Source organism: Dysgonomonas sp. BGC7 (assembly GCF_001261735.1).
Lineage (GTDB): Bacteria > Bacteroidota > Bacteroidia > Bacteroidales > Dysgonomonadaceae > Dysgonomonas.
Genome location: NZ_CVRP01000013.1, coordinates 57,672 through 115,342 on the forward strand (window position 1 = coordinate 57,672; position 57,671 = coordinate 115,342).

Here is a 57,671-nt window from a genome sequence, read left to right on the forward strand (position 1 = left end):
GTCTGCTCCTCACCAACTATCCCCGCCAACCATTGGACAAATTGGTTTTGCTCGTAATTCGATAAAGTTTTTTTTAATGACTCTATATCAATAAAAGAGGGCTTAGGCTTATGCGTTGGATTCGAACGTTGTAGATATTCCTTTTTGCTATCGCAAGAAATATGATTGTCGATAAAATACTGTTTCGGTGCATAGTGGTATCCACAATTGTCGGAACGATCGCATTTGCCTACGGTTGAGTGTAACGGGTTGCCTATATTGTTGTCAATATATACTACAAAGACTTTACGTCTACATTTTGGGCAAATATATTTTTTACTGCTTTTATCAAGCGAATATCTATATTTTTTCATGTCAAAGAATTAACGTTTTATGGTTTTGTATTTGACCTCTTCTACCCATTCAGCAGGGATAGTATCGTTTTCTATCCAATCAATCAATTGCAGAATGACTTCTTTATTCAAATCTTCATCTCTATTTTTTACTGCAAATACTTTTAATGTACATTTTGTTGCTAAATTTTCTATACGTCTCGCCATCGTACTAAACCCATCCCAAGAAGCGGCAAAAACCAATGTCTTAAAATTTAAGTCCATCGAAAAAGTAGCCATTCGCCTATATGGGACACGATTTTCCCAATTTTGAGATAATGTGCAATAAATTTTATGTCCCTCATTTGATAATACTGCCATTTTGAAAAGTTCGGGATGGCAGGGATAAATTGGGCTTTCATATTTGGAATAGTAATCGCAAATAAGCCTGCATAATCCAAGGTCATCTAAAATCTGTACTTCGTCTAGTAGTTCAGTAAGTTGTTTATTATAATTTTTATTTGACTTTTTCATATTTGTTTGATTTTACCGTCCAATCAGTCCGTATCGCCCAACTTTTATATTTTTAGGACGATACGGACGATTTGGACTTTGATTAAAAACTCTTTTCAATAATGTATTTGTTTGATTTTTCAATATAAACATGCCTTTCGCCGCTTTTATAGATATTAAATTGCTTCTTCCGCAACCTATCAGCAAAAGTTCTATTACTACATACACGATATCCATCATTACTGCAATACATTTTATATTCACTGTAAAGCTCTCTTAACAAACGTGTTTCGCTATTGCTTGATTGATAATCATTGTCACTCAAAAACATTTGCACGCTGTCGCTTTCGGCTTGATATTGTTTCAATATTTCGGTAACGGCGTGGCAGTCTGTAAACTTTTTGTTTGATAAGAGCCTTTGCAAGCCATCAAGTACCCACAAGAATACTCCTGCAAGCTCATTATTAATAATTTTTCGATGTAGTTCTTTGTCTTGCTCTGCTTCGGGTATCGTCTCAAGAAACGGCACAATTAAAAACCTACGGAAAAAAGCATTTGTTTGTTCAGTATCTTTTGGCAATTCGTTTGCGTTGAAAATCATTTTTGCATAATTCTGTACTTCAAAAGGCTTTCCGTATGGACTTCGTGCGGTAAACGTTTCGCCGCTTGCAAGTTTTTTAAACAAATCGGTATTCATTTCTCGGCTGATTTCGCTTGCGTAATTCAGTAGCTTATTTGCAATTTCAGCCCGATAGTAACCTGTTTTGTCCGTAAGTTCGAAAAGCGTGTAAGTACTTACGTTTTCACGTCCTAGCAACGCCGTCAATACTTCAAAAAATACTGACTTCCCATTTGCACCACTACCATAAAGGATTAGACATTTTTCAAATTTCAATCCGCTACCGTGCCGTATAAACAAATACCCTGCATATTCTGCCAAAACTGCTTGTGCTGCTTTATCGGGCAAAACACGGTTTAGGTATTGAGTAAATATTGGACAAGTAGCTTGTTTATCATACTCAAAAGGTAGTTGATAGGTTAAGAAATGTGTCGCCGAAAAAGAGATAAGTTCCTGTTTTTGAGTGCTTATACGAAATGTTCCATTCGCTAAATTGATTAAAACTGTATCGTTGTCATATTCGGGAGGCTGCAAGTGTGCTGAAAATAAGAATTGCTCATAAAGTTCTTTGACAAATTTGTAATCATCAGCAAGTGTTTGTCGCAAGCCCATTGCTTTGGCACAGTCTGAAAGAAAATGTTTTAAATCGTCTTCGTTAAGTATTTCCCAATATGCTCCATTATATAAGTAACAAAACCCGCCTTGCTTACACAACGCCCAATTATTCGCCTGTGCGATTTTTAAAATTTCGTCTAATGTCAAAACTCTGATTTCGGAACGATTTACTTTTTTCTCCTTACGTTCTTCGGCTGGTAAATTTGGGTATTGCATTTCTACAAAATCAATCGGCTGTACTTGCTCAAGTAGTGATTTAAGAATATTAGCTTTTGTTTTTCGTGGTGGTTCAGACATCAACTGCAACATTTCAGCTTTGATAACATCGGGAGTAATTTTGCTATAATCAAAGTTGGGATGAAGATTCTTCATCCCATTATTTACTTCATTGTTAGCCATATTCACCTCCTACCTTTTGAATGTTTGCCTAACTTATTTTGCATACAAAACGTTTGTGCCTGTTCCTCTATTTCCGCTGAGGTGCTTATACGATTTTGTGTTAGCCATGTTTCCAATTCTATACGATTGAAATAACACAATTTACCGCTTGGTTTGTAGTGTGGTATTTTCTGCCCACTTGTTAATTTATACAAGTAGCTTTTTGAAAGTCCTGTAAATTGTGCTGCCTCTGCAAACGTAAGCACTTCTTTAGTGACTAATCCTGTCATTTTTATGGTTTCCTCAACTGCTTCTAATCTTTTCTCGATTTCCATAATTCAAAATTTATTTATGGATTGGTGGTGGTATGGGGTAAGGTTACAGACTTCCCCTCCCTTGCCATGTTGTCAATGGGGGTGGCTGTAACTCCACAAGCATTAACTAACAAGGGCAAAGGTAAGCACATGAAGCAATCGTAACAAAGTGATTATCAAAAGAAAAAGCGACCTGCGGCAGGTCGCCCAATGGTCGCACATAGACTTATATGTTATAAATCAGCCACTTGCAGAGTCGCTAAATAATCTCTTAATTTTTCGCTATCGATACTTGCTGCATACTTGTTTTTAGCCAATCTTAGAGGGATGTTTGTTTCTTGATAAATAAAAATATAGGGAGTTTGTCGTTCTACTTCTGCGTTGGTTAGGCTACCTTTTATTTTCTCGTGTGTTAGCAACTCCCTTGCAAGTTGCTTATTTTGTAGCCATTTAAAACGTTTCGCCGTTGCATCTTCAATATAAGTTTTACCATTGGTGCAAATGCTTTCTTGCAGCCATGTCAAAACATTTTTAGGAATTATCATTTGTTGTAGAGGCTTTTCTATCGCCTGTACACCTTCCACCTTGCTAACAACAGATTCGCTCAAAAAACGTCTTATATACTCTGCATTACGTACTAAATGCACAGTCAATGTTTTTTTATCTGTATCTGGTATTGATCGTATTTCAGGATTATACTCACTCCAAGACTTATCAAACAATGTAAATGGCATAAACGGATTTCTCTCCTCTATCTTTCCGTTCTTATTTCTCAGAAGCATTATATCACCGTAAAAATGTCGGATATTATTTCTTTTCCCTCCTAAAATGCAATAAATGTCATAAAAGACATTACTGTCTATATCTACACCATTTTCTTTATCTGTTAATCGTGAGCGCGCTTCCCATAATTCTAATCGTCCTTCCCATTCTTCAATGATTTGTTCACATGTGGATAAGTGCTGCTTCAATATTCTCGTCAAGACATCATTGTTGTGTTTTATAAGATAATCTTCCACCTCCTGTTTATAAGCATCCTCATCAAAAAAAGGATATGTTTCTTTTATATGAATATCTACGAATGGTGATGATCCTATTGCTACGTGTAAATCTACTATGTATTTAATTGCATCTAAACTATGCCCCATATTTGCTATATGTCCCATAACTCAAAAGATATGATTTTATAATTCCAATGTCGGCAAGCTGTTTATTGCAGCCTCTTTCAAACTATCTACTGCTCGTGTGTATTTTTCCGTGTGTTTCAGTCCACTATGCCCCAAAAGGCTTGCAACGGTTTTCATATTAGCTCCATTGTTGAGGATATTAACCGCAAAAGAGTGACGGGCACTATGCCACGTTATGTGCTTATCAATACCGGCACGGGCAGTCCAACGTCTCAACGCTTTTAAGCACATTGTATGGCTTGGCAGGTTAAATATTTTTTCATTTTTAGCCCCCTCTGTTGAAGGCTTGCCTATCAATGAAATTAGGCTGTCGTTAAGAGGTACTACGACACCACTGCTTGAGCTACCGCCTTTGGTTTTAGATTGCTCAAACTTTAGCAAACGGTTTGAGTAATCCACGTTGCCATACCTCAACTCCACTACATCACAAAAGCGTATTCCTGCATATAGGCACAAAATAAACGCTCGTCTTACATCTTGGTTTTGCTCCGTGTAGGTGGTGCTTATTAGTTGTTGCATTTCCTCAACGCTCAGCACGTCTTTTCTTAAAATTTGTTCATCAACCTTGCATTGCACCCCTTTACAAGGGTTTTTCATTATTACATCGTGTTCAACGGCATAAGAAACCGCTTTTTTAAACCGTTGAAATATACTCTTTGCTCCCTCACCTTTACTTCTGCTTTGCAAGTATTCCACAAAAGACAACATCATATCTTTGCTTAACTGTTCAGGCTTTATAGAAGTTCTAAATACAGGGTACTCTATTGAAAGAAAATCTTTGAAACGGTTGAGGGCTATTATCAGCATTCTAACATCTTTCTTGGTGTAGTTGTCGATGTAGGTTTGGAAATAGTCAAGGAAATTCACATTTTTAGCCTTTGATAGTCTGTATCCTAACTTTCCTTCTCTTAACTCTTGCTCTCGTTCGTTCCTAATCTTTTTTGCTAACTCTAAAGTTTCTTTATTAGTTAAACGTTCTTCTGTTGTGCGAGGTGTAGCCCAAATATACAGGTTTAGAGATTCTTTTCTTCGGTCAATCTTTACCTTATCCTCAACCTTAGAATAGCCCAAATAATACTCTAAGTACAATGACAATTGTCCGTCTGAAAGCTTTTTTTGCTTTAATTTGGGGTTGTCTGTTACTTTGCTGTCATTTTTTGCCATGATGTAACTTATTGTTTATCTTATGTTTTCCTTTATATACAAAGGTAATAAAAAGATTTTATTGGGGCGCAAATAAGGTGCAAATATTAGCAAAACAAGGGTAATTATAGGAAAATGCAGATTGTTTATAAAACAACAATTAGCTGATTATTAAGGATGTTAACTTCTTTTGTTTTCTTATGATTTGCAGGTTTTGTACTGGCTCTGGGTACTAAGTGGGAAAAACTCGAATTATTTGAGTTTTTCCCATTTTTCTTTCCCCGCAATTCATTGGTTTGCTGATAGATTAAATCTAAAACTTTATTCAAAGAATTGGTTCGATATGCTTTTCCATCAAATACGACTTTTTCGGGAAAAATCGAACTTATCAGCTTACATTTCACTTCTACTTTAGCATCTCGAATATAGTAATCCATATTGTTTATCAGGTCAATAGAGGATGTTAGTTTAGGTTCGATATTTGCACGGTTAGGGTTTTCAAGAATATCTATCTTTTCTTCAAGCATATCTATGTTTTTGTTAAACCTTTCTTTGGCACTATAGTAGGTTTCTTTATCTATATCAGCATCTAAATATTTATCTTCAAGATTATACAAACGTTCTTTCATCTTCAATATCTCGTCTTTGTGACCTTCTATCTGCTTCTGAATATCTAACTTCCCATCTTGTCTAATATCCTTTAAAACCTCTTTATATAGTCTTAAAATAGGTTCGTTTGGTTTTAAAGAAGATAGGTATTTAGCAAACAATTCGTTTGCTTCTTCTGCCCGACATCTAAAATGTTTTGCATCAACGCTACAGTTGTAATAAGTATATTTTCCACCATTACCTGAACTTGTAGCACCTGTAATTGATTTACCACAAACAGGACAGCAAATAAATTTTCTTAGAAATAAATCAGGGTTTATTTTTCTTGATAGTTTTGGAGAACCTTTCTTTTTGCCATCTATAACCTCTTGTACTTTCTCAAAAATCGTTTTATCTATAATAGCATCATGTCTTCCATCAACATAATGTTCAGGAATACCTTTATATTCAGGCACTCGTACTTTACCAATATAGAAACGGTTTCTAAGCATATCCATAAATGAATTTTTGTTTATCTTCCAATTATACTTTCTTTCAACCAATTTTCTTATATAGTTTGGAGATTGAGTACCTTTAGCAACTTCTGAAAACACCCATTGTATTATAGGTGCTTTCACTCTATCTATTTCTACGTATTTGTTATAATCATCAATTTTTACATTCTTATACCCTCTTGGTGCTTTATTCGCACATATTCCTCTCTCCAATGACTGGTGAATTCCATCTTTTGTTCCATCCGACCTATTATCATTATCAACTTCGGCTTCACTTAGATATACTGCTAACATTATTTTAGAATGGTTGTCTTCCCAATTCAAATATTGCTCTACTGCATTTACTCTTATATCAAGCTTTTTAAAGAAGGCTATATTGTTTAACCCCTCTTGCATATTTCTTGAGTATCTATTCCATTTCAAGAATAGAACTAAATCTACCTTATTTTTATTCGATTTACAAAATTTCATGACTTTCTGAATCTCAGGTCTACGTGCAAAATCTTTTCCGCTCTCATCCTCTCTATAACAATCAACTACATTATGTTGATTCTTTCTACAAAACTCTCTCATCGCTTTCTCTTGATAATCTAAACTACATCCTTTTGCTTGTTCGTCACTACTTACGCGACAATATATTATTACATTCATATTTCTCTTAATTTAATTCATTATTATTATCGTATTCTCCCTGTTCAACTTGCAGATTAGCAAGAAGATATAAAAACTCTCTTATTTCCTTTATCTCTTCGTTTGTGTATTTTCTTTTACCTTCATTTACAATACTCTTACATGTTTCTAAACTTAACATCGATAAAGATTTTACTATCTTTATTTTTGCACCTGTATTCGCTACAAGTAAGCGTCTGGGTTTATCATAGACTAACGCCTCAAAGTGCGTTCTTAAACAATCTACATTCTTGTATAAATCCCTTATATATCATTACATACATTTTATTTTAATCATTATTTTTACTATAACCAATATCTAACACAAATAAAAAAACAGCAATACAAGCCTATCCCCCAATGTTTCCACTGAGAGCAGATTATTCATAATGCTGTTTTTTGATTACTTTTTTGCAATTATACTATTATTAAAATCAATTCCCAAATTTTGTTAAAAATTTTTCTGAAATTTTTGAAGAGAGATTTACGCAAGATAATGTACTCGATTTTAGGGGGTAGTGTTTTCTAATCTTTTAGTCAGGTGGATACGTAGGTAGGGGTGGGGGCATGGTATACCTACCCTATTGTTACATTATGGCTTTTACTTTACGCAATGTATTTACACTGGTACCTGTAATTTTTTGTATATTTCTTAGGCTGTATCCTTTTCTCAAAAGTTTAATGTCTTCTGTATATTCCTCTTTCATTGCTTCATTATCTTTTCTGTAACCAATTTTACGACCGACAGAAAGACCTTTAGCTAAGTGAGCCTTATATCCTGATTGCATACGCTCCCTGATATTACCTTTTTCAAGGTTAGCTATTTCAGATAATAAAGAAACTAATAACTGAGCCATTGGATTAACTTTCTTATCTTCTGTCAGAGTTTCAATATTAAGATTTTGAATATACACAGATATTTTGTTCTCATTAAGTAATGAAATGGTTTCAAGTAACCCTAATTGCGTTCGATGCAAGCGTGATACTTCACTAACTAAAACCTTTTCTATCTTGTTAGAATTAACATAATCAATCATACGCAATAGTTCAGGTCTTTCTTCTTGGCGTTTAGTCCCACTAACTTTTTCTGCAAATACACAATCTACTATCATATCATTTCGTTTTGCAAAATCAGTCAGGTCATTTATCTGTCTATTGAAGTCCTGATTTAAAGTTGATACCCTTGCATATATAACTACTCGTTTCATTCTATTATCATTTATGATTACTAATCATAAGTAATTATATTAAGTATATTTACCAAATGTAAAAGTAGTTATTTTAATTATATTTACTATTTTGTATATATTTGTAGAATGAAAGAAAAAGAATTACAACAAAGACAGGTTATCCATGTTCATATATTGGCTACTGATAGACATTACTATTTTGGTAGCATACAAGCTATCTATGACACTTTAAGCAAAGAGGATATAGGAATAGCGCTACAAACTCTATATAATCGTAGATTGAATGAAAAGTATGTTAATGATAAGGCAGTGATTAGAAAAGGTGTGCTACAACAAAAGAAACGTTCTGCATAAAGGTTCTATTTTATATCAATGATATGTATAATTGTTGTATCTAATGATTCAGCAATGTTCAGCAATGTACCAATAGTAAGGTTCGTTTTTCCCGATTCAATCCTACTCATATTAGACTTTTCATAGTTACATCTTGCTGCAAGTTCTGCTTGACTAATATTTTTTTCTTCTCGTATCTTTTTGATATTCTTACCTATAGCAATCAACAAATCTTCTTTATTCATAATTCTTTAATTATCATATTTGATAACTAAAGAAAATGCTATTATCTTCGCAAGTAGTTATCATTTATGATAACTAGTATGTATTTAATTAATTAAAATCAATTTTCATAAAAAAATTTCTCATTCCATTAGTAATGGTATTCGCTTTGCTTGGTAGTATTCAAGCACAGGATACTAAAAATTCTTTACAAGCTAATCTCCTGTACGGTTCTAAAATTGAAACAATGAGCTTTGGGCTTACTTTTAACCTCACTGGTAAAAAACACGAATTTTCGCCATCTATCAATGCTTATCTTAAAAAAGATGGGGTAAGCCTAAAAGAAATCAACTTTGATTACCACAGATTGTATGGCATTGGCAGCAAGGTTAAAGTATTTCCTATCATTGGTTTTGGAATTAATTCATGGGAAGGCAGTGGTGCGGACAACGAAACAAAGTTTGGGCTGAATTTAGGTCTTGGTGGTCGGTATGATATCAATGATAAATTTCATGCTGGATTTCAATTCAAATACAGTGCCATGAGTGAATCGGGTTCACAGAGTGTCCCAACGTTAACAATCGGCTATAAACTTTAATCACAAACTATACTCTGATATAATATTATGGAAAAGAATAATTTAAAATATTTTACTTTATTGGTAATATCGTTTTTGATGCTCAGTGTATCATCTTGTAGTAAAGATGATGAAGATAATGATAGCAATAACAAATCTCTGATTGTTGGTAAATGGAAAATTGAAAGCTCACCTCAAGGTGTAGACGAGGACGAAAAAAATTGGATTTTCAATATTAAATCCGATGGGACTTATAGCTATGGTGACGGAGATGAGTATGATGATTTTGGTACTTGGACAATAAACGATAAAACATTTAACTACGCTTCGAAATTAGGTTTATCTTTCACCACTGAGATTATTGAACTTAATAAAACCACCTTTACAGCAAAGGTAAGAAATCCTCTTTCATCAGGTTACATTACGACTACTTATAAAAGGATTGAATAATCAATCTAATCTTTTAGATTAAATTGATAACAATAAAAATGTATCAAAAGGTCTTTTTCAAGATTATTTTGATACATTTTTAATTTGCTACAAAATTCTAATTTAAACATAAGATAATCTTAATGAAGCGATACACGCCAAAATTAACGTAAATAGCACATTTCAGAGATTAAAAGACCTATGTTGAGGTGTCAAAGTACCTCTAAAAAAGTCACTTATCGCTTAGTTTTTGCCTTATATCAGCTAATATTCCACTGGATTTATATAGTCGCTCGTTTCGTTGCCGTATAAGTACTTTTATTTTTTTCATTCTTTCAGACAAACCATTACGAGAATTTTTACTATATATGTTAAGGTCTTTCATCTCTTGCTCTATTTTCTTAATATCCCCATTATGCTTGTCAATAATGGCATTCATTGCATAGGTTTCATAATTGGTAATATATTGTTTATTCTCAATTTCTGTTTTTTCAAAAATCTTATTGAATTGGTTTAATAAAGGATTTTCATTTGAACTGAATATCTCACTTATATGGCTTGTATCTGTATTTAGTGCATTACATATTTTCTTGGGAGTATCTAATTCCATTTCAAAACGTGTGACACCATCAAAATAACTTATTACTTTGTTTGGACAATTAAGGACTGAAAGAAAATCATCATTCTTTATAATCTCCTTTTCTTTATCATATATGACAATGGATTCTTTGCAGGATTTTGATTTTACATCTTTATTAAAACGTATTCCATCTTTTCTATAACGTTCCCATTTAAAGCGTCTGTAATTATCAACGCATGAATTAAGACTATGCAGAATGTTGTCTGTCAAGTCATATTTTATGCCATTGGTTATATGAACCTTTGAAAAATAACAATCCTCTGCAATAGAATCAACATCGAGACTACAAATAACAAGTTGGTTGATATTCTCTAAGCATTGTTTAAAAGAATCTTTTGTTATAAGTTTGGGATAATCATTTAATAATACCTTAAATGAAAATTCTAATGTTAATGATTTATCACTAATTCCAATATATAAATTATAAGGAATAAATCTATCATCATCTTTTGAATTATAAAATGTATTTATTAAATCTCCATTTGGTTTATATCGTGGATTAAATTTAATAAATGTATTTTTCAAGTATTCTTTATTGGTTCTTATTTTTACTGTATCAAATTTTAAATGTTTGTTTTCATAACTATTCATTTTAATTAATAATTAAACTTCTTATTTTTCAAGTGAACTATACTAAACATTATTAGTGTAGTCCACAGGCTACATATTTCCCTTCTTGATAGAGAAATGAAACTTCTTTAGTAAAAAATAAGATTTTAATATTAATAGTAAATAGTTAGTGAAAAAACATCTAATTTTTAGATAGTGATTCAATAATTTTTATTGTAGATATAGGAACAAATGGATAACATTTAAGAATGATTGGATATAATGCTTTTTGTAAATCTCCTTCATTATTGAATTTTCCAAAAGCAGGATAAATTTCTTTTATTTTAGTTACAATTTCATGACCTTGCATTGAGGAATATTCTTTAGGAATTAAAAGTTTTTTTTCATTCAAATATTTCCATTCAACTTTTTCACCATTTGTATTAAATGCAGGATATTTTTTTGTAAAATCTTCAAAAAACAAATCTACATATCTTTGTAATTCAGTTTCACTTTTATATCCTAATAAATATTGGTTGAATCCCAGCTCTAATCCTAATCTTTCAGATGTTTTATGTGCGTCCCCCATATCTATCAAAAGACAATATATATAAATTGGGTCTAATATAAAATTCTCAACACTATATCTTTCATTTAGTCCATGTACTAAAATGTTTTCATTAGGTTTGTTTGCTAAATCCCAATCGACAATTCCAAAAGATGTATCATTTCCACTTTTTCTTAATTCTTCAACTATCTTATATACATGGTCACAATTACTCTTACCATATCCATTAGATATAAAATATAACCTATAATCTAGTTTATTCGATTGTAGATGTTTATCATGTAAGCCTTGATAATACATCACATCAGTAGGACTTTCAACAAAAACTTGTTTGTGATTTTTATAGTTTATACTTAGCGTTGGAATAAAACTAGTAAGAAGTTCTAAGGCAATATCTTTTGATATTTTTTTAAGTTGAGTGTTCTCTCCATTTTCTAACTGATAAATACAATCATCTGGACATAAAGCGATAGTTGAAGGTGAATGAGTTGAAAAAATTACTTTTATTCCTAATTGTTTTACAAATACTTCATTTAGTATATCAATCAAAAGTTTCGACATTTCTGGATGTAAGTGAGCATCAGGTTCATCTAGTAATAGTAGATTAGGATATTCTAATTTCCCCTCATAATAGTCACTTAAAAATAACTTTAATATCAGACCAATTACTACTTTTTCTCCAGAGGATAGATTTTCAAATAAGATTTGAGTTTCTGTTGATTTTTTATGCAATGGATTATCCATATTTACATCTTCTGTAAATTGACCAGGTTCTAATCCTTTAAAATAAAAATCAATATTATATTTTTCAAGAATATCATTAATTGTTTTCCAAGGCTCTGGATATCTTTTTATAAAGTCCAAATCAGAAATAGAGCTATTAGGTATCTTATACTTTTCTTTTCTATAAAACTCATAATCATTTTTATGGCGTCTTCTCGAATAATTATAAAAAATAATCTCCAATTTCGATTGAAATAAGTCATTCTCATCAACCCAGTATTCACTAATTGGAGTTGTGTAAAAATCATGTTCTTTGAGGTCAAAGAATTTCTTTTCTAGATATGCTGCAACTTCTTTTGCTAACAAAATAGCCTTCAATATATTTTTTTGAAAATAAGTACTGTTAAGAACTGTTACTTGTTTCTGAATTTTGGGATTCTGCTCTCTATGAGAATAATAAAGAGAAAGTGATTTTTTTCTTATTATTTGTTCTATTAAATTAAAACAATACTCGTCCTCAGATAGAAGTACTTCTCTATAATTATTTGCTAATATCTTATCAATTAAATTATTCTCAATCATATAAGCATGAAACCTCTTTTCTTCCTCTGGCATTACTATAAATAAATCAACAGTCTTTTTCAAAGATTTCTTCCATTCATCATGGTTAATTTTGAATGCTGATTGTTTAGAAATACCTTCAAATTGAATTTTATTAAAATAAGGAATTATACTAATATCAATCTGGTTGACTTCTGCTCGATTTTGAGATTTATAATACAATAGCTCAAGCAATTGGGATTTTCCACTACCATTTTTCCCTGTTATCACAGAGAAATCTGATAAATTCTCACTTTCAAAAGGATATAATGATTTATATTGATTCTTTAATTTTATTTGCATAATTAAATACTTTATTATTATGTGCAAAATTAACATTTTAAGTATAATATAAGTAAGTTATTATTCACTTTATATCTTTCAATAATTTCATAATATTTGCTGAACATTAGAGAAAATCAATCACTTTTAAAAAGTCTAAGTAAAGGTTCAATATTTCGAGCCTCTCGTATATATAAATAGACTAATCTTATGGTTTAGGAATCCACTCTCTCAATTCATAAATCAAATCCAAATCTTCAAGAAATTGGTTCGAGAATAGAACGCTTAGGGGTACTTAAGGCTCCTGATTTTCATCTGAAAAATCAGGAGTTTTTCCTTTTGTTAGGGTGTAAAACATTACATAATATAATTGCAACACAATATTTAGAATTAAAAACTTTGAGTTATGAGAAATTTGAAAGGATAAGAAAATAAACCTCTAATGACAAGACGATTTCATATATTTTAATTAAAATGGTTCAAAGTGCTTTTCCATCAAATAAGATTTTTTCAAAAATTCTCATTAGCAAATAACCTTAATCTTACCGCTCAATGTTAGTTATTGCAAATCACTTTGTGCCAAAAACTCTGCTATTTGGTTCTGATATAACCAAACTGTGTCTTGATCTAACTTAACATCGCGTTGTGTATTGCTATCCGGAGTCTTATATATTATAATTTGCCCTTTATTTCTAGTTATTGATTTTTATTTTATGTTGATTTCCGGCAGTTTATAGCCTTTTCTTTTAATGAATCTACTGCACGAATATATTTTTCAGTGTATTTCAATCCACTTGTAAACTTTATGCTGAAGATTTACACTCTTCAATAAGATCCAACATCTATACACGATCTATTTGTTTAAAAATCAAAATAGTACGTTTGACTCCTGCATTTCTAATAACAAATTGGATGTAATAAAGACACAAGGGAAACTTAATAAGTTTATCTCATATCAGAGATACAGAAATCTATAAACATATCTCTTAATTTGTTTTGATATCCTTGAGGGTATATAAAATTAAATGTACGCGTTATATTTAAATCCTGAATGTCTACAATCTGATATTCACCACGGGATATCTCCTTGCTGATAGAATAGATAGATACAAAACCAAGACAATTCGCATTTGCCAGAAAAGATTTAATACTTTCTGTATTTCCTAAATACATTTTTATATTTAGATCTTTCGTTTTTATATCTTGCTTTCGCAATTCTTTTGTAATAATATCTAATGTACCGGAACCTGTTTCTCTTAAGACCAAAGGTATTTCTATCAACTCATTTATACTAATTTGCTCTTTCTTAGAGATTGGTTGAGAGCTATGTGCCACAGCAACTATTTCATCTTTCATAAAAGGAATGTGTTTGAATTCTTTTCGACCAATACTTCCTCCTATTATACCCAAGTCTGCATCGTTAGAGATATAGTCATTTTCTAATGTTGTTGTATTACTATTGTATAGAGATATCTTAATATCAGGAAAACGTGCATTGAATCTAGCTAGTACAGGAGGTAATATATATTGGCCAACAGTGGTACTCACTGTTATTTTCAATCGTCCTACATAGGCTTTCTTTTCTATACCAATTTCGTATTCAAGGTTTTTATAATCATTAATGGTACGTTTTGCATATTTCAACAAAATCTTACCACTATTTGTCAACGATATTTTATTTTGTCCGCGATAAAATAAACTTATACCCAATGCACTCTCTAACTCTTTAATATGGTTTGTTACTGCCGGTTGTGTTATATTTAACTCTCTCGCAGTTTCTGAGAAACTTAAGCTGGTAGCAACAGAATGAAATACTCTGATTCTAAAATTAAACATCGCTATCTATTAGTTTTTCGTTAATCTTTAATCAATTAATCCGTGGCAAATTACAAAAAAATATGAGATATATAACAATAAGCTAATATTTGAGTGCCTTTTTGAGTCAAAAATCTTAATTCCAACTGTCAGATATAGAATTTACATAAAGGATAGTAGACAATTGATAATATTAAAGCAAAATTAGTATTTTATACCCCATGTGCTCATAACGAAAAGAGGGCTAAATTCTTCTAATGATATTTAGAAAAGAAGACGGTGCCTATAATTTTTTATTATATCTTATAAAAAAATAAAATATAAAATATCCATACAGAACATTTATTTTTGTGACACAAAAGAACGACTTTACTTTACTACAACATAATAACAGACGAAAGAATGAGAGTTTTTACATTTGAAAAATTAGTAATAATAGAAGCTATTGGTATTATCAGTACGAATATAACTTCAATTCAACAAGGACCAAATGTTGGCAAGGAAAAACGGGCTAGAGAAAAGAATCACTGTGTGTCACCTCTATCTTCAGATATGATATAAGTGATTTTGGTTTAATATATTCGGTTGGCTATCAGAAATATATTGTTCGAACAATGAATTTACAATATTATGATGCCAATTTAGAAAAAAGTTAGACTAAATAGGATATCCCTTACTCTTCTTCGAAATTAGAGTATTTTGCAAAACGAAACTAGACATAACTACAAATATATATTACAAAATAGCAGAAAGCAAAAGTTACACATATCTACATCTAAAAGAATAAGTCCTACTCTAAGTCGGTAAATCATCAAAAAGCTTTTCTATTAAGATCAGACATTATTTATAACCCTGTTATAGAAAAGTCTGATATGCAATACAGTCATAAATATTAAACATAAGACGTTATGAAACAAAAGACTATTAAAATTAAATTAGCCGTTTTATTGCTAATTGGAATCTTTTTCCTCAATACACAAGCACAAGCACAAGTAACAATCGGTTCAGGGATTACTCCGGATAATAATGCCCTGTTAGACCTCAAAGAAGGAGATAAACAACCTTCTACTAAAGGGCTGTTATTACCTCGTGTCGAGTTAAAGGCTTTGACTAACTTTTATCCATTGAAAGCTCATGTTAAAGGTATGTTTGTTTATAACATAGCAGATGTAGACGATGAGGTCTTCCCCGGTTGTTATTATAATACCGGAACCCAGTGGGTACGAGCAGGATCTAGCTCTTTTGTTATGACAGAAGAGAAACTGAATAATCTTTGGACAGCTCAGACAGGCTGGTCTATAAAAGATCAAGATTTCCATAGCTATGGAAAAGTGGTTAACTTTATAATTAAACTGGAACGGACAGGAACTGCAATCCAATCTTGGAATGCTACTAACCATCCATTGATGGTAGCTGCCATCACTAATGCTACAAACAAAGCAGCCTATAAACCGATAGCTTCATCTTTGGCTAGCACGAACGGTATAAATATCAACTGTTTGGCTGAATTTCCAGTAAGAGCTATTTCAACCACAGCCGAAAGCAAAATAGACTTTGACGGAAGCATCTATATCCAGAATGTAAGAGAGAGTGTAGGGACTTTTCTTAATAGAGGAACAATCCAGACAGGAGATTTAATTGTTGTTTCCGGAACATATTTTATACAATAATTCAACTATATATAACTAATTATAATAATGGAATTTTTTATTAAAATATTATCTTTACTTCTCATAAGCACCATCCCCTTTTATTCTTATTCTCAGGTAGGAATAAACACCGAATCACCCGAGGGCATATTACAGATAAAAAGTGACCCCTTATCCACTACAAAGGGAGTTCTTATAGATCAGGATGGGAATGATGGTATTTCAGTAGCCATAGATGATGATATCTTCTATCCATCATCATCCATAAGTCTGGGCGGGAGAAATAAAGCATTCATGCCCAACAGAGTAAAACTTACTGATGTACGTGGCACTGGAGCTGGTATCAGCAACCCCATAACAAATCCAGTGGATGGAATGATGGTTTACAATACAAGTATGGGTGGGTCGCCCCCCAACAATGTAATTCCGGGTTTGTATGTTTTTAATGCAAGTAAAAACAGATGGATTTATCTAGTCGCACAATCTTTGGGAGAACAAGGCTATCATTCTTTTTCTTTATCTACAGCTTTGCTTGTGCCTACAGTAGCTTCATATACAAACCTTGATGGCTATGCTCCCTTATCTCTAAAACTTAATGGAGCTTCTACTTCGTCTGATATTATAGAGATAGGTACAGAGGCTGCTTATTCTATGAATATTAGTCTTGTAGGAACTGTTACAGCTAAAAACATTCCTCGCCTAGAGAGTTATTCGAGGATGGGAGTATATATCGCAGTAGTCTCGATAGCTGACGATGGTACTAAATCAATTTTGGATATCGCTGAAATAAATCCTGCGGCATATAAAGGAACAGGGCGATATGCTACTTATCCTATAGTCTTGGGATTCGGTGCAAAAAAAGGAGATAAGATATCCCTCATTATATCTACATATACATCTTCTATATGGACACTCTTACCTGACGAGACTTCAGTCGTACTTTGGAAAATTTGAAAACAAAAAACATGAACAGATATATAACGTTTTTATGCCTATCGCTTTTGTCTATAGGATCATGTATAGCTCAGGTAGGCATAAAGACAGATAACCCGATTAAAATATTAAATGTGGATGCACAAGGAGATAATCCTTCTGTTAATCCTCAAAATAGCGATAAGCTAAAAGACGATCTCATATTCAGGCTGAATAAGAATTCTGAAGCTAACCTTGTAATAGGAGGAAAAGAATTGAGCCCAGAACGAGAGGCTTCGCTTGAGTTAAATGACCCCAATAAAGCATTACTGCTAAATAGAGTAGCCCTAACGTCTGCTTCGGATTTAACTACTGTTCCTTTGCCGAGTGATGGTATGATTATCTATAATACTGCGACCAGCGGAGTAGGAGAAGAAGCTGTTAGCCCTGGTACATATATGAATGTAAATAAAAGATGGCTGAGACTTGTTGATAAAGAAATCGTAAGTGGAGGTCAGACTTCGAATATCAAAAATATAGTTGAAAATGTTTCATCTACTAAGCTTTCGAATGAAACTACTGGTGCCAATGCCATTAAAATAGGTATAACTGGTGGAGATATTGTTGTTCCTGAAGCCGGACGATATCTTTTCGTTTTCCGTTTGTATGGACAAATAGCCACCAATACAACAGTACGATACGGTGACTATTATATATATTTATTTAAGAAAAAAGGAGGTATAGGAGCAGAGGTGTTAATGGATAAAACACGGATGACAGTCGTAAAAGCAAATGGTAAGTTTGGAACCTATTCCCCAATGCTAACAACGACTTATCTTGACAAAGGGGATGTTATTATTATACGGTTTGGGCATACTGGTCCTGATACTCAAGTTTGGAAATTAATATCAAGTCAGGATATGGTGGCCAACCGTACATCCTTTGCTTATTGGCTGATAAAATAATTTTTTAAGAGTTTTAGAAATGAGAATATTAATATTATTTATGATAGTCTGTTCGAATGTAATATATGTGCAGTCACAGGTAGGTATTAAAACTGACAATACAAAAGGAGCTTTACATATCGACGGACTAGGAAATAATCCAAAGACGGGCTCGATTCCTAAGGATAAAACGGGTGATGATCTTGTTATTAACCAGTCTCTTAATAGTTCCAACATAGGTATTGGAGTTATTCCTGATGCTGACTCCAGTGCACAACTCAAACTAGGTGGAGCCAATAGTGCTTTTTTACCTAACAGAGTAAAATTGAGAAGCGCTAATGATATAGAGACAGTACCGAATCCAGAGGATGGAATGGTAGTTTATAACACAACCGACAATGCGACAATGAAGTCCGGTCTATATAGTTACTACAATAATCAGTGGAATAAACTATTAGAAAAGGAATTTATATCTGTCATCGAGTATCGCGACTTGTGGGCTGGGGTAACAACTTCTACAGGAACTGGATATGTTGATCCTGTGACAGATACAAAAGCCTATGAAAATCCTAGTAAATCGACTGCCTTGCTTTGGGCCAATCCGGCCACAAAGGAAAAAGCTTTACAATATATCACTTTGCCCGAAACAGGATCGTTCGCCCTATCCTTTAGGCTATATATGAAACAGTCTGCTAATAGCAATACTCGAGCTGTCGGGTATTTATGGGCGATGAAAGGAGCTTCTACCGCAGTCAAAGATGTACTTGATGTTTCAGAAATAAATCTGACTTCGTTTGAAGAGTCAGAAGCTAACAGAATAATGACAGCCTCTGTTACCCTTACAGTAAGTGGAAACAAAGATGATCAGGTTTGTATACGTTGGGGTGCCCCCGAAATGGCTAGAGGAAGTCTCCGTGCAGCACCTTTTCAAATGATACCACAAAAAACATCTCTTATTTTTTGGAAACTTTAATTGTAATTTGTATAGTTTGTCTTTTGGAGAGCCTGAGATGAGATATTTCAGGTTTTCTTTTGGCAATCTCAACAAATATGATTACATCATATTTACCTACAAATAAGCATTTTACACACCAATCTTAGAGTAAAAATAATTAAATAATGAGTAAATCGATTTTAAGCATACTATTGTTTCTAATAGCTACTAATATATTGGCACAGGTGGGAATTGGTACTGAGGTGACAGATCCCAATATTATATTGCAGGTAGAAAGTACACCTCTGAAGGGAACTTCTTATAATGGCGGACTTCTTTTTCCCAGGTTGTCGCTCTCATCTACTGTTGTCTTCTCTCCTGCTACAGGTACCCCTGCAACAGGGTTAATGATATATAATACTGCTACAAACGGGGCGGGGGAAACTGCAGTAATCCCCGGCTTCTATTATTGGGATAATACAGATTCGAATTGGCACAGAATGGCTCAGAAGAATGCTAGTGCAACGTCGATGTTTTCGAATCAGGATACCAAAACAGATATCAATAGCGGGAGTGGAATTTATGCCGATTTATTTGCAAATGTCAGATTCAACAACAATACATCTTTGTATGAAAAGGTAAATAATTCCACTCTAAGAATTAATGAAACCGGATATTACAAAGTGATTCTAAACCTTGACCTAGCATCTGATGGAGGGGCAGACAATTTCGGTATTGAAGTCGTTGTAAATAATACAGACGATATTGTTTCCGATAATATATATATTCCGGGAAGATGGGATAGTGAAGGAGGAGAAGAGGCATATTTTCCTAACGGAAGATCTTTTATAATCTATGTTCCGATAAACGTTGCCGGACACACCTTAAGGGTAAAAACTTATGAATTAGACCCAGGAACAGATGTCTATTTTAAAAATCCCGATACTTCAACTATATCCATAGAAAAAATCAGATAAGCATGAAAAAAATATATTTATGTCTTGCATTCTTAATGTCGTTATTTGCCTATACAGCACACGGGCAGGTAGGAATAGGTACAGAAATAATCGGAGATGGAGTTGCTCTACAATTAGATGCATCGGATAAAGGAGTCTTGTTTCCTCGGGTAACTCTGTCATCTCGCTATTCAACATCTCCCCTCCCGACATCAATACTTACCGGAACAATGGTTTTTAATACAGCTACAGCAGGAAGTTTTCCAAATACGATTTCCCCAGGATTATATTGGTGGAGTGTAGAAAATCAACAATGGACAAACTTAAATACGAATATTACCAATATATTAATGAAGTATACAAACACTGAGACTTCTACCAATTATAATACGACTTCATGGCAAAACATAAAATTATTTGGCAATAAAATTATCAATGAAAATCCACTTATTTACGAAGTGAATCCAGTGAATCAGGAAGTGAAAATTAATCTGCCTGGACTATATTCTATCTCAAGTCTTTTATCTTTTAACCGAAAAAGTGGAGGTAATGCCGGAAGAGTCTCTTTAAGTGCCAGGATATACATTAATGGAAATCCTGTTGGGACAGAGCAGGTCTTTTCTCCTGGATACACGGCTGGTGTGGCTGGAGGCAGAGGTCTTTTCTCGCATGCTTTTACTGAATATTTAGAACTAAACGATGGAGACTTGGTCTGCGTTAAAATAAAAAGAACAACAGGTACTTTTTCCGGTGGCACAGCCATAGTTCCATTCTTTCAAAGTGGAGATTCCAGTATAGCTATACTTCGTATTCGTTAATAGAAAAAACAGTTGTATGAAAAGAACAATATTAAGTTTTGTAATAAATTGTATCTTTACAGTTCAGATGTTTAGTCAGGTCGGAATTGGGACTACAGACCCAATATCGTCATCTGTCTTAGATATTACATCTACAAATAAAGGGGTATTAATACCGAGGGTTAAATTGGCAGGGGCAAGTGACAAATCACCACTGGCCGGAAATATCCCTGATGGTACTCTTGTCTTCAATACGGTCAGAGCAGGTACAGGCAATAATATAGTTATTCCCGGAGTTTATGCTTGGGTAAATAATAAATGGATTATCCCAAGTACGATTGGGGTAACAAGATCAAAGGCTATTAAATTTACCAATTCATTATCAAACACAACTAACTTTAATCCTCCCACAGTGGCAACCCCTGTAACTATTGATATTTACAATAATGAGAAGTTTAATGATGATCCGTCTATTTTCGAAAGAATAGATGATCACAAGCTCAAAATCAAAAAAGCCGGACTCTACATTGTATCGGTAAATCTTGCTTTAAAGCAAAATCCGGCAAAAGATGAATCAAGACTGAGTAATTATATTTATTTTAACCTAGATGGAATCCTAGTTTCGGCTAAGATTATTACTCTCGTGCCTCAATATAATCCAAGTAGTGTTAATATTGATGGAAGGTTTGCCTTTAATTCAAATTCTTATATTAAAGTAGAGGCGGGACAAATATTGACTCTGCATTCACAGAGGTATAAGGATGGAACTAGGTACGATGGAGTTTTAAATTTTGATAATACAAGCCCTTCCAGCGTAACCGTTATTAAAATACAATAACTTACTTTTTATTGATTCTTATTACATTGGAGAGTCCGATTAGTACTAATAAATCGAATCAGCCGTTTTGTTGCAAAGGATGGCTGTTTCGAACAGAGCAAGCTGAATGTTTTATGGTACAGTTAGCCAAATAATATATGTAAAAAATGGGGATTAAAGACACGTAATACATCATTGCAATCCTAAGTTAAATAATATGACTAAAAGTACAAGCCAATTAGTTCCTTCATTATCTAACGATAAATTATATTTTCTCACTTGTAGTACATTCAGAATCACAGATCTTATAGTTTCTATATTTAAAGGAATAATGTTTAGGCTCTCATCTAAAATTATCAATCCTTTTAAAATACAGAATTCAGTAATCTTACTTAATACAATTTCATCCTGACTAGTAAAATCAATTCTAAATGATACGGATTGAACAATATTATTTATACTTAATATTTCGAAACAATTAGATCCTAAATCACCATAAACCAATAAATTCTTACTCCATGGTTTCCCTTCGGATATAATATTAATAATATCCCTGAAAAAGAGAGGCGATATTGAATTTCTCATCCAACAAATATCATCTTCAAAGAATCCATCTTCATCCATTAATGATTCCAAATCCTTTTCGGATAGGAAATCCCTAGGTATTACTAAAAAACTATATTGCCAATTGGTATCAATAATGAAATCCGTTATCCAACTTTCCTTGTGTTTACGGCCATAGTTTTTGACTATATAATTTTGTATTAAAAACCGCTGATTCTATAACATCTTTTACATGCTTCCACTTAGTAACAAATCCTGATATTTGAGGGTTTAGACCGTCTTTTAGAATACGACTAGCTCCATAGGGAGTTGTCACATGAACATACGCATCATTAGATATAGAAATTCCACTTGCTCTACTGTTCAAAAAATTATTAACCTGCCTATGACTAAAAGAAAAATAGCATATGGGGACTAAAATTATGGCTCGTATCTATTACAAAGAAGAAAACATAAGTAGCAAAGAATATGTCTCCGACAAGATTAATACTGAAACATTCGACTATATCATCAATAATATAAGCAATTCTATCTAAGTATTCTATAACACTGATTTATTCATCTTATCTAATTACATAATTATTCTAGTTGTATTGTCGTGCAATAAGGTTATTGCACAGTTAACAAATAAGTTGTACGATCAACAAGATCCCAACATACGTAACCGCAATAGTTTATCTATCTGACAGTAGTATTTTCTACATGTAAAAGTTCTACGATGTCTTTTGAATACATTTTCATAAAAATACATACACCGTATTTAACAGTTTTTGCTTTGAGTATTTTACACGATAAAGGAAGATAAAGAAAATTATTGCAATAGTCAAAATTATAATAATATCCCTGTATAAGTTTTTTCTTGTTTGCTCGAACTTCAGTTGCTGCTCTTTCTTTTCAAATCCAAATTTAGTATGTAATTACTGTCCCGTCTTTATATATTTTTATCATAATTGAGAAGATAAAAAAGATTAAAAATTCAATTGATATTGCAATTTAGCCAAACTAAAATCTAGATATATTATAATTTAAGACAACAAAAGAATACCTACAACATGGTATTTATTGATACAAAAATACCTACATAGTGGTATTGAAATTTTCTTTTCATATATTTAAATTTGCGCCTCTAACATTTTATAAAATTAATGAAAAAGAGTTTATTACTCTGTTTTTTACTCATATGCATTATTGAATCTGCATATTGCCAGTTTTATACAATATCAGGAAAGGTCTTAGACAAAAAAAAACAAACTCCAATAGAGTACGCTATTATTTCTATTCCAGACCTCAGTTTAGCTGTTTATTCTGATATCGAAGGAAGATTTATTCTCAAAAATATTCCAAAAGGAACTTTCGACTTAAGCTTTTCAATTCTCGGATATGAGAAAAGCACATTCAAAATACAAGTTGACAAAAATAAAGACGACCTGATTTTCTATTTAGCAGAAGATAACTTACTGTTAAATGAGGTCGTTGTAACTGCCGAGAAAAAAACAGAAGATCTTACAACAGCCTACACTATAGAGCGGGCTGCATTAGACCAGTTACAGGTATTGAACATTACTGAGATTGCAGCACTCCTGCCCGGAGGCCAGACTAGCAAAAAAACAAATTTAGCAGTCAGTCGAAGTGGAGCAGATCACTTCGACATTCGTTCGACAGGGACAGGCGAGCTTGGATTATCCTCCTTTGGTACAGCTGTTGAGGTCGACGGTGTTCGACTATCCAGTAATAGTCAGTTTATAAAAGAAATAAAGGGTGCTGATACTCGCAGTATAGCCTCAAACAATATAGAATCTGTTGAGATTATAACAGGTGTTCCCTCCGTTGAATACGGAGATCTATCAAACGGAATGATAAAAATAAATTCGAAGCGAGGTAAATCTCCATTAAATGTAGAATTATCTACCAGACCAAATACTAAATCAATCTCGTTCAATAAGGGTTTTGATCTTGGTGGTAAACGCGGAATAATGAATGCTAGTTTTGAACATACAAAATCTAATTCAGATATTGCATCTCCTTATACGACTTATGATAGAAACAACCTCTCACTTATCTACACCAAAACCTTCGATAAAAATCGAAATAATCCATTAAACTTATCTATTGGATTTTCAGGAAATATTGGAGGCTATGATTCCCATGGCGATCCCGATGCCTTTATAGACACCTATACAAAAGAAAGAGATAATGCACTTAGACTGAATGTGAAATTAGATTGGTTACTTAACAAATCATGGATTACCAAATTAGAATTTTCAGGTACCCTCAGCTATTCGGATTTATTGACAGAAAAAAAAACAAACAAGGATAATGGAACATCAACACCTGCTATACATACAATGGAACAAGGACATTTTATGGGAGCCTTGTATGATGTAAACCCTGATACTGAAATCATATTAATACCCGGAGGATATTGGTATTACATTAAACGCGAAGATAGTAAGCCTCTTATTTACACAAACAAACTAAAGGCAAATTGGACTCGAAAATTCGAAGAAATAATCAATAAGACTATGGTTGGCGTTGATTTTAACCATACAAGTAATTTAGGAAGAGGTGAGTATTACACTGATATGCGTTATGCTCCTACATGGAGAGAATATAGATACGACGAACAATCAGCAGTTAATAATCTGGCAATTTACGCGGAAGACGAGATAAACTTTGTCTTACCAAGAAAGACTTCACTTAGAGCTTCTATCGGCCTTCGTAGCGATTTAACATATATAAAAGGCTCTGATTATGGAACAGTCAGCAGTTTATCCCCAAGGATTAGCGCGAAATATACATTCTGGAATCGCTCCAAAAGCACTCTCTCATTAATGAGTTTGCGTCTCGGGTTTGGAGATGCAGTCAAACTTCCTTCCTCATATATACTAAACCCTACACCTACTTATCAGGACAGATTAGCTTTTTCTGCACCTCCTACACCTGATAATACAACCTATTATGCATATAATACGACACCAAGTACAACCATTTACAATCCCGATCTGAAATGGCAAAGAAGTCGTTTAATAGAGCTAGAGTTCAACGCTCGTATAGGACAAGTAAACATTTCACTTACAGCATACAACAACAAAACTATTGATCCTTATACTTTAACCACCTTGTACACTCCCTATTCGTACAGATTTACAGATAGCGAGACGGAAATGGGTAAAGTCTCCATACCACATGCAAATAGATCATACGCAATAGATAGAGTCACAGGTATTGTTACCGTATCAGACTTAACGGGAAGCTTACCCAGCGAGCAATTAGCATATACTGAAAGAAAAACTTTCAATTCGAGCAGTTACTATTATAACGGAGACAGTTTCTCTAGAAAGGGATTAGAATGGGTTATCAATTTCGGAAAAATTTCAGCTATTCATACTTCTTTTCAGATAGACGGATCATATAATTATTACAAAGGATTAGAAACCGGATTAGTAGCGAGTATGCCTAATTCGAGCCAAAATATGGCAGACAAAACTCCTTATAAATATGTTGGGTTCTACGAAGGCTCTTCCAATGCTGCAAATGGCAGCTTATCAAAAAAAATAACGAATAATCTGTCTGTCAGCACTCATATTCCGGCAATACGCACAATTATTTCTCTCCGAATAGAAAGTTGTTTGTATAATTATAAACAAATGTTTAGTCAATCGGCAACAGGTACTCGCAGTTATGCCCTAGAAGACAAAGCAGACTATCTACCTTCCGGCACAGTAACAGATATATATAAAGGAGGCAATTTTGTAGCACTTTACCCTCTATATTATATAAGTTTGGACGACATGAACACGCAAATTCCTTTTGCAGAAAAGTTATTATGGGCAAAAACTAATGATCAGACTCTATACGGCGAACTCATTAAAATGATAGTTAAAACAAATACTAATTATTACTTCAGACCAACGAATATATCTGCTTATTTCTCTGCTAACCTGAATGTAACGAAGGAGATGGGAGAACACATTTCAATATCTTTTTTTGCAAATAATTTTATTAACAATGTAGCCAAAGTAAAAAACAAACAAAATGATAGTGAATATTCTTTATACGGATCAAGTTATATTCCTGAGTTTTATTATGGTTTAACCTTACGGATCAAACTATAAAAAACTCTTTACTAAATACAATAAAAAAACAAGTTATGAATTTACAAAAATTATTATCTCTACTTATAGCTGTTCTACTAATCGGAACTTCTTGTAGCGACAGTGACGACAACAATGAGTATCTAACGTATGATGTGACCATAAATCTTGCTTATCCTACTGGTTACACCCCTGTAGAAAATACGAATATAACATTAGTGAATACAACTTCTACAACAACTTATACCGGTAAAACAAATGCTTCAGGCGAGGCCACTTTTAAAGTAGCAGCAGGTATTTACAATGTATCTGCAACCGAGAGTAGAGCTATTGACGGAAACTCTTTTTTATTAAATGGAAATCAGACTTTTACTGTAGGCAGTAATTGGATAAGCTCCACTCCAGTAACATTGACCTTGACAGCTTCCGAAAAAGGAGGGATAATCATTAAAGAATTGTATACAGGAGGATGTCAGAAAGATGATGGTTCTGGAAAGTTTATAAACGATGCTTACGTTGTTCTCTACAATAATTCAGATATAGAATTGAAACTGGAAAATGTGGCATTAGGAACAACAATCCCTTACAACTTTACGAGCTCCAATAAGTATTATACAGATGGAAAGCTTTCTTATGAAGCAGAAGGTTGGATACCTGCTGGTACAGCTATTTGGTATTTTAACAATACGGTTTCAATAGCAGCAGGAAAACAAATCGTAATCGCACTAAAAAATGCTGTTGACAATACAAAAACCTATAGTAATTCTATCAATTTTGCAAACTCCGAATATTATTGTACGTATGATATTCTAGGACAATTTACTAATGTAACCGTTTACCCCTCTCCGTCTACAGAAATTCCTTCTAGCCATCGTTTATCGGCTGCTATTTATGGGGCGGGGAACGCTTGGGCGATAAGTATAGTTTCTCCGACTTTCTTTATTTTCACAACGAAAGGAACTACACCAATAGCTTTTGCCAGTAATGCTAACAATAGAGATGACTATTTCGGAAGCACTACATCAATCAGTCTGAAAGTACCGACAGATTGGATTCTCGATGGTGTAGAAGTAAAAGGACAAGGCGTAGACGGTCTTAAACGATTAACACCCACTGTAGATGCAGGACATGTAGCAATGATCGGTGGCTTTGGATACTCAATATACCGAAATGTAGATAAAGAAGCAACAGAAGCAATTGAAAGCAATGCCGGCAAACTGGTTTATAACTATTCGTTAGGTACAACAGATAAAGCAGAAGGGTCTACTGATCCGAGTGGAATAGATGCGGAAGCTTCCATAAAGAAAGGAGCACATATTAAATACAAAGATACCAACAACTCTACTAACGATTTCCATCAACGCATTAAAGCTTCGTTAAAAGATTAATTTGATCAACAAGCATAATATAATGATAAAAAAGGTACAGAATATAACTATTTTTTTACTTCTCTCTACATTTTGGCTACCAAATGTATTAGTAGCCCAATCCAACAAAACAGGATGGGAAAGTTATGAGTATGTACATGATTCAAATCCCTGGCTGCATTCTAATAATGCAGCAGGGCTTTATTCTTTCACCGTCAATAGTCTTTCATATGCAGAAGTCTATTTCGGCAAAAATAACGGTAAATTCACTAATTATTTCCAATCAGACAATAGTTTCGAATATGGAGGCGAGGTTAAATCCCTATACCGTCTGAACCCGAAAACCGTTTTTTATGGAGAGGTAAAATACAATCGTTTCGAAGGTAAAAACATGGGGGGATCGTCATTCATCGACCCATATAAAAATCCATTCAATATAGTAGAGTTTGCAGATAGCACACGAGGAGATAAGGCTTTAGACACATACCGGCTTACAGGAGGTTTTAGCGTCGAACTTTTGCCGAAATTAAATATCGGAGCAAAGCTCGACTATAAAGCATCCAATTATACTAAGTTCAAAGATTTACGTCACGACAACAAGGAGATGGATTTAACATTCTCTTCAGGAGCCATTTACCGTATATTTCCATTCTGGGAAGCAGGAATTAATTACACATATCAGCGCAGAGTAGAAAATATACGATTTCAATCATACGGAAATAAAGATCAACAATTTAATTCATTAATAGACTTTGGCATTTTCATTGGTTATCAGGAATTATTTAGCACCGGTAGCGACTATACAAAAAAGGATTCCAAAGGTGAACCTTTATTTGAAGAACATAATGGAGCATCGCTTCAGTTAAATTTTACACCTACTTCACAAATACAATTTCTCAATGAACTAACAGCCAAATGGCGCGACGGATATTTCGGCAGACGAGGGACTTCTTACAGAGTATATACAGAACACGATTCAAAGATAATTGAATACAGAGGAAACTTATCTTTACTAAACAGGAAGAACAAACATATACTTTCATTTAATATAAATAAGGAATCACTCATCAATAATGAAAACTCTTTTCAGAAAAGCACGTTACCAAATGGAGAAACTGTTATCAAACATGTTGCACAAACCCCAATATTGGATAAAACTATCTGGAAACTAAGGGGAGCCTACACTGCATATCTTGGAGTAGAAAACTACTTGCCCACATGGATATTAAACATTAATGCTGCCGTAAATAGTATGAAACAAACGGTTTCCTTTTATCCTAATTACCGGAAACAAGATATTAATCAATGGTATGCAGCAGTATCTGCCAGTCGTAATATCATAAAATCGAGAAACCAATATAGTTTTACTCTTGGATTTAGTTATCATTCGGGAGGAGGAAACGAAAAGAAAGATGGAACCTACGATCCTTCTGCCCAAGGACAATCCAAAACAGTCAGTTTAGATCGTTATATCTATCGAGAATTCGAGTACCTTACTACGGAACATATTCAGGGAAATATTGGATTTCGCTATTCAAGATTGCTTCCTAATAAAATGAAAGGATACGCACAGTTTAATTATGCTTTGACAAATGCTTTCTCGCCCCAATATATTGGCAAAACCTTCAATGAACTATCTTTATCGGTAGGAGTTGGATTTTAGGGAACGACTAAGAAAAGAAATCACTAAGAATAACTATCACAAAAGAATCAGTAATGGACACAATCATTCAATGTGACCAAATAACCCACTATTATGGGGCGAAACTTATCTATAAAGATTTAAGTTTCGAGGTCAAAAAAGGGAAAATACTCGGTTTACTTGGAAAAAATGGAACCGGAAAGACCACTATTATTAATATTCTCAATGGATATTTGCGCCCACAATCAGGTATGTGCCGAATCTTTGGAGAGGAGATGGAACATTTTACTCCACAAACCAAAGCTCGCATAGGACTTTTACTTGAAGGTCATATCCAACATACATATCTCAATGTTGTACAAATAGAGAAATTCTATAGCAAGTTTTTCCCTAATTGGAACAGAGATGCTTATTATGAATTACTAAAAAAGCTACAAGTAACGAAAACCCAGAAGATAAGCACTATGTCTTGTGGACAGCGTTCTCAAGTAGCTTTAGGACTATTATTTGCACAAAATCCCGATTTGCTTATCCTCGACGATTTCTCTATGGGACTAGACCCCGGCTATCGCCGTTTATTCATTGAGTATCTAAAAGAATACGCAACAGCCGAAGATAAAACAATTTTTCTCACATCTCATATTATTCAAGATATGGAAATGCTCATTGATGATTGTATCATTCTCGACTATGGCAGAATACTTCTTCATCAACCTACAAGCCACATCATGAATAAATTTAAGCGATATCGTTTTACTACCGAAACAAATGAAATTGGCACTATAGAAGGGCTATGGAATACTGAACAAATAGGTTCGGCTTGGGAAACTTATTCCTTTGACGGAATAGAAGCTGTAAGTCAGAAATTAGCTTCTTTCAACACAAACAATATAAAAGAAGAGGCGCTCACACTAGAGGATGCTTTCATTGGTTTAACAGGTAAATATTAATAAGAATATGATACAAGCTCTTTTATTAAAAGAATGGATTAAAACCCGACGTGTGATTACATTGATTGGGGTTATCTTTGTTGCCCTGATTATTTACTCATTGATAAACACTGGACAACAATTTCGTGTAGGAGGCGCTGTACAGACTTGGGCAACTGTTATCCTTAAAGATATGCCTATTCTGCCTAGCTTTACTCAATGGATACCTCTTCTAGCAGGTCTTCTATTAGGCATTGCCCAATTTGCTCCCGAAATGCAGGATAAACGCCTAAAATTAACTTTGCACCTGCCTCTCACTGAGACTAGGATTATGATTACTCTACTCATGTTCGGCGTAAGTATATTGTTGTTTATATTTTCACTAAGTTATCTTATATTATCGTTTTCTTTCTCGTTCTATTATCCGAAAGAAATCATAGAAAGTATGATATGGAACAGTTTACCACACCTATTTGCCGGAGTGTTCGGATATTTACTAGCGTCATGGATAAGCTTAGAGCCAGTATGGCGTCAACGGATAGGATATGCATTAGCTTCTGTTGCATTTCTTTCCTTCTTGTTTATACGCTCTGCTTCGGGAGCTTACGCACCTTTCATTCCGTTTCTGACAGTAATACTGATTGTCTGCTTTTTCTTCCCATTCTACTCTATGTATCGCTTCAAGGATGGAGCACAATAAAGGAATATCAACCTATAGAAAGTTACAAAAATGAAGTTGAAAAATATTATCTATATAGCAATACTACTATTCATTACACTAATTGGGATGTGGGCCGTTCCTGCCTTGATACATAAAGCAACATATACATCCGACCAGTATCCCTTTGTCTATTACAGTACTATATTGAAAGATATTGGTATAATTGATTATAAGAACAAAAAGTTTCCGATGGAGGATTTGAAGGGGAACAAGTATAATACGGCACAGTTTGATTCTCTAATGCCAATGCTCAACTATCGTCAACTGATGACCGATGGAAAACTACCTGACAGTATCAATGGACAAAAAATAACTCCGCAGATACTTCGTGCTAAATCTGTGGTCTATAAATATAAACCATCAGATATAAATACGCTGGTTAATGGGCTTTATATTTTATTCGAAACCATGCCTAAACGTGTAGGGCTAGAAATCCCAGACGATGTGTTCCGTCTAAAAAACAGCATTGAGTTTATTGATGCACAAACAAATACTTTAGAAACAGAGAAAAGCCAACTTTTCCAACAGGCTTTTGATAAGGAAGGTTTTCAATATCCTGCCCAATGGCTTGCTGGAAATCCAAATCCACGCAAACCCTACGATGAAGGATACTTTGTATTGGATGCTAATAATCAACTATTTCACATAAAGATGGTTAATGGCCGTCCTTATGTAAAAAACACAAAGATTGGAGAAAAAATACAACCTGTTTATTTCTCAATGCTGGAAGTTGCAGACAAACGGTTCTATGGCTTCCTTTTCAGTAAGCAAGGTGAAATCTATATTATCGAAAACGATGGGTCCAAGTACAAAACCGTAAAACTGGATATAGATCCGATAGATATACAAAAAGACGAAGTAATACTGATGGGTAATATGTTTGACTGGACAGTTTCCGTTGTTACACCTCTTGCTAAAAAGAATTATGCACTAGACTCTGAAAGTCTAAAAAGAATTGCAGAGCACACTATAGATCGTACATCCGGTAAATGGGATGCAGTATCAAAATGGGCTTTTCCATTATACTTGACATTCGAAAAATCAGAAAGTAGCTATATACAACCTTATTTCCACTATACAGGTATTTATGGGTTTATTGTAAATATAATTTTAGGATTATCAATTATTATCTTTGTCTCAGGTTCTCCCAAGAAAAAAATCTTCAATGGGATATATATTCTTTTAACTGGTGTAGCAGGCTTAATAGCCCTATTAATATTGCCTAATTCAAAAAACAAATAAAGTATATGAAAAAAATGATGTTCTTAGCCATAGTGGCTATTTGTCTCGCCTCTTGTACAAGCAAAAGTGCAGACAACAAAGGAAATGATAGTGATTCAACTTCTGTAGCTCAAGTATCAGATCTTGCTGTTTACCCTTTAGACAGTCTTCTTGCGGTAGCTGATCAGCTTGTCGACAAAAAGGTAACTGTGAAAGGTAGTGTAACTCACACGTGTAAACATTCAGGCAAACGTTGTTTCATTGTAGGAGATAATGAAAACGTATCTATGCGCGTAGAAGCTAAAGGTAATATTGGAGGATTCAACCGCGAATTGGTAGGTTCGGAACTGGCAATAACAGGTATTGTAAAAGAACGCCGCTTGACTAAAGAATATATAGACCAATACGAAAAGGATGTAAACGACAAGAAAGTAAAAGAAGATGGTTCTGCCGAAACATGCCAGGCTGAGCTTTCCAATATCAATGAGATGCGCGACTGGATGAAGAAGAACAATAAAGATTATTACGCCATTTACTACATGGATGGAGAAGAATTCAGTATCGTCGAGCAATAAGAGCTTGCGCCGTTGGGCGAGGATTATCCATCGAGACTTAGGCTTCTTGATGGTCGGTGTCAGTCTGGTTTACGCAATTTCAGGAATCTTGCTAAACCATATGAATGGTAAAGATCCTGCTTTCCACACTGAAGAGGTAACATTACAAGCAGAGAAAGGGCTCAATTCTGAAGAACTGACATTCTGGTGGAATGACAGGAAAGATGTACCTCCTTTACGCAAAATACTACCAATTGATGATCAGCACCTACGACTAATGTTGGAAGGTGGAGTTGGTGTTTACAATGCAGATAGCGGAACACTCGATTATGAAAAACATAGCAAACGACAGTTTGTTTATTGGATAAATAAACTGCACTACAATCAAGTGAAAGGTTGGAGTGTGATGGCAGATTTCTTTGCCGTATCCCTTATTTTCTTTGCTCTATCCGGTCTGATCATGGTAAAAGGAAAGAATGGTATTGCAGGTCGAGGAAAGTGGTATTTACTACTGGGCTTTATAGTTCCCGTTCTTTATATCATACTTTCTTAACCTCTGTTTCTATACATAATAAAGTGCCCCGTGAAAGTCTACTATAGCCCTTTTATGGGGCATTTTGTGTAAATCCCAACTTCAGTAACAATTCAGCCTCTTCTTTTGAATCATTCTTAATTGTATATGCCAGATACTCTCTGCGCAACGGATATTCGTTTCTCAGTTGTTTAAAAGAGTGAGGAGATGCTGTAAGAGCAGAATAATCTCTCATTGGATTGTAAGTGTTCAATATTGCATCATATACCCTATTCTTCGAATCTAGTTTATCCAAATCAATAACAGGATTCTGAGGTTCCGGCTCCACAACATTTACTATAGGAGTTTTGTCTAAATTATAAAACTCAGCAATAGATTCTAACGACATACGAGTTGCATTGGCTTTACCATCAGCAGAATAGCCTGCAATATGAGGGGTTGCAATATCTACCATTTGCATATATTCCAAATCTATCAGAGGTTCATTCTCCCAACAATCGACAATAACTCCTGATATCAAGCCTTTCTTTACAGCCTCTTTTACTGATTTCGTATCCACAATAGCACCTCTGGCAGAATTGATGATGAAAGGTTTCTTTGCCAGAGATTCAAAAAAGGCTGTATTTGCCAGATGATAAGTTTTATAGTCACCTTCCCGAAACAATGGTGTATGAAATGTTATAATATCTGCTTCTTCCTTTATTCTTTCAAGACTGACAAAGTCTATACTATCTTCAGAAAATTGGCGAGGCGGATCATTTAACAGGACTTTCATACCCAAAATCTCACAAGCTTTTGCTACTTTCTTGCCAACATTGCCGACACCAACTATCCCTATCGTTTTATCTTTAAGGTCAAATCCCTTTTTGCGAGATAATACAATCAACGAAGAAACAATGTATTGCATCACTGAGCCGGAATTGCACCCCGGAGCATTTCGCCATGCAATACCATGTGTATCGCAATAGGTAGTATCAATATGATCATATCCTATCGTAGCCGAGCAAATAAGCTTGACCTTTGTCCCTTCCAATATCTCCTTGCCAAAATGAGTAACTGTACGCACAATCAGAGTATCTGCATCTTTGATAGTATCGTAAGAAAAGTCTGAACCATCAAGATATGTTACATCGCCATAATACTCTGCAACACCTCTTAGGTAAGGTATATTTTTATCTGCTATTATTTTCATTAGTCAATATATGAAAGGTTTCCTTTACTGAATCTATCTCCGATATTTCTCTGTCTGCAACAAGAGTTCCTTTGTCCAAAAGGATCAGGCGAGAGCAGATGTCTTTTACCTCGGATAAGATATGAGTCGAAAACAAAATAATTTTATCTTTTGATATATTTATTAGTATATTGTTCAGGCTTTCTTTCTGATTAGGATCTAGCCCCGAAGTCGCTTCATCGAGAATAAGAAATGTAGGATCGTGAACCAATGCCTGAGCAATTCCTACCCGTTGCCTGTTTCCACGCGACAAGTCTTTAATTTTCTTTCTATATTCTTTCAGCAAACCGATTTCCTCTATAACAAACGCTACCCTGCTCCTATCCACCCTATACAGATCAGAGACATAGGTCAGGTACTCTTTTACATACATATCTTCGTACAAAGGATTATCTTCTGAAAGATATCCTATACGCTGCTTCACCATAGAAGAGCCTTCTAAAAGATTTTCCTCAAAAAATGTTACAGAGCCTTTGTCAGGAGAAACAATGCCCGACAGTATCTTCATAAGAGTAGACTTTCCCGCCCCATTCACACCGAGCAAGCCAACAATCTCTCCTTTGGTCATAGAAAAACTCACATCGGACAATGCTTCTATATCTTTATATGACTTTGAAATATGTTCTATTGTTATCAAGACTACATCAATTTTAATTGAGCGATTCTTTCTTTTAGTTCCAGAGTACAATTTTAACTAAAACCTGACAAACTTGTACATCTTTATAATACTTTTTTCATTTGCCATTATCCCATCTTATTGGCTTTGCCTAAGCCTCCCATTCGGGGCAGGTTGGAGGGTCTTTTTAACTAAAACCTGACAAAGTTGTACTCTTTTTCATCTATTTTTTACTTGCTATCTTTTCCACTTTATTTACTGCTGACTGATCACCGCTAACTGATCAACATATAGATAAAGCTTTGAGAAATAATATTCAGCTGTATAAAATAAGCAATCTCTCCGACAAATATCAGAGAGATTGCATTCTTTATATCTTTTTTCTGAAAGATTAAGCCCTTGACCTCAACTCTTTATCTAAAGTATAGATACCGAAACCATTATCTTTAATCATTGTAAGAGCATCTATATACCCTTGTGCTGTAGATTCTTCTTCTACTTGTTCATCTACAAACCATTTCAGAAAACTCTCTGTAGCATAGTCATTCTCCTCTTTTGCAAGAGCGACTAAACTATGAACCATTTTAGTTACCTCTTTCTCATGCTTGAGAGTATCTTCAAATGCCGCCAACGGTGTTTTCCACGACTGCGGCACTTTAGCCACCGGCTTCAATTCTACAGATCCACCTCTTTCTATTATATAGCTAAAAATCTTAAGAGCATGTCCTTGCTCTTCGCTAAACTGAGTATTGAACCAATGAGCAAAACCGGGTTTTCCGTCAGCTGCAAAATGAGCAGACATAGACAAGTATAGATATGCAGACCAAAATTCTGCATTAATTTGCGCATTCAGCGCAGCTTCCATTTTTTTACTTAACATAATGATGATATTTTGATGATTATAATATTGCGAACAATATGGAATACAATATTACAAATATATTGTCACGTTATCAAAAAATATAGATATTTGTTAATACAATATCGAAAATAACTATATCATTCGACAAGGGCTTTTATTAGAATCTATCGTAAGGAATCTCTTTTCTGTACAAAATAGATATATATTTGCAGGGGAAAATAATAATGAATGAGAAAATATTGGCAAATACTCCGAAAATATAAAAACAGTCTCTTGATAAGCCCTTTACTTATCACAATTGCTGTCATTTGCGAAACGATACAGCCATTATTTATGGCTAAGATTATAGATAATGGAGTGATGACAAAAGACCTTTCGGTAATCGTCCATTTCGGAGCATACATGGTAGGAGTATCTGTTGTCGGTTTAATTATGAGTATTATTAATGTCTCTGTTTCTTCGAAAGCCTCTATTGGCTTTGGTACAGATCTCCGATCATCTCTTTTCGACAAAATACAGCAACTTTCATTTACCGAAATAGACAAATTTAATTCAGCATCATTAATAACCAGACTCACCAATGACATATCCCGTATACAACAAGTTGTACTAATGTCGATGCGCATCATGCTTCGTTCGCCACTAATGCTGGTAATGGCTGTCTTTTTTGTTATCAACATCAATACTGATTTAGCCCTTATTTTGATAGGAGCTATTCCTGTGCTGGCAATCAGTGTGTATCTCATTCTGCGTAAAGGATTCCCGATGTTCATGAAAGTACAGCAAAAGATAGACCAGCTAAATGCTTTTGTAAGGGAAAATTTGATAAACATCCGCGTAGTCAAATCTTTTGTAAGAGAAGATTACGAAACTGAGAGGTTCGAAAAACGAAGCGCAGATTTAAGAGATATGGTAATAAATGCTTCTAATATTGTAGTCTCTATATTTCCTGCCATGCAGCTGATAATGAACATATCTGTTATTGTTATACTTTGGATTGGTGGGGAAAAAGTTATAACCGGAGAACTCAAAGTAGGAGAATTGATATCATTCGTCAACTACCTTGTACAAATACTCATGTCTCTCATGCTACTTTCTATGGTCATCATGGGAATAGCACGGGCTTCGGCCTCATCGGAACGAATACTCGAAGTATTAAACACTGAACCATCCTTAACAAACACACGGGAAGGACTAACAAATACTCATACAATATCTGATGGGGACGTTGAATTCAACAAAGTATTCTTCCGATACAGCGGCGGAGAAACAGACGTATTAAAAGATATTAGTTTCAAGGTAAAAAAAGGGGAGACTATAGCTGTAGTAGGAGCAACAGGGGCAGCAAAAAGCTCTATGCTTCAACTTATTCCCCGGCTATACGATACAACCGCAGGAGAAGTAAAAATAGACGGGGTGAATGTAAAAGATTACAATCTGGACGAACTACACTCCAAGATAGGGATGGTACTCCAGAAGAACGAGTTGTTTACAGGCACCATCATAGAAAATCTCCGTTGGGGAAAGCCAGATGCTACGAAAGATGAAATTGAAGAAGCTACAAAGGCTGCTCAGGCACACGATTTCATCATGTCTTTTTCTGATGGCTACGACACTATGCTCGGACGTGGAGGCATCAATATATCGGGAGGACAAAAGCAGCGCATCTGTATAGCCAGAGCGTTATTAAGAAAGCCTAAGATTCTTATACTAGACGATAGTACAAGTGCAGTAGATACTGAGACCGAACAAAGGATACGGCAGAACCTGAACAGTTTATTGAATGATACTACTGTATTTATCATTACTCAGAGAATCAACACAATGCAATCGGCCGACAGAGTTATTGTACTCGACGATGGCGAGATCAATGCAATAGGAACTCCTGCCGAACTAATAGAGAACTCTGATATATATCAGGACATTTACAACTCACAACAAGTCGCATTTTGATATATGGCACACGGAGATAGTTACAAACAAAGCGGAAAAGCTGTAGAAGGACGAAAGACTTTCAGGAGACTGATATCTTATGTGGCATGCGACAAGGGTTTACTCTTCGTCATAGGCTTTCTTATTATAGTGAGTATCGCATCCAGCTTGCTCGGCTCTTACATGCTGCGCCCAATAATCAACGACTACATCATTCCCGGAGACTTTAGCGGACTGGTGAATATACTTCTCTTTTTGGGTATTGTATATCTTACGGGGGTAGTTGCAACCTATATCCAATACAGGCTATTGAATAAGATAGGTCAACGAACCGTTACCCGTATGCGGAGCGACCTCTTCAGAAAGATGGAACATCTGCCTATAAAATACTTCGACACACATCAGCACGGCGATCTGATGAGTCGGTACACAAACGACATAGATCAGGTAAGTAATGCTCTTACCGACAGCCTCTCCGATATGCTCTCAAGTGCTCTGATGGTAATTGGTATCTTTATTTTGATGCTTTACATCAGTCCTATACTCACACTTGCCACCCTTATTACTGTTCCAATCATGTTTTTCAGTGCAAAAACCATTGTAAAGCGTAGCCGTAAATACTTCAAAGCACAGCAAGAGATTTTAGGTGAAACCAATGGCTACATAGAAGAAATGATAAGCGGGCAAAAAGTAGTTAAAGTATTCGGACACGAGAAACAGGTAGAAACAGATTTTGAGGCCTTAAACCAGAAACTGAAAGACAAATCGCAGAAAGCTCAATTCTACTCGGGAATGATGATGCCCCTGATGCAAAACCTAAACACTTTAAACTATGTAGTGATAACTATAATAGGAGCCTTGCTTGCCATTTTCAGAGGTTTCGATGTCGGTGGACTAGCTGCATTCCTTCAATATTCACGTCAGTTTGGGCGACCGATAAATGAACTGGCCAGCCTCTACAACAGTATTCAGGCTGCTATTGCAGGAGCCGAACGCATATTTCAGGTGATAGACGAAGAACCCGAAGAGGCAGACAACAGCCATGCAAAAACCTTGACCAATATTAAGGGGGATGTAAGGATGCAGGATGTATATTTCGGCTACAAAGTAGAAAAGACAATACTGAAAGGTATATCGTTACATGCTTCTCCGGGAATGAAAATAGCGTTGGTCGGTGAGACCGGTGCAGGAAAAACAACAATACTAAACATGTTGCCCCGTTTTTTCGATATACAATCGGGAGAGATAACAATAGACAGCATATCAATACAAGATATAAAGAGAGACAGCCTGAGACAATCCATGGCTATTGTACTTCAAGACACCCACTTGTTTACAGGTACTGTATGTGACAACATTCGCTTTGGGAGGCTAAATGCAACAAAAGAAGAAGTAGTACAGGCAGCAAAACTGACAGCAGCTCATTCTTTCATCAAACGCTTGCCACAAGGTTACGAAACTCAGTTGGAAAACGATGGAGCCAATCTTAGTCAAGGGCAAAGACAACTGCTCAACATTGCACGGGCAGCAATAGCCGACCCGGCCATTCTCCTTCTAGATGAAGCCACAAGTAACATAGACACCCGGAGCGAAATACTCATTCAAAAAGGATTAGATAAATTAATGGAAGGGCGCACCAGCCTGATTATAGCACATAGGTTATCTACCGTAAAAAACGCAGACAGGATACTCGTATTGGAACATGGACAAATTGTAGAACAAGGAAGCCATAACGAACTGCTGGAGATGAAAGGGAAATATTATTCGTTATACAAAGAACAATTTGAAGAGGAATAATAAACTTTATTTCAAATATATACAAACAAATTTTATTAAAAACTTTTAGATTAACGTGAGCATTATCCGCTAAGTATTTTTAACCATACAACGTACTCTCATATAAAATAAACTTGTACTTTTGGATGCAACTTTTTCAACTATAGATAAAAATGAAAGAAAACCACAAAGTCCCCTTTAGTGCTCTGGGGGTTGTTTTAGCAATTGGAATTGTATTTGGTGATATAGGAACGTCTCCTTTATATGTAATGAGGGCGGTACTAAATGCACTTCCGGCAGGACAGCTAAGCAGACCCGATTATATACTGGGGGCTGTATCGTGTGTTATATGGACTTTAACCATACAAACAACTCTCAAATATGTTATCATTACTTTAAGAGCCGACAATAAAGGAGAGGGGGGAATCTTATCTCTGTATGCCCTTATACGCCAAAAATACCGTTGGGCTTATATTCTTGCAGGTATAGGAGCAGCGACACTCCTTGCCGATGGAATCATTACTCCTGCAATGACAGTAATGTCTGCTGTAGAAGGCTTAAACACAATAGCACCTCATATTCCTGTTATACCGGTTACTATCGCTATAGTACTTGTTTTATTCCTTCTTCAACCCTTCGGTACAGGATCTTTAGGCAAATACTTCGGCCCTTTGATGATTGCATGGTTTACCATGATGGCTGCGGTCGGCCTAAGTCAGCTAATACATGACTTCAGTGTATTTCGGGCTTTCAATCCTATGTATGCAATCAATTTTCTGATAGAGGTTCCACAAACGATGTTCATACTGGGAGCTATATTCCTCTGTACTACAGGAGCAGAAGCATTATACTCGGATTTAGGGCATTGCGGATTAAAAAACATACGTATATCATGGATATATGTAAAATCGGCACTGATAATAAACTATCTGGGACAGGCTGCGTGGATTATCAATAGTCATCATGTAACACACGACATCAATCCATTCTTTGCTATGATGCCCGAATGGTTTAGCCTCATCGGAGTATTGATGGCAACATTAGCTGCTATAATTGCTAGTCAGGCACTCATAAGCGGCTCTTTTACTGTAATTAGCGAGGCAATATCCCTCAACATATGGCCTAATGTAAAAATACAATATCCGACCAATATAAAGGGACAATTATACATACCATCCATCAATTATATGATGATGATATTATGCATAATCATTATTCTTACCATGCAGTCGTCGATGAAACTGGAGGCTGCATACGGACTTGCCATCACCCTAAGTATGCTGATGACTAGTGTACTGTTATTTCTTTATTTTACAAAAAACAACAAACCTCTTTGGTTCAGCATACCGCTTACACTATTCTTTGTCATTATTGAATTCAGTTTCTTTATAGCTAATATGCAAAAGTTTGCGCATGGAGGCTTTGTTCCTATTTTGATAGCCAGCGTACTTGTATTCCTTATGTATTCGTGGTACAACGGACGCGGAATAAAACGTCATTATACAGTTTACGATCAGGTCGATGATCAGTATATTAATCAGATACTAAAGATAAGCGAAGATACCTCCATCCCTAAGGCTGCAACTCACCTTGTATATATAGTGAAGGCAAACAATAAAAACTTTCTTGAAAGCAAAATCGCTTATTCACTATTTAAAAGAACGCCAAAAAGAGCAGACACATATTGGTTCATAAGAATAAAAAGGACAGACGAGCCTTATGAGTTTAGCTACGAAACGACAGTCTATGCCCCTAAAAAGATATTCAGGATCAATATCCGTGCAGGTTTTAAATTGGGTATTCACACCGACAAGTATGTAAATCTAATAGCCAACGAACTGGAACGTCATGGCTTAGTTGACCTCAACAGTCGCTATCCATCTATGCTGGAAGCGACAGAAAAACGTGGCGACTTTAAATTTATGGTAGTAGACCGAATTTTCCGCAATGTGCACATGAACCCTTCACGCCAAATTACTCTGGGTTGCTATAACTTTGTAAAGAAACTGACTACATCCGACACACAGATGTACGATATAGACCCATCTTTAGCCGAAGTGGAAACTGTTCCTTTGCGTCAACTCGATCATACCGAGGAGCAACTAAAAGAACTGCTGAATCAGGCCAACGAAGAGTCAGAAGCGTAAACCATCGAGGAGCTTGACATAAAGCTCTATAGCCTCACGAATCTCACTCAATCGAATATATTCATTGGCGGTGTGAGATCGGGCGGAGTCTCCCGGACCCATCTTTAAAGTAGGAAAAGGCATAAACGTCTGATCCGATAAAGTCGGTGAACCGTAAGGCTCTTTCCCTATCATTATAGCTCTTTGCACAAACGGGTTTTCGAGCGCTATACGGGAAGAATTCAATCTGAACGAACGAGGCTTCACTTCACAGTCTGTATACTTGTTTATAATCTCATATACCTCCTGATTACTGTACAATTCATTAGTTCGCACATCGACAACAAATTCGCATTTGTCGGGTACAACATTGTGTTGTGTGCCTGCATTTATCATCGACACAGTCATTTTTACAGGTCCCAACAAGTCGCTATCTTCGGGAAATCGGAATGTTCTGAACCACTCTATATCTTTCAATGCTTTATAGATCGCATTATCTCCTTCATCACGGGCAGCGTGTCCTGCTTTACCATAAGATATACAATCAAGAACAAGTAGCCCCTTTTCGGCAATGGCAGGATTCATTTGGGTCGGCTCTCCTACTATACCGAACTCTATTGCGGGTAGTTCAGGTACAACAGCTTCCGCCCCATCTTTACCCGAAACTTCCTCTTCACACGATGCAAGAAACAACAGGTTGTAATCTTGTTTCTTAGCTGTCAGCCAAAAGAAAGCATGCAAAAGGCACACAAGGCTGGCACCGGCATCGTTACTCCCCAGACCGTACAATATATCATCATCGGTTTCGGGAACGAAAGGATCTTTAGTCCAACCAGATACAGGACGTACAGTATCCATGTGGGAGTTGAGTAATATTGTTGGCTTATCAGAATCAAAGTCTTTGCTTTGTATCCACAGATTGTTACCTTTCCGTTGTGGCTCAAATCCCATACTTTTCATAGAGGCCATAATAATTTCGGCAACATTATGTTCTTCTCTACTGAAAGAAGGGGTGCTGATCATACTTTTCAACAGGTCTACAGCACTGTAATACAAAGAATCTATATCTTGTTCCATATTGTTTTTAACTAAAAAGTAACGAAAGTAACAGTTTATATCTATTTCTTTACTGTCACCTCTTTTTGCTATCTTATTTCTAAGGTCTTAGACCTATTTATTATCCATCCAAATAATAACATTTACTGTTCGTTATAATTTAAAGATGTTACATTAAATTTTATCTTTTACTTATATAGATAAAATCTACTCTATCCTATTATCACTTCTCCAACTTTCAGATCGAAAGGGGTCGTTATTTTTATATTAGAAACCTCTCCTTCTACAAGGTGAACATCAATCCCAAGCTCTTCCACTACCGAAGCATCATCCGTAAAGTAATCTTTAAATTCTACTTCATAAGCAGCTTTGAGTATATCGGCACAGAAAACCTGTGGAGTCTGGACTAAACGTATTATGGTACGGTCAATTATCCTACTTCTTTCTTCATTTACCATCTCACGAAGGCTATCGGTAGAATTGATAGCCGGAACAACAGCTTTAAACTCCTTTGCCGTTTCGAAGCAACGTTTTATAAGATCGCCGGAAACAAAAGGTCTTACCCCATCATGCACTCCGACTAATCCACTTTCAACCATAGCCAGTCCATTTTTCACTGAATGGAAACGAGTCTCACCACCTGTTGCTACAATGTGAGGAATCTCAAATCCATATTCTGTGCATAAGCTCTCCCAATAGTCCTGATGAGATATAGGGAGTACCAATACAATATTCATCCCTTTATCGAAAGTATAGAAGGCTTCTATAGTATGCATCAGAACGGGCTTACCTGCCAGAGGAATAAATTGTTTAGGCAAATCGCCTCCCATCCGTAAGCCTTTACCTCCTGCTACTATAATTATATTATTTTGCATTATTCTATTTTATCCAGTATTTTCTGAATTTCCACATTCGTCTTCTGCAACTTATCCTTACAGAACTTAATAAGGGTTGCTGCTTTTTTTACTTCATCTAATAATATATCCACATCCAGATCCTCGTTTTCGATACGATACATTATATCCTGCAACTCCTGCATTGCCTCTCCGTATGTTTGTTCTTTCTTAGCCATACATTTATTATTCTAATATTTTACTCAACAATATAGCTATAAAGCCTATTATCGCAGCAACAATCACCAATGCTTTTACTTTCTCTACGATGGTGTATTCTTGTCTAAGCATAATATTTACCTCATCGTGTTTGTCTATATAATATGCCCTGCGTCCTTCGCCTTCGACAAAAGCCAACCCATCGGAAAAATTATGGACTTTCTTATACTGAACAGGTACTACCAGCTCATTGTTTTTATTTACAAACCCCCATCTCTTTCCAATACATACAGCAGCCAGTCCATCAGAGAAGAAACGCATTCCATCATACTGGAACGGAATCTTCACTTCTCCTTCTTGGTCAACACATCCCCACTTTCCTCCTTGCTGCATAGGCAAAAGCCCATCGGAATACTTATATGCAGCATCATTGTAAATCAAAGGGATTACTTCCTTTCCTTCTTTATCTACAACTCCGTATTTATCATCAATATCCACTACCATCAACCCTTCGTTACACTCACCGACAGAATCGTATATAAAAGGTACTACAACATTACCAAGAGAATCAATACAGCCGGCTTTCCCGTCCAGATAAGCCTCAGCAACACCTTCTTTGAAGGCTATAATATCATCATATATAAAGGGGATTACTTCCCTACCCTGCTTATCTATAACTCCGGCTTTTCCTTCTTTGAAAACCACACATAAGCCCTCACTAAACCAGTTGACTTCTTCGTAAGCCAATGGAATGATAAGTTCTCCCGATTTATCTATAAATCCCCATTTACCATCCTGCATAACGGCACAAAAACCGTCAGAAAAAGAATCGGCTTCGTCATAACCGAGCAGATCAATAACTTCGTTACCCGACTTGTTTATAAAGGCTTTATTTTTCCCATTCACAACATAAGCCAATCCTTCGGTAAAGGGATAAGCCAGATTGTACCTGCACGGTATAATCAGCTCGCCTGATTTGTCTGCATATCCTATCCCCGACCGTGTACCAATCTGCACGAATCCATCGCTAAAATCGAAAGGAAACAGATACGATAATGCTTTTTTATTTATATTCTTCATAGTTGTTTACTATTGAATTTATTTCTCCATCGGCAAATACAGTCGTTATCTTATCACCAACAGCCAACACATCTTTTGTTTTCACTATCTGCCCATTCTTAATAGTCATAGTGTAGCCTTTTTTCAGAATATTTTCCGGTGAAGACAACTCCAAATATTTCTCAAAAACTTCTAATTGAGACAGTTCTTGTTTCATTATCTGCTGAGTGTTTTTTTTCAGAGCTTCTTCTATATAATCTATTTTTTCTGAAAAAGTTCTGGTATTTTGTTGCATCCTCTTAGTCAGTAAATCCCGATATCCGGCAACCTTATTTTGATTGTCTCTCAATATCCGCTGTAAACCTCGAAACAAGAAATTATTTACCGAAGAAAGAATAACCTCTTGTTCTCTGTACCAGCGTTTGAGTACAAAGTTATTCTGATTTTCAAAAACAGCAAGCCTTGTCTCTTCATCCTGTAAGCGACGAGAAGCAGAAGTCACGATGGAATGAGCTATTTCCTCCAACTCTTCTGCGGCGTCCACCATATTATCAATCAAAAATTCAGCCACAGCAGTAGGCGTTTTTGCCCGTGTATGAGCTACAATATCTAATACTGTTTCGTCACGCTCGTGACCAATTCCAGTAATTATAGGTAGAGGAAACTGTGCACAACTGGCAGCCAATAGATAAGAGTCGAAACTGCTAAGATCGGAGGTGGCTCCCCCCCCCCTGATAATTACCACAGCATCGAAGTAATCCATATATTCATAGATACGTTCCAATGCTGATATTATCGAACTCTCCGACCTTTCTCCTTGCATAATGGCCGGAAACAACTTGGTATAAAAACCAAATCCTTGACTATTCTTCTTCAGTTGATCCTGGAAATCTTCATAGCCAGCTGCTGTGGGAGAGGAAATAACAGCAATTCGATTGGTAGGAACAGCCAGTTCCAGCTCTTTATTGAGATAGAGTACTCCCTCATCTTCCAATTGCTTTAATATTGCAGCCCTGTTCAGCGCCTGATCTCCTAATGTATATCCGGGATCTATATCGTGAACCGTAAGACTAAGTCCGTAAAGTTCATGATATTCGATACTCACCTGCACCAACACTTTCAGCCCCGAAGTGAATGGCTGTTTGGTTGCATTTTCAAAATACGCTTTCAGCATGTAAAAAGTATTTGCCCAGATCATTCCTCTGGTCTTAGCCAAAAGCGTACGTCCTTTACTATCTTTCTCTATAAACTCCAGATAACAATGGCCATTCTGATTTACCCGCACATCGCTAGTCTCGGCACGCATCCAAACCATCTCCGGCAAAGAGCTGGAAAGAACTCCTTTTATCAGACTATTTAGTTCGTAGAGAGAGATTGCTTCACTCATTTTCTCTTTGGTTCTGCTTTTAAGGGTATTATTACAGTCTTTTGTATATTTTTCTGATTAACCTTGCTTCGGGCTAGTTCCATAGCCTTTTTCATATCAGGAATACCGTAGCCGTAATCTTCATTAAAAGAGTCGTATCTGTCAGAAGACTGTCTCACAATATTTATTATCTCTCTATTATTCAACTCCGGAAAAGCTTGCCAAAGACATGCTACCATACCACACATAATGGGGGAAGAAAAAGACGTTCCACTACTACGACTAACGAGTCCGTTATCATTAACGACAGTAGAACCGACACCTAAAGCCATAACATCGGGCTTCACTCTCAGATCGGCTGTCATACCTCTCGAACTAAAACGAGCAACAATCGAATCGCGCTGGACTGCTCCTACAGTAAGCACATTAACAGCATCGGAAGGAGGGGTTATTTTTCTCCACTCCGAATCACCCGAATTGCCTGCACTTATAACAAGAAGCATCCCCTTACTTGCTGCCTTATTTGCTGCCCGTGTAATAAAGGCAGTTCTACCATCAAGACTTGCATGAGTGTAACTATAGGCAGGGTTATCGAAACTATTATAGCCAAGAGAAGTATTCACAACATATACGCCCACACTATCGGCATATTCGACAGCAGCAGCCCAATAGTCTTCTTCGACAGGAAATTCACTCCTCGAATCTTCTGTATTCAGTAGCCAAAAGCTAGCCTCAGGAGCAGTACCAACAAACTGCATAGGCTTATTAGTTCCGATACACGACAAAACGCTTAAACCATGTTGATTAGCATTAGAAAAAAGATCCTGATGCTGATATATGAACCCTTTAGTTCCTTTTATATCAAGGTTATTCAACATTTCAATTTGCGGAAAATGATTAAATCCTGCATCAATAACTGCAATGTCCATTCCTTTACCTTTATATCCGGCATCGTGAAGATATTGTCCGTTATTAAGCTTAATATTATCAAACCCTTTTCCATAATAATTTCCGAAAGAGACTGTCTCCTCAGCAGGATAGTTAATAACAGAATCTGTTTGCATTTTATCAACAGCAGCAGCCCCTTTCCATACAAAAATGGCTTCAGCAACAAATGGTAGTTCTTTCAATTTATCTACTAGCAAAGAATCTTCACAGTGAACAGTTATTGATGACAACCATTTACTTTTCGATGCTATCGCTCCACCCAAAGATTCTATAGTTTTGATATATTTATCGGAAACAGGCAAATCAGTCGAATCTATTGCTATTCCATATTTAGCTCTTCTCTCTATTGCTTTGACAGACAAAAATTCTTCGGGCTTATCCAGCGAGTAATGTGTTTGTCCTTTATCTTTCAGTAATAAACGAAATTTATAATGATATTCCTGTGAAAAAAGAGATACAGAAGTTGCAAGAACACATATTAGCAATAGATTTTTCCTCATAACAATATTTTGTTTTGTACAAAAATACAGATAATAGTTCTTAGTTCATTATTTGTATCTATATTATTACACTTATTAAGTTCTTGCGCAAAACAAAAATGGAATGTGCCAAAGTTATTTAGCACACCCCATTTCTTACCCATTAAAAACCAATTAATGCTTATTTACCTACGTGTATTATTGCCTTTCGATTGTTTTGCTCTATTATTATCAGTACTTACTTTATTCTTTGAGCTGCTATTCTCTTTAGCATTATTTTTCTTGTTGTTTTTATTTCCGAAATTGTCGTTATCCACCCAACTGTTACTATTGTTCTTACTGGTATTGTATTTACTATTGTTACTATAACGGATCGCTTCCTGTGTTTTGTTTCCCTTATACATAGAATATGATTTCTTATGGGTCTTATTCTGTTGCCATGGCTGATTGTTATTTACCACCACCTTGTAAAGACTGTAGAGATCATACTTACTATATTTATCCGGTAAATATCTGTTTGAAATCCAGTTACTACCCGACTGATAATAGAAAAGAGAATTATTTATATCAAAATAAACATTGATATCCGGGAAATAATAATATTCTGCATAGTCGTATCCCACAGGTCCCCAAGCAGGCTGTTTGTCCAGATTTACATTTATATTAATATTCTGAGCAGAGACGGGATTGACAAGTCCTATTGCAAAAATTAAACTGAGGGCTAATATTAACTTTTTCATAATGAATAACTTTTAAAAATCTATATTCAAAAATACAGATGCTTATTTGTTGGCACAACAGTAATCGACAAACAAGCTATTTTGATCTATAGAAAAAGAATATCCCCCCCTTAAACAACGAAGAGGGTGTCACCTATTTCCGGCACACCCTCAAACCATATATCTAAATCTGATTATAGCAGATTACCTATCTTAAAGCCAAGAAACACTGTACGAGGTAAGCTTGGCCCATAGATATAAGATGGATCTCTATCGATACCCTTGTCAAAGTCAGACTGGAAAGAATTGAATACATTCTTCATTCCGACAAACCATTCTACTGTTACTCCACCTGTGATCTTCATATCGTAATGAAACTTAACACCTGCATCAAAAAAGGTTTTAGACTTTTTCAGTTCTGCCCTTTCCTCATCTTCATCCGCAGCCCTATCAGGATTTATAACAGGGGCATTGAGACCAAAGTACGGCACGAGCATTTTCCCAGTATAGTTCCCGGTAAGAGATACTCCAAAATTGCGAGCAAATTCCCAATCCATTGTAAGAAAACCATAGTTATCCGGTGTACGAAAAAACTTCTTTTCTCCGAATTTATCATCTGCTATTTTGTATCTACTGGATTGGACTGTAAAACCTGCAGCAAAATTAAGCTTTTCGGAAGGCATTATTTTCACTTCCAGATTCAATCCCTGTACAACGGCTCCTCCTTTAGAATTTTCCCGAGTATAGATAACAACACCTTCAGCGTCTTTTTCCCCTATATCGTTACGAAAAGGATTATGTATTTTAGTATAAAAACTTTCGACCAAAATATTAGTATTAACCGTACCGATAGGTTTATTGAAATCGAACGATAATGTAACACTTGTACTATTTTCCTGCTTAAGATCCGGAGCATTCTTATTTATCACTTTGCGTGAGCCGGATGTTTCTATATGTAAATCTTCGTCAAAGACCTGAGGTGCTCTATATCCGCGCGACACACCCAAACGAGTTTGGAAATCGGAAGTAATATCATACATCAAACTGGCACGAGGCACAAACACTGTTCCGGATTTGTCACTGTCTCCGGCTTTATCATTTACCGAATAATGTTCAACCCTTGCTCCGGCAAGAAACTTAAATTTACTAACCTTTATTTCATATTGAGCAAAAGCTCCTGCTGTAGACAAAGACTGATCGGAAACAATGCTGTTAGGAATATGTTCTCCGGTAAGTTTTCCATCGCTGTCAACTTCAGGATAGCCTAGTTTCTTATCTTTCAGATGCGAACTTGTATATTCCACGCCACCCACTATTGTGGACAGGTCTGTAACCGATGCCTTATACTGAGTACCCAAATTATATGTCTTATCTTTAGTATTACCATAACCATCGAGTGCATGGTTCGCACCATAATATGAATCCCGGTCAATATACTGTCCTGAAGCAAAAACGGTAAGTAAATCACTTTCTCTCAAATATTGTTCAAAAGTAAGAGCCCCTGTTTTCATATCATGTTTGACCGATTCGGAAATATCTCTTTCATGGTGTGGATAGTCTTGTTTGTTTCCTCCATTGCGTTCCTCTCGTATATTGAAAAAGTCTAGGCTAAGCTTGCTCCGATAACCCGGACGATGAAATATGCGTGTACCTATTACAGTATTTTTCATAGGAGCAATCTCTGAAAAGTCATCTCCATTGGCATCGAACATTTTTCGGTCGCGCATATTTCCAAACACAGCAATCCCGGTCTTATGATCATCAGTAACCAGAGAAGCATTGAAAGTAGCATTATAATCGGCAGTAGGCCCATTAGAGCCGCTTACACCTGTTCCAATCAGAGATGTATTAAAACCTGCTTCGAATGAATTCCTTTTGGGATCTTTTAGTATAAGATTTATTGTTCCTGCAATTGCATTAGATCCATAAAGAACAGATCCTCCACCCCTCACTACTTCGATACGTTCGAGCATATTGGCTGGTATCAGCTCCAGTCCGTACACTCCTGCCAAACCACTGAATATAGGACGACTATTAATCAATATCTGAGAATATGGGCCTTCAAGTCCATTCATTCGCACCTGAGAGAATCCACAATTTTGGCAATCATTCTCATAGCGAAGTCCTGTACAATAATTCAGACCTTCACCTAATACGACAGATTGGGTGGTTTCGAGCATTTTTGTACTCAATGTATTTACAATTACCGGAGCTTCCGATCTCTTCTGTGAGGTACGGCCTGCGGTGACAACAACTTCACTGAGTTTAAGTGCATCTTCTTCTATTTCGAAGTTTACCTCTATCGACTTTCCTCTTTTTAATTCTATTTCTTTTTCTTGAGGCTTAAATCCAATCCCTTCAGCAATTACTATAAATTTTCCTTCGGGCAGATTCTTCAAGGCATAATGACCGGTAGCGTCTGTAGCAATACCAATAGTTGTATTTTTTATCACAACATTAATATATGCTATGTGCTCTCCTGTTTTACGATTGGTTACATGTCCAAAAATATTTGCATCGGTAGGTGCCAGACTAGCATTCGAAGAGATATAAAACACTGTAAAAATGAATAATAGGGCAATTTTACTTTTCATATAGATAGTTGTTTAGCGGCTGCAAATGTATAAAAAAAAGCTCTTTCTCCAAATCACTACAATTAGGTATTGGAAAGAATCTCAATACCGATATATAGGTATATAGCATAAACCATAACAAAGCTATATCTCAAAAAAAATCGCAACTAAATAATTGCGATTTTTTTTCTTATATCTAAAACATTCCCCCTGGTCCACCAGATCTTCGACCTCCTCCACCAGGGCCTCTGCCTCTAAATCTTTCACCTCCTCCTTCATCGAAATCAGATTGCTTAGCACCTCCTTTGAAGGATTGGAAACGAATCGTCAGTCCGACCATAAAATAACTACTTATCGTATTGTAAGTACTATATGATATTCTCTCTGCATTGGAGCTACGAGATATATTACTCCTTTGCTGTAATATATCATATATTTTAAAATTAAGAGTAGCAGGCAGAGTAGTTACATTTTCTTTCGACTTTATTTTGATATTGAATTCCTTGGCCAAAGAAGCGTTCCACACCCAAGAATTCTCTTTATATCCTCCCTCATAGCCTGAGTTTGATGAATAGTTCACATCCGACTCCAACACAAAGCGAAGAGGCAAGAACCACTGAAGGTCTGCGCCTCCTCCATAATTGTATATCTCTTGATTCTTAATATTATTATTTTGAGCTGACAATGCAGAATTTCTTGTATTCTCGTAGGTAAAGTTAGTTCCAATATTGAATGTGAAAGCGTCTTCAATACCCCACATCTTATTTATCAGAAATTTATCGGTATTGAACTTCAGCCTCAATCCCTCACCAATGCTATAGGTATTTGCTGTATTCTTGGTTGGATCACCTCCATTTTGAGCGGTAATAAAAGTGTTATCTCTATTGTAATTTCCTGATGTACGGGCATTGATCGAAAAACTCTTATTTCTGAGGGGTGTATTATACATCATCATTAACCTACCTGTCATATTCCCATCAATATTTTCATAGGTAGTTATTCGCTTATTACCTTCAAAAGAACTAATGCTAGTTATATCATTTGTTGCATAAGTGAAATTTGCAAATCCCATAATAGAGGAAGCTTTCTCTGCTGTATATTTCTGATAACGGATATTTAATCGGTGTTGAAAACCGGGCTCCAAATTAGGATTACCGACAACCTCGTTATTTCCTTCATTACTGAAAGAACCATCAAATAACTGATCAGTAGTCGGCTGGATAGTTTCCCCATTATATCTCAACCTTAAATTATGACGCTTATCCCAAAGGTAATTAAACTCTAATCTAGGTGCGAAATTCAAAAAATTGCGAGCTGCATAACGATTTTGTTCCTCATTTGGCTTTTCCACTGAGGTTTGAGAACGGGAAGGCTCTAAGCCGACACCAATAGTATAGTTATATTTCTGTCTACGACTCTGGAAACTCAAAGATACATTCTGATTTAAAAAGTCGTTTTTAGTTGTCCTTGTATAATTTTCGGATAAAGTCTGATTTTTAGAAGCATCAATGTCATACGTTTTTTTATCCGTTTCCGAATGTGTATTCTTTATATTGTAAGCCAATTCTAAAAAGTTACCAGTTCCTACTGGTTCCAAATAAGAGACACGAGCCCGCCAATTGTTATTATCATTTTTTTGATTATAAACTTGGTTTAGTAATTCCGACAAACCCGAATTATAATAATCTGTAGCAGTATAGGTAGAACCATCTGTAGAACCATCTGTAATACCTCCCGATAATTCCAAGGTAACAGAACGGCCTTTTTCACTAAGCTTCCTATTAATTAACAAATTTCCATTCAAGTTAAGAGAGTGTCCATTCGAGGCCGACTCACTTTCAGCCGAAAAATCTTCTTGAGAATCGGACTGATTTACTCGATCGGTCTCTTTAAGCGAAAATTTCGAACTTTTAGAATAGGACACATTTGGTCGGAAGATAATACTCGTTTTCTCATTAGGATTCCACTCAAACTTAAATCTTCCACTCAGATTTTTATTATTATTATTCTGAGTTGATGTTTCTTCTTCGCCTATACCTTTACTGGTATATTCCGTAGATGTTGTTGACTCTACATTATTATCAGTACCTCTATACTGAATATCTCCATCATATTTAAACTTCTTGGATGGCTCCATTGCTATATTCACACCACCCATAGTTGTTTCGGTCAGCCCTCTATCGCCGCCCCATCGGCGACCACCGCCCATGCCGGAGTTTACATTGTTCGTATTATTAAAATTACCTAAAGCAGATAGTCTGTTATCATTCTTTGCTATGTTTACAAAACCGTTAGACTCATATCTATCTTTATTTCCATATCCACCCGAAAGATTTGCCATAACACCTTCTTTCATTCCGGGTTTCACAATAAGGTTTATCACCGTTTGTTCTTCTCCATCGTCAAAGCCTGTTAGCAATGCCATATCAGACTTCTGATCCAAAACCTGTAGTTTTTCTATCATTCTGGCAGGAAGATTTTCTGAAGCCGTTTTAGGATCGGTACTAAAGAAATCCTTACCATCGACAAGTATTTTCGATATATCTTTTCCGTTTACTGTAATCTTACCATCGGCATCAATCTCTGCTCCAGGAATTTTCTTAATCAAGTCGCCTAAAACTGCACTTTCCTGCACTTTATATGAATCGGCATTATACTCTACAGTATCCCCTTTTACAATAATTTCAGGAGCTTTAGCCTCCACGATAGCTTCTTTTAGAAGAATACCGTCTTCTTTCAGAAAAACATCTCCCACCGAAGTCTTCTGGCTTGTATTTACTTTATAGTACTGTTCCAAATATCCTATAAAAGATATATGCGTTATATACTGCCCTGATTTTACAGCCACACTAAATCGCCCTTTTTCATTTGTTACCCCTCCGGCAACATAACTACTGTCTTTTACATTCAATACCCTAACACTAGCCATCTCTATGGCTTCTTTTGTTCCTTCATCAAATATTGTCCCTGTAATATTTACGGTTTGGGAAAAAATACCTAAAGAAGAAAAGATACAAAAAAACAAAATGAGGGGAATACTCTTTTTCATTATCTCCTTTTATATGAACTACATCATTTAAACTGTTAAATGAGACTATCAAAGACCAAAAAGGTTTAATGAATATTTCATATTTTTTTATTTATTATTGGATAGAAAAGAAGAAAGTAACAAATCATACCTTCACGAAAAAAGCATTATCTTTGCTTGTTATATGAGTAACAGAAAATATTTAGTACAATTGTATTTAACTATAACTTAATCATAGCTGTTACATAAAAGACAATAGTAAAATAGGTCAATGACCTTAATTTGATTTTCAAAAAAAATCTGCACATAATCCTTATGGCAAAGAAACCTGTTCAAAAAAAGAAAAAACAAGATAGTAAAATAGATTCATTCTTCGAATTTGTAAAAAAAGAGAGAACTCGATTCCTTTTAGGAGTATGCCTTGCTTTTATAGGTGCATATATACTGTTGGGTGAAATCTCATTTTTTGCAACGGGAGCGGCTGACCAAAGTAAAGTTGTGAACAGGTCTTTTTTCGATCTCATTTCACATAAACAGGTCATAAGCAACTGGACAGGCGTTGCAGGAGCATTTCTAGCCGAGAAGTTTATCAATCAATGGTTTGGCATCTTCTCTCTACTCATCCCTGTATATTTTATACTCATGGGATTGAAACTGATGAGAGTAGTCAATATTTCTGCTATCCGCACATTCCTCCTATTGGCTTTTGCCATGATATGGGGATCTATAACAAGTGCGTTTCTTTTGTCACGTATTTTCCCCGACAGTCACATTATATGGGGCGGGGCACACGGACATTATATAGAACAAACGCTAGAGGCAGCATTGGGGATTCCTGGCGTACTGATGGTTATTGTATTACTCCTTATTATATTTCTTGTTATCACAAAAAAAGCTTCAATGGAGTTTTTCAGAGGACTATTCAAGAATCCTTTAAAAAGTAACTCTCCCGAGGATATAGATCCCGAATTGGATAATCTATATGAAGAAGAGGAGGAAGAAGAGCCTGTGAAAGAGAAAAAGAATTGGCTATCCTTATTCAAAAGGAAGAAAAAAGAAGAAAATGGAAATGACAATTACGAAGAAGAAGTTATTCCTGTCGAAACCTCTCGGAACAAAGTTCCCGACACAACCCTCATAGTCGATCAGGATTTTGAAATCGTTATTCCTCAAGATGAAGAATTCGTAGAGCCGACTAATACAGAAAAAAAATCTGAACTTGTACAAAAGGATACCACAGAAAATATCGACGATATTCTTCCCGAAGAAGGAATGGAAGAGATGGAAGATTATGATCCGACAAAAGACCTTTCAAACTTTCATTTTCCATCATCAGATCTGTTGAAAGTATATGACAGTACTGGGAAAGGAGTAGATATGGAAGAGCAAAATGCCAATAAGAGTAAAATTATTACAACATTACAGAATTATGGTATCGAAATCACTTCCATAAAGGCAACTGTAGGGCCTACAATCACCCTATACGAGATAGTACCCAAAGCAGGAGTGCGTATTTCTAAAATAAGGAATCTGGAAGATGACATCGCTCTAAGCCTTTCGGCTCTAGGTATTCGTATCATTGCACCTATGCCGGGAAAAGGTACAATCGGGATAGAGGTTCCGAACAAAGATCCACAGATAGTTTCCATGCAGTCGGTAATTGCTTCCCGCAAATTTCAGGAGAGTAACTATGACCTCCCTGTCGCACTAGGCAAGACAATTACAAATGAAATTTTCATGTTTGACCTTTGCAAGATGCCACACCTTCTCGTTGCAGGAGCAACAGGGCAAGGAAAGTCTGTAGGACTCAATGCCATAATTACTTCTCTGCTCTACAAGAAGCATCCGGCAGAAATGAAGATGATTCTCGTAGACCCGAAGATGGTAGAATTCAATATCTATTCAAGAATAGAAAAGCACTATCTGGCAAAGCTACCGGATGCCGAAAAAGCAATCATCACAGATGTGAGTAAAGTAACTCAAACGCTCAACTCTCTGACCAAAGAAATGGACGACCGTTACGAACTGCTAATGAATGCAGGTGTGCGTAACATCAAAGAATATAACGAGAAGTTCCGTAAACGCCGGCTAAATCCATTGAAAGGACACCGTTTTCTACCTTATCTGGTAATCATCATAGACGAGTTTGGCGATCTGATAATGACTGCCGGAAAAGAAATAGAAATGCCGATAGCACGTATAGCTCAGAAAGCGCGAGCTGTGGGTATGCACATGGTTATTGCAACACAGCGTCCGACCACGAATATAATAACAGGTACTATCAAAGCGAACTTTCCTGCACGTATGGCTTTCAGGGTGACATCACAGATAGACTCACGCACTATTCTCGACATGTCGGGAGCTAATCAGCTTATAGGACGAGGAGATATGCTATTTTCGCAAGGAAGCGACCTAGTACGTATTCAGTGTGCATTTGTGGACACACCTGAGGTGGAAGGTATTGCCCAGTATATTGGTAACCAGCAGGGATATACCAGTGCTTTCGAACTACCTGAATATGTTGGCGAAGCTGGAGAAGAAAGGATAGGTAATATAGACCTCAACGATCGCGACCCTCTGTTTGACGAAGCTGCAAGGCTTATAGTAGTGCATCAACAAGGATCCACTTCCCTTATTCAGCGTAAATTCTCAATCGGGTACAATCGTGCAGGCAGACTGATGGATCAGCTCGAAGCAGCAGGCATTGTAGGTCCTGTGCAAGGAAGCAAACCCCGTGATGTCCTTATTGCTGACGAATATAGTCTTGAGCAAAAATTAAACTCGTTTATGTAAGGATGAACAAACTCTCATCTTTAAACCTTTATTATATGCAATAGTCAAAGGAAGATAAGTAAATCAATATAACATATGAAGATAAAATTATTAGCCACAGCCATTTTCACTGTATTTTCGCTATCAGTCTCAGCTCAGAATGCGCGGGCTATACTCGACAAAGCATCCGAGACATATAACAATGCCGGAGGTGTAACCGCAACATTTACCCTCGATTCGAAAGATACGAAAGCAAAATCAACATATAGTTATGATGGTAAAGCATACATGAAAGGGAATAAGTTCAAAATAGAAATACCTGATGCCATCACATGGTTTGATGGAACTACTCAATGGGTATATATAAAAGATACTGAGGAAGTAAATGTTAGTACCCCTACAGGAGAAGAACTTCAGGCAATAAGCCCGTCTGTACTCTTCAATATCTATAAAAAAGGATTCAATCTTAATTATAAAGGAGAAAAACGTATATCAGGAAAACTGTTACAAGAAATAGACCTTATCCCTCAAAAGAAAGGATCAGAGTTTACCAAGATTACAGTTTTAGTAAACAAAGCCAGTAGCACCTTTTGGAGAATAACACTGACAGACAAGGTAGGTATTGAGAATATATTGACCATAAAGAACTATCAAACAGGAACC

The 57,671-nt window shown here is 35.7% G+C and carries 51 protein-coding genes (2 of these 51 cut by a window edge); 25 read left to right on the top strand and 26 right to left on the bottom strand.

What is annotated here, in order from left to right:
* The 4 genes from BGC7_RS12445 to BGC7_RS12465 all read right to left on the bottom strand — a co-directional run.
* Positions 1 to 353: the beginning of a DUF6371 domain-containing protein gene (locus tag BGC7_RS12445; protein ID WP_050701929.1), read on the bottom strand. It extends 634 nt beyond the left edge of the window; only the first 353 of its 987 coding nucleotides appear in the window; its start codon is at positions 351 to 353; its stop codon lies off the left edge, out of view.
* Between the two features lie 9 nt (positions 354 to 362).
* On the bottom strand, positions 363 to 845 hold the full coding sequence (locus tag BGC7_RS17915) for a hypothetical protein (RefSeq protein ID WP_157258719.1): 483 nt from the start codon (positions 843 to 845) through the stop codon (positions 363 to 365).
* Between the two features lie 82 nt (positions 846 to 927).
* Positions 928 to 2,457: a DNA primase family protein gene (locus BGC7_RS12460; RefSeq protein ID WP_050701932.1), complete on the bottom strand. Its 1,530-nt coding sequence runs from the start codon at positions 2,455 to 2,457 to the stop codon at positions 928 to 930.
* Between the two features lie 2 nt (positions 2,458 to 2,459).
* Complete coding sequence (locus tag BGC7_RS12465; protein ID WP_050702075.1) at positions 2,460 to 2,765, bottom strand: helix-turn-helix domain-containing protein; 306 nt, start codon at positions 2,763 to 2,765, stop codon at positions 2,460 to 2,462.
* A 27-nt stretch (positions 2,766 to 2,792) separates the two neighbouring features.
* Between BGC7_RS12465 and BGC7_RS18195 the strand changes: the two genes are divergently transcribed.
* Positions 2,793 to 2,915 (top strand): hypothetical protein, encoded by a 123-nt coding sequence (locus tag BGC7_RS18195; RefSeq protein WP_255351474.1) that lies wholly within the window; start codon positions 2,793 to 2,795, stop codon positions 2,913 to 2,915.
* A gap of 68 nt (positions 2,916 to 2,983) precedes the next feature.
* Here the strand turns inward: BGC7_RS18195 and BGC7_RS12470 are convergent, their stop codons facing one another.
* The 4 genes from BGC7_RS12470 to BGC7_RS12485 all read right to left on the bottom strand — a co-directional run bounded on the left by BGC7_RS12470 (position 2,984) and on the right by BGC7_RS12485 (position 8,060).
* A complete protein-coding gene (locus tag BGC7_RS12470) occupies positions 2,984 to 3,916 on the bottom strand; it encodes a hypothetical protein (RefSeq protein ID WP_050701933.1) in 933 nt (310 codons plus the stop codon).
* 18 nt (positions 3,917 to 3,934) lie between these two features.
* A complete protein-coding gene (locus tag BGC7_RS12475; protein ID WP_050701934.1) occupies positions 3,935 to 5,101 on the bottom strand; it encodes a site-specific integrase in 1,167 nt (388 codons plus the stop codon).
* 125 nt (positions 5,102 to 5,226) lie between these two features.
* Positions 5,227 to 6,834, bottom strand: a complete 1,608-nt coding sequence (locus BGC7_RS12480; RefSeq protein ID WP_082206704.1) for a recombinase family protein — start codon at positions 6,832 to 6,834, stop codon at positions 5,227 to 5,229.
* Positions 6,835 to 7,439: 605 nt separating this feature from the next.
* On the bottom strand, positions 7,440 to 8,060 hold the full coding sequence (locus BGC7_RS12485) for a recombinase family protein (RefSeq protein ID WP_050701935.1): 621 nt from the start codon (positions 8,058 to 8,060) through the stop codon (positions 7,440 to 7,442).
* A gap of 108 nt (positions 8,061 to 8,168) precedes the next feature.
* Between BGC7_RS12485 and BGC7_RS12490 the strand changes: the two genes are divergently transcribed.
* Positions 8,169 to 8,396 carry a hypothetical protein gene (locus tag BGC7_RS12490; protein ID WP_050701936.1) on the top strand — a complete coding sequence of 76 codons (228 nt, stop codon included), beginning with the start codon at positions 8,169 to 8,171 and terminating at the stop codon, positions 8,394 to 8,396.
* A 5-nt stretch (positions 8,397 to 8,401) separates the two neighbouring features.
* Here BGC7_RS12490 and BGC7_RS12495 read toward each other — a convergent pair whose 3' ends face one another.
* A complete protein-coding gene (locus tag BGC7_RS12495; RefSeq protein WP_050701937.1) occupies positions 8,402 to 8,620 on the bottom strand; it encodes a helix-turn-helix domain-containing protein in 219 nt (72 codons plus the stop codon).
* Positions 8,621 to 8,754: 134 nt separating this feature from the next.
* On the opposite strand from BGC7_RS12495, the gene BGC7_RS12500 reads away from it, so the two are divergent.
* Entirely contained in the window at positions 8,755 to 9,195 is a 441-nt protein-coding gene (locus BGC7_RS12500) for an outer membrane beta-barrel protein (protein WP_050701938.1), read from the top strand.
* 27 nt (positions 9,196 to 9,222) lie between these two features.
* Positions 9,223 to 9,624: a lipocalin family protein gene (locus tag BGC7_RS12505; RefSeq protein WP_050701939.1), complete on the top strand. Its 402-nt coding sequence runs from the start codon at positions 9,223 to 9,225 to the stop codon at positions 9,622 to 9,624.
* 211 nt (positions 9,625 to 9,835) lie between these two features.
* Here the strand turns inward: BGC7_RS12505 and BGC7_RS12510 are convergent, their stop codons facing one another.
* The 3 genes from BGC7_RS12510 to BGC7_RS12520 form a co-directional block, all read right to left on the bottom strand.
* Entirely contained in the window at positions 9,836 to 10,834 is a 999-nt protein-coding gene (locus tag BGC7_RS12510) for a hypothetical protein (protein WP_050701940.1), read from the bottom strand.
* Positions 10,835 to 10,994: 160 nt separating this feature from the next.
* Positions 10,995 to 12,986, bottom strand: a complete 1,992-nt coding sequence (locus BGC7_RS12515) for an ATP-dependent nuclease (RefSeq protein ID WP_050701941.1) — start codon at positions 12,984 to 12,986, stop codon at positions 10,995 to 10,997.
* A 924-nt stretch (positions 12,987 to 13,910) separates the two neighbouring features.
* Positions 13,911 to 14,801, bottom strand: coding sequence for a LysR substrate-binding domain-containing protein (locus tag BGC7_RS12520; protein WP_050701942.1), 891 nt, complete (start codon positions 14,799 to 14,801; stop codon positions 13,911 to 13,913).
* 887 nt (positions 14,802 to 15,688) lie between these two features.
* Between BGC7_RS12520 and BGC7_RS12525 the strand changes: the two genes are divergently transcribed.
* The 7 genes from BGC7_RS12525 (at position 15,689) to BGC7_RS12555 (ending at position 21,810) form a co-directional block, all read left to right on the top strand.
* The gene (locus BGC7_RS12525; RefSeq protein ID WP_050701943.1) at positions 15,689 to 16,450 is read left to right on the top strand and encodes a hypothetical protein; all 762 of its coding nucleotides are present in this window, start codon (positions 15,689 to 15,691) and stop codon (positions 16,448 to 16,450) included.
* A 27-nt stretch (positions 16,451 to 16,477) separates the two neighbouring features.
* Positions 16,478 to 17,383, top strand: coding sequence for a hypothetical protein (locus BGC7_RS12530; RefSeq protein WP_050701944.1), 906 nt, complete (start codon positions 16,478 to 16,480; stop codon positions 17,381 to 17,383).
* An 11-nt stretch (positions 17,384 to 17,394) separates the two neighbouring features.
* Positions 17,395 to 18,306, top strand: a complete 912-nt coding sequence (locus BGC7_RS12535; protein WP_050702076.1) for a hypothetical protein — start codon at positions 17,395 to 17,397, stop codon at positions 18,304 to 18,306.
* A 19-nt stretch (positions 18,307 to 18,325) separates the two neighbouring features.
* Entirely contained in the window at positions 18,326 to 19,258 is a 933-nt protein-coding gene (locus tag BGC7_RS12540) for a hypothetical protein (RefSeq protein ID WP_082206708.1), read from the top strand.
* Positions 19,259 to 19,404: 146 nt separating this feature from the next.
* On the top strand, positions 19,405 to 20,196 hold the full coding sequence (locus BGC7_RS12545; RefSeq protein WP_050701946.1) for a hypothetical protein: 792 nt from the start codon (positions 19,405 to 19,407) through the stop codon (positions 20,194 to 20,196).
* A gap of 2 nt (positions 20,197 to 20,198) precedes the next feature.
* On the top strand, positions 20,199 to 20,993 hold the full coding sequence (locus BGC7_RS12550; RefSeq protein ID WP_157258720.1) for a hypothetical protein: 795 nt from the start codon (positions 20,199 to 20,201) through the stop codon (positions 20,991 to 20,993).
* A 16-nt stretch (positions 20,994 to 21,009) separates the two neighbouring features.
* Entirely contained in the window at positions 21,010 to 21,810 is an 801-nt protein-coding gene (locus tag BGC7_RS12555; protein ID WP_157258721.1) for a hypothetical protein, read from the top strand.
* Between the two features lie 171 nt (positions 21,811 to 21,981).
* On the opposite strand, the gene BGC7_RS12560 is transcribed toward BGC7_RS12555, so the two are convergent.
* Together BGC7_RS12560 and BGC7_RS12565 are read right to left on the bottom strand one after the other, a co-directional pair.
* The gene (locus tag BGC7_RS12560) at positions 21,982 to 22,413 is read right to left on the bottom strand and encodes a hypothetical protein (RefSeq protein WP_050701949.1); all 432 of its coding nucleotides are present in this window, start codon (positions 22,411 to 22,413) and stop codon (positions 21,982 to 21,984) included.
* 106 nt (positions 22,414 to 22,519) lie between these two features.
* A complete protein-coding gene (locus BGC7_RS12565) occupies positions 22,520 to 22,720 on the bottom strand; it encodes a hypothetical protein (protein ID WP_050701950.1) in 201 nt (66 codons plus the stop codon).
* A 40-nt stretch (positions 22,721 to 22,760) separates the two neighbouring features.
* Between BGC7_RS12565 and BGC7_RS18200 the strand changes: the two genes are divergently transcribed.
* The 9 genes from BGC7_RS18200 (at position 22,761) to BGC7_RS12605 (ending at position 33,434) form a co-directional block, all read left to right on the top strand.
* Positions 22,761 to 22,889 carry a hypothetical protein gene (locus BGC7_RS18200; RefSeq protein WP_255351475.1) on the top strand — a complete coding sequence of 43 codons (129 nt, stop codon included), beginning with the start codon at positions 22,761 to 22,763 and terminating at the stop codon, positions 22,887 to 22,889.
* Between the two features lie 609 nt (positions 22,890 to 23,498).
* Positions 23,499 to 26,468, top strand: a complete 2,970-nt coding sequence (locus tag BGC7_RS12570) for a TonB-dependent receptor (protein ID WP_050701951.1) — start codon at positions 23,499 to 23,501, stop codon at positions 26,466 to 26,468.
* A 35-nt stretch (positions 26,469 to 26,503) separates the two neighbouring features.
* Positions 26,504 to 27,835: a DUF4876 domain-containing protein gene (locus tag BGC7_RS12575; RefSeq protein ID WP_050701952.1), complete on the top strand. Its 1,332-nt coding sequence runs from the start codon at positions 26,504 to 26,506 to the stop codon at positions 27,833 to 27,835.
* Positions 27,836 to 27,857: 22 nt separating this feature from the next.
* On the top strand, positions 27,858 to 29,477 hold the full coding sequence (locus BGC7_RS12580; RefSeq protein WP_050701953.1) for a DUF6850 family outer membrane beta-barrel protein: 1,620 nt from the start codon (positions 27,858 to 27,860) through the stop codon (positions 29,475 to 29,477).
* A gap of 53 nt (positions 29,478 to 29,530) precedes the next feature.
* A complete protein-coding gene (locus tag BGC7_RS12585) occupies positions 29,531 to 30,406 on the top strand; it encodes an ABC transporter ATP-binding protein (protein WP_050701954.1) in 876 nt (291 codons plus the stop codon).
* Positions 30,407 to 30,413: 7 nt separating this feature from the next.
* On the top strand, positions 30,414 to 31,085 hold the full coding sequence (locus BGC7_RS12590) for a hypothetical protein (protein WP_050701955.1): 672 nt from the start codon (positions 30,414 to 30,416) through the stop codon (positions 31,083 to 31,085).
* Between the two features lie 30 nt (positions 31,086 to 31,115).
* Positions 31,116 to 32,348, top strand: a complete 1,233-nt coding sequence (locus BGC7_RS12595) for a DUF4857 domain-containing protein (RefSeq protein WP_050701956.1) — start codon at positions 31,116 to 31,118, stop codon at positions 32,346 to 32,348.
* A 5-nt stretch (positions 32,349 to 32,353) separates the two neighbouring features.
* On the top strand, positions 32,354 to 32,902 hold the full coding sequence (locus BGC7_RS12600) for a hypothetical protein (protein WP_050701957.1): 549 nt from the start codon (positions 32,354 to 32,356) through the stop codon (positions 32,900 to 32,902).
* Positions 32,871 to 33,434: a PepSY-associated TM helix domain-containing protein gene (locus BGC7_RS12605; RefSeq protein ID WP_050701958.1), complete on the top strand. Its 564-nt coding sequence runs from the start codon at positions 32,871 to 32,873 to the stop codon at positions 33,432 to 33,434. Before BGC7_RS12600 ends, BGC7_RS12605 begins: the two co-directional genes overlap by 32 nt.
* A 52-nt stretch (positions 33,435 to 33,486) precedes the next feature.
* Here the strand turns inward: BGC7_RS12605 and pdxB are convergent, their stop codons facing one another.
* From pdxB to BGC7_RS12620, 3 genes are all read right to left on the bottom strand, one after another.
* Positions 33,487 to 34,605, bottom strand: coding sequence for a 4-phosphoerythronate dehydrogenase PdxB (pdxB, locus tag BGC7_RS12610; RefSeq protein WP_050701959.1), 1,119 nt, complete (start codon positions 34,603 to 34,605; stop codon positions 33,487 to 33,489).
* Entirely contained in the window at positions 34,586 to 35,281 is a 696-nt protein-coding gene (locus BGC7_RS12615) for an ABC transporter ATP-binding protein (RefSeq protein WP_050702077.1), read from the bottom strand. Before BGC7_RS12615 ends, pdxB begins: the two co-directional genes overlap by 20 nt.
* A 370-nt stretch (positions 35,282 to 35,651) precedes the next feature.
* Positions 35,652 to 36,140, bottom strand: a complete 489-nt coding sequence (locus tag BGC7_RS12620) for a ferritin (RefSeq protein ID WP_050701960.1) — start codon at positions 36,138 to 36,140, stop codon at positions 35,652 to 35,654.
* Positions 36,141 to 36,350: 210 nt separating this feature from the next.
* Between BGC7_RS12620 and BGC7_RS12625 the strand changes: the two genes are divergently transcribed.
* The 3 genes from BGC7_RS12625 (at position 36,351) to BGC7_RS12635 (ending at position 41,977) form a co-directional block, all read left to right on the top strand.
* Positions 36,351 to 38,075 carry an ABC transporter ATP-binding protein gene (locus tag BGC7_RS12625; protein ID WP_050701961.1) on the top strand — a complete coding sequence of 575 codons (1,725 nt, stop codon included), beginning with the start codon at positions 36,351 to 36,353 and terminating at the stop codon, positions 38,073 to 38,075.
* A gap of 3 nt (positions 38,076 to 38,078) precedes the next feature.
* The gene (locus tag BGC7_RS12630) at positions 38,079 to 39,851 is read left to right on the top strand and encodes an ABC transporter ATP-binding protein (RefSeq protein ID WP_050701962.1); all 1,773 of its coding nucleotides are present in this window, start codon (positions 38,079 to 38,081) and stop codon (positions 39,849 to 39,851) included.
* 152 nt (positions 39,852 to 40,003) lie between these two features.
* On the top strand, positions 40,004 to 41,977 hold the full coding sequence (locus BGC7_RS12635; protein ID WP_050701963.1) for a KUP/HAK/KT family potassium transporter: 1,974 nt from the start codon (positions 40,004 to 40,006) through the stop codon (positions 41,975 to 41,977).
* On the opposite strand, the gene BGC7_RS12640 is transcribed toward BGC7_RS12635, so the two are convergent.
* The 9 genes from BGC7_RS12640 to BGC7_RS12680 form a co-directional block, all read right to left on the bottom strand.
* On the bottom strand, positions 41,966 to 43,033 hold the full coding sequence (locus BGC7_RS12640; RefSeq protein WP_050701964.1) for a M20 family metallo-hydrolase: 1,068 nt from the start codon (positions 43,031 to 43,033) through the stop codon (positions 41,966 to 41,968). The genes BGC7_RS12635 and BGC7_RS12640 overlap by 12 nt on opposite strands.
* A 191-nt stretch (positions 43,034 to 43,224) precedes the next feature.
* A complete protein-coding gene (locus BGC7_RS12645) occupies positions 43,225 to 43,887 on the bottom strand; it encodes a 2-C-methyl-D-erythritol 4-phosphate cytidylyltransferase (protein ID WP_050701965.1) in 663 nt (220 codons plus the stop codon).
* Positions 43,887 to 44,084, bottom strand: coding sequence for an exodeoxyribonuclease VII small subunit (xseB, locus tag BGC7_RS12650; protein ID WP_050701966.1), 198 nt, complete (start codon positions 44,082 to 44,084; stop codon positions 43,887 to 43,889). The genes BGC7_RS12645 and xseB overlap by 1 nt, the downstream gene beginning before the upstream one ends.
* A gap of 7 nt (positions 44,085 to 44,091) precedes the next feature.
* Positions 44,092 to 45,144, bottom strand: a complete 1,053-nt coding sequence (locus BGC7_RS12655; RefSeq protein ID WP_050701967.1) for a WG repeat-containing protein — start codon at positions 45,142 to 45,144, stop codon at positions 44,092 to 44,094.
* Complete coding sequence (xseA, locus tag BGC7_RS12660) at positions 45,128 to 46,510, bottom strand: exodeoxyribonuclease VII large subunit (protein ID WP_050701968.1); 1,383 nt, start codon at positions 46,508 to 46,510, stop codon at positions 45,128 to 45,130. The genes BGC7_RS12655 and xseA overlap by 17 nt, the downstream gene beginning before the upstream one ends.
* Positions 46,507 to 47,937: a S8 family serine peptidase gene (locus BGC7_RS12665; protein WP_050701969.1), complete on the bottom strand. Its 1,431-nt coding sequence runs from the start codon at positions 47,935 to 47,937 to the stop codon at positions 46,507 to 46,509. Before BGC7_RS12665 ends, xseA begins: the two co-directional genes overlap by 4 nt.
* Positions 47,938 to 48,101: 164 nt before the next feature.
* Positions 48,102 to 48,656, bottom strand: a complete 555-nt coding sequence (locus tag BGC7_RS12670; RefSeq protein ID WP_050701970.1) for a hypothetical protein — start codon at positions 48,654 to 48,656, stop codon at positions 48,102 to 48,104.
* Positions 48,657 to 48,829: 173 nt separating this feature from the next.
* Positions 48,830 to 51,229, bottom strand: a complete 2,400-nt coding sequence (locus tag BGC7_RS12675; protein ID WP_050701971.1) for a TonB-dependent receptor — start codon at positions 51,227 to 51,229, stop codon at positions 48,830 to 48,832.
* Positions 51,230 to 51,404: 175 nt separating this feature from the next.
* On the bottom strand, positions 51,405 to 54,257 hold the full coding sequence (locus BGC7_RS12680) for an outer membrane beta-barrel protein (RefSeq protein ID WP_050701972.1): 2,853 nt from the start codon (positions 54,255 to 54,257) through the stop codon (positions 51,405 to 51,407).
* 294 nt (positions 54,258 to 54,551) lie between these two features.
* Here BGC7_RS12680 and BGC7_RS12685 point away from each other — a divergent pair, with 294 nt between their 5' ends.
* Both BGC7_RS12685 and BGC7_RS12690 read left to right on the top strand, forming a co-directional pair.
* A complete protein-coding gene (locus BGC7_RS12685) occupies positions 54,552 to 57,029 on the top strand; it encodes an FtsK/SpoIIIE family DNA translocase (RefSeq protein ID WP_050701973.1) in 2,478 nt (825 codons plus the stop codon).
* A gap of 75 nt (positions 57,030 to 57,104) precedes the next feature.
* Positions 57,105 to 57,671, top strand: the 5' portion of a protein-coding gene (locus BGC7_RS12690) for an outer membrane lipoprotein periplasmic chaperone LolA1 (RefSeq protein WP_050701974.1). The gene runs 72 nt beyond the window's last position; the window shows 567 of its 639 coding nt (coding positions 1–567); its start codon is at positions 57,105 to 57,107; its stop codon lies beyond the right edge, outside the window.

Bases quoted from the DNA above. Each gene is read 5' to 3' on its own strand.
- BGC7_RS12485 (WP_050701935.1), bottom strand. From the start codon at position 8,060: ATGAAACGAGTAGTTATATATGCAAGGGTATCAACTTTAAATCAGGAC.
- BGC7_RS12590 (WP_050701955.1), top strand. From the start codon at position 30,414: ATGATACAAGCTCTTTTATTAAAAGAATGGATTAAAACCCGACGTGTG.
- BGC7_RS12575 (WP_050701952.1), top strand. From the start codon at position 26,504: ATGAATTTACAAAAATTATTATCTCTACTTATAGCTGTTCTACTAATC.
- BGC7_RS12675 (WP_050701971.1), bottom strand. From the start codon at position 51,229: ATGAAAAGTAAAATTGCCCTATTATTCATTTTTACAGTGTTTTATATC.
- BGC7_RS12460 (WP_050701932.1), bottom strand. From the start codon at position 2,457: ATGGCTAACAATGAAGTAAATAATGGGATGAAGAATCTTCATCCCAAC.
- BGC7_RS12495 (WP_050701937.1), bottom strand. From the start codon at position 8,620: ATGAATAAAGAAGATTTGTTGATTGCTATAGGTAAGAATATCAAAAAG.
- BGC7_RS12500 (WP_050701938.1), top strand. From the start codon at position 8,755: ATGGTATTCGCTTTGCTTGGTAGTATTCAAGCACAGGATACTAAAAAT.
- BGC7_RS12560 (WP_050701949.1), bottom strand. From the start codon at position 22,413: ATGGATGAAGATGGATTCTTTGAAGATGATATTTGTTGGATGAGAAAT.
- BGC7_RS12470 (WP_050701933.1), bottom strand. From the start codon at position 3,916: ATGGGACATATAGCAAATATGGGGCATAGTTTAGATGCAATTAAATAC.
- BGC7_RS12580 (WP_050701953.1), top strand. From the start codon at position 27,858: ATGATAAAAAAGGTACAGAATATAACTATTTTTTTACTTCTCTCTACA.
- BGC7_RS12535 (WP_050702076.1), top strand. From the start codon at position 17,395: ATGAACAGATATATAACGTTTTTATGCCTATCGCTTTTGTCTATAGGA.
- BGC7_RS12620 (WP_050701960.1), bottom strand. From the start codon at position 36,140: ATGTTAAGTAAAAAAATGGAAGCTGCGCTGAATGCGCAAATTAATGCA.
- BGC7_RS12475 (WP_050701934.1), bottom strand. From the start codon at position 5,101: ATGGCAAAAAATGACAGCAAAGTAACAGACAACCCCAAATTAAAGCAA.
- BGC7_RS12550 (WP_157258720.1), top strand. From the start codon at position 20,199: ATGAAAAAAATATATTTATGTCTTGCATTCTTAATGTCGTTATTTGCC.
- BGC7_RS12655 (WP_050701967.1), bottom strand. From the start codon at position 45,144: ATGAAGAATATAAATAAAAAAGCATTATCGTATCTGTTTCCTTTCGAT.
- BGC7_RS12545 (WP_050701946.1), top strand. From the start codon at position 19,405: ATGAGTAAATCGATTTTAAGCATACTATTGTTTCTAATAGCTACTAAT.
- xseA (WP_050701968.1), bottom strand. From the start codon at position 46,510: ATGAGTGAAGCAATCTCTCTCTACGAACTAAATAGTCTGATAAAAGGA.
- BGC7_RS12510 (WP_050701940.1), bottom strand. From the start codon at position 10,834: ATGAATAGTTATGAAAACAAACATTTAAAATTTGATACAGTAAAAATA.
- BGC7_RS12540 (WP_082206708.1), top strand. From the start codon at position 18,326: ATGAGAATATTAATATTATTTATGATAGTCTGTTCGAATGTAATATAT.
- BGC7_RS12555 (WP_157258721.1), top strand. From the start codon at position 21,010: ATGAAAAGAACAATATTAAGTTTTGTAATAAATTGTATCTTTACAGTT.
- BGC7_RS12645 (WP_050701965.1), bottom strand. From the start codon at position 43,887: ATGCAAAATAATATAATTATAGTAGCAGGAGGTAAAGGCTTACGGATG.
- BGC7_RS12505 (WP_050701939.1), top strand. From the start codon at position 9,223: ATGGAAAAGAATAATTTAAAATATTTTACTTTATTGGTAATATCGTTT.
- BGC7_RS12585 (WP_050701954.1), top strand. From the start codon at position 29,531: ATGGACACAATCATTCAATGTGACCAAATAACCCACTATTATGGGGCG.
- BGC7_RS12630 (WP_050701962.1), top strand. From the start codon at position 38,079: ATGGCACACGGAGATAGTTACAAACAAAGCGGAAAAGCTGTAGAAGGA.
- BGC7_RS12515 (WP_050701941.1), bottom strand. From the start codon at position 12,986: ATGCAAATAAAATTAAAGAATCAATATAAATCATTATATCCTTTTGAA.
- BGC7_RS12480 (WP_082206704.1), bottom strand. From the start codon at position 6,834: ATGAATGTAATAATATATTGTCGCGTAAGTAGTGACGAACAAGCAAAA.
- BGC7_RS12600 (WP_050701957.1), top strand. From the start codon at position 32,354: ATGAAAAAAATGATGTTCTTAGCCATAGTGGCTATTTGTCTCGCCTCT.
- BGC7_RS17915 (WP_157258719.1), bottom strand. From the start codon at position 845: ATGAAAAAGTCAAATAAAAATTATAATAAACAACTTACTGAACTACTA.
- BGC7_RS12670 (WP_050701970.1), bottom strand. From the start codon at position 48,656: ATGAAAAAGTTAATATTAGCCCTCAGTTTAATTTTTGCAATAGGACTT.
- BGC7_RS12490 (WP_050701936.1), top strand. From the start codon at position 8,169: ATGAAAGAAAAAGAATTACAACAAAGACAGGTTATCCATGTTCATATA.
- BGC7_RS18200 (WP_255351475.1), top strand. From the start codon at position 22,761: ATGGGGACTAAAATTATGGCTCGTATCTATTACAAAGAAGAAAACATA.
- BGC7_RS12605 (WP_050701958.1), top strand. From the start codon at position 32,871: ATGGAGAAGAATTCAGTATCGTCGAGCAATAAGAGCTTGCGCCGTTGG.
- BGC7_RS12570 (WP_050701951.1), top strand. From the start codon at position 23,499: ATGAAAAAGAGTTTATTACTCTGTTTTTTACTCATATGCATTATTGAA.
- BGC7_RS12520 (WP_050701942.1), bottom strand. From the start codon at position 14,801: ATGTTTAATTTTAGAATCAGAGTATTTCATTCTGTTGCTACCAGCTTA.
- BGC7_RS12680 (WP_050701972.1), bottom strand. From the start codon at position 54,257: ATGAAAAAGAGTATTCCCCTCATTTTGTTTTTTTGTATCTTTTCTTCT.
- BGC7_RS12640 (WP_050701964.1), bottom strand. From the start codon at position 43,033: ATGGAACAAGATATAGATTCTTTGTATTACAGTGCTGTAGACCTGTTG.
- xseB (WP_050701966.1), bottom strand. From the start codon at position 44,084: ATGGCTAAGAAAGAACAAACATACGGAGAGGCAATGCAGGAGTTGCAG.
- BGC7_RS12635 (WP_050701963.1), top strand. From the start codon at position 40,004: ATGAAAGAAAACCACAAAGTCCCCTTTAGTGCTCTGGGGGTTGTTTTA.
- BGC7_RS12530 (WP_050701944.1), top strand. From the start codon at position 16,478: ATGGAATTTTTTATTAAAATATTATCTTTACTTCTCATAAGCACCATC.
- BGC7_RS12595 (WP_050701956.1), top strand. From the start codon at position 31,116: ATGAAGTTGAAAAATATTATCTATATAGCAATACTACTATTCATTACA.
- BGC7_RS12685 (WP_050701973.1), top strand. From the start codon at position 54,552: ATGGCAAAGAAACCTGTTCAAAAAAAGAAAAAACAAGATAGTAAAATA.
- pdxB (WP_050701959.1), bottom strand. From the start codon at position 34,605: ATGAAAATAATAGCAGATAAAAATATACCTTACCTAAGAGGTGTTGCA.
- BGC7_RS12665 (WP_050701969.1), bottom strand. From the start codon at position 47,937: ATGAGGAAAAATCTATTGCTAATATGTGTTCTTGCAACTTCTGTATCT.
- BGC7_RS12525 (WP_050701943.1), top strand. From the start codon at position 15,689: ATGAAACAAAAGACTATTAAAATTAAATTAGCCGTTTTATTGCTAATT.
- BGC7_RS12625 (WP_050701961.1), top strand. From the start codon at position 36,351: ATGAGAAAATATTGGCAAATACTCCGAAAATATAAAAACAGTCTCTTG.